Origin of the sequence: Enterococcus ratti (assembly GCF_001886195.1) — a bacterium.
Lineage (GTDB): Bacteria > Bacillota > Bacilli > Lactobacillales > Enterococcaceae > Enterococcus_B > Enterococcus_B ratti.
In genome coordinates, this window is record NZ_JXLB01000002.1 from 115,343 (window position 1) to 172,294 (window position 56,952).

Annotated in this window: 48 protein-coding genes, 2 pseudogenes and 1 riboswitch (1 of these 51 running past the window's edge); of the genes and pseudogenes, 42 read left to right on the plus strand and 8 right to left on the minus strand. The window is 35.7% G+C overall.

All coding sequences use genetic code 11. The features are described 5' to 3' along the window. The 3 genes from RV14_RS01385 to rny all read left to right on the plus strand — a co-directional run. Window positions 1-801 carry the 3' portion of a competence/damage-inducible protein A gene (locus RV14_RS01385; protein ID WP_071854559.1) on the plus strand. It extends 447 nt beyond the left edge of the window, so the window shows 801 of its 1,248 coding nt (coding positions 448-1,248); the start codon falls outside the window, past its left edge; it ends in the stop codon at window positions 799-801. A gap of 105 nt (window positions 802-906) precedes the next feature. Then, on the plus strand, window positions 907-1,947 hold the full coding sequence (gene recA / locus RV14_RS01390; protein WP_071854560.1) for a recombinase RecA: 1,041 nt from the start codon (window positions 907-909) through the stop codon (window positions 1,945-1,947). A gap of 500 nt (window positions 1,948-2,447) precedes the next feature. Beyond that, window positions 2,448-4,004: a ribonuclease Y gene (rny, locus tag RV14_RS01395; protein WP_071854561.1), complete on the plus strand. Its 1,557-nt coding sequence runs from the start codon at window positions 2,448-2,450 to the stop codon at window positions 4,002-4,004. 405 nt (window positions 4,005-4,409) lie between these two features. On the opposite strand, the gene proC is transcribed toward rny, so the two are convergent. Continuing rightward, window positions 4,410-5,213, minus strand: a complete 804-nt coding sequence (gene proC, locus RV14_RS01400) for a pyrroline-5-carboxylate reductase (protein WP_071854562.1) — start codon at window positions 5,211-5,213, stop codon at window positions 4,410-4,412. 147 nt (window positions 5,214-5,360) lie between these two features. On the opposite strand from proC, the pseudogene RV14_RS01405 reads away from it, so the two are divergent. Next, window positions 5,361-7,811 (plus strand): annotated as a pseudogene (locus RV14_RS01405) (phosphatidylglycerol lysyltransferase domain-containing protein). 142 nt (window positions 7,812-7,953) lie between these two features. Next, on the plus strand, window positions 7,954-8,802 hold the full coding sequence (gene ispE / locus RV14_RS01410; protein ID WP_071854563.1) for a 4-(cytidine 5'-diphospho)-2-C-methyl-D-erythritol kinase: 849 nt from the start codon (window positions 7,954-7,956) through the stop codon (window positions 8,800-8,802). 111 nt (window positions 8,803-8,913) lie between these two features. On the opposite strand, the gene RV14_RS12500 is transcribed toward ispE, so the two are convergent. Next, window positions 8,914-9,096 (minus strand): hypothetical protein, encoded by a 183-nt coding sequence (locus tag RV14_RS12500; RefSeq protein ID WP_245785433.1) that lies wholly within the window; start codon window positions 9,094-9,096, stop codon window positions 8,914-8,916. 150 nt (window positions 9,097-9,246) lie between these two features. After that, complete coding sequence (locus tag RV14_RS12505; protein WP_245785434.1) at window positions 9,247-9,405, minus strand: hypothetical protein; 159 nt, start codon at window positions 9,403-9,405, stop codon at window positions 9,247-9,249. 700 nt (window positions 9,406-10,105) lie between these two features. Here RV14_RS12505 and RV14_RS01420 point away from each other — a divergent pair. The 7 genes from RV14_RS01420 (at window position 10,106) to thiT (ending at window position 16,922) form a co-directional block, all read left to right on the plus strand. Continuing rightward, window positions 10,106-11,038: a metal ABC transporter substrate-binding protein gene (locus RV14_RS01420; protein ID WP_071854564.1), complete on the plus strand. Its 933-nt coding sequence runs from the start codon at window positions 10,106-10,108 to the stop codon at window positions 11,036-11,038. A gap of 17 nt (window positions 11,039-11,055) precedes the next feature. Further along, a complete protein-coding gene (locus RV14_RS01425; protein WP_071854565.1) occupies window positions 11,056-11,736 on the plus strand; it encodes a metal ABC transporter ATP-binding protein in 681 nt (226 codons plus the stop codon). Continuing rightward, window positions 11,709-12,533, plus strand: a complete 825-nt coding sequence (locus RV14_RS01430; protein WP_071854566.1) for a metal ABC transporter permease — start codon at window positions 11,709-11,711, stop codon at window positions 12,531-12,533. The genes RV14_RS01425 and RV14_RS01430 overlap by 28 nt, the downstream gene beginning before the upstream one ends. Window positions 12,534-12,694: 161 nt before the next feature. Then, the gene (purR, locus tag RV14_RS01435; protein ID WP_071854567.1) at window positions 12,695-13,510 is read left to right on the plus strand and encodes a pur operon repressor; all 816 of its coding nucleotides are present in this window, start codon (window positions 12,695-12,697) and stop codon (window positions 13,508-13,510) included. 210 nt (window positions 13,511-13,720) lie between these two features. Further along, window positions 13,721-15,094, plus strand: a complete 1,374-nt coding sequence (gene glmU, locus RV14_RS01440; RefSeq protein WP_071854568.1) for a bifunctional UDP-N-acetylglucosamine diphosphorylase/glucosamine-1-phosphate N-acetyltransferase GlmU — start codon at window positions 13,721-13,723, stop codon at window positions 15,092-15,094. 92 nt (window positions 15,095-15,186) lie between these two features. Then, the gene (locus RV14_RS01445; protein ID WP_071854569.1) at window positions 15,187-16,155 is read left to right on the plus strand and encodes a ribose-phosphate diphosphokinase; all 969 of its coding nucleotides are present in this window, start codon (window positions 15,187-15,189) and stop codon (window positions 16,153-16,155) included. 17 nt (window positions 16,156-16,172) lie between these two features. Next, window positions 16,173-16,274: riboswitch (TPP riboswitch) on the plus strand. An 87-nt stretch (window positions 16,275-16,361) separates the two neighbouring features. Then, on the plus strand, window positions 16,362-16,922 hold the full coding sequence (gene thiT, locus RV14_RS01450) for an energy-coupled thiamine transporter ThiT (RefSeq protein WP_071854570.1): 561 nt from the start codon (window positions 16,362-16,364) through the stop codon (window positions 16,920-16,922). A 48-nt stretch (window positions 16,923-16,970) separates the two neighbouring features. On the opposite strand, the gene RV14_RS01455 is transcribed toward thiT, so the two are convergent. After that, window positions 16,971-17,747 carry a hypothetical protein gene (locus RV14_RS01455; RefSeq protein ID WP_071854571.1) on the minus strand — a complete coding sequence of 259 codons (777 nt, stop codon included), beginning with the start codon at window positions 17,745-17,747 and terminating at the stop codon, window positions 16,971-16,973. A gap of 1,382 nt (window positions 17,748-19,129) precedes the next feature. Between RV14_RS01455 and RV14_RS01460 the strand changes: the two genes are divergently transcribed. From RV14_RS01460 to RV14_RS01540, 17 genes and pseudogenes are all read left to right on the plus strand, one after another. After that, on the plus strand, window positions 19,130-19,348 hold the full coding sequence (locus RV14_RS01460) for a YdbC family protein (RefSeq protein ID WP_071854572.1): 219 nt from the start codon (window positions 19,130-19,132) through the stop codon (window positions 19,346-19,348). Between the two features lie 26 nt (window positions 19,349-19,374). Then, window positions 19,375-19,555, plus strand: a pseudogene (locus RV14_RS12960) (YicC/YloC family endoribonuclease); the annotation flags it as partial. A gap of 460 nt (window positions 19,556-20,015) precedes the next feature. Next, the gene (locus RV14_RS01470) at window positions 20,016-20,300 is read left to right on the plus strand and encodes a hypothetical protein (protein WP_071854573.1); all 285 of its coding nucleotides are present in this window, start codon (window positions 20,016-20,018) and stop codon (window positions 20,298-20,300) included. A gap of 215 nt (window positions 20,301-20,515) precedes the next feature. Further along, complete coding sequence (gene gmk / locus RV14_RS01475) at window positions 20,516-21,130, plus strand: guanylate kinase (protein WP_071854574.1); 615 nt, start codon at window positions 20,516-20,518, stop codon at window positions 21,128-21,130. Window positions 21,131-21,134: 4 nt separating this feature from the next. After that, window positions 21,135-21,440: a DNA-directed RNA polymerase subunit omega gene (gene rpoZ / locus RV14_RS01480; protein ID WP_071854575.1), complete on the plus strand. Its 306-nt coding sequence runs from the start codon at window positions 21,135-21,137 to the stop codon at window positions 21,438-21,440. Between the two features lie 252 nt (window positions 21,441-21,692). After that, complete coding sequence (gene priA / locus RV14_RS01485) at window positions 21,693-24,101, plus strand: primosomal protein N' (protein ID WP_071854576.1); 2,409 nt, start codon at window positions 21,693-21,695, stop codon at window positions 24,099-24,101. A gap of 13 nt (window positions 24,102-24,114) precedes the next feature. Then, on the plus strand, window positions 24,115-24,606 hold the full coding sequence (def, locus tag RV14_RS01490) for a peptide deformylase (RefSeq protein ID WP_071854577.1): 492 nt from the start codon (window positions 24,115-24,117) through the stop codon (window positions 24,604-24,606). Next, a complete protein-coding gene (fmt, locus tag RV14_RS01495) occupies window positions 24,599-25,540 on the plus strand; it encodes a methionyl-tRNA formyltransferase (RefSeq protein WP_071854578.1) in 942 nt (313 codons plus the stop codon). The genes def and fmt overlap by 8 nt, the downstream gene beginning before the upstream one ends. After that, entirely contained in the window at window positions 25,540-26,898 is a 1,359-nt protein-coding gene (rsmB, locus tag RV14_RS01500) for a 16S rRNA (cytosine(967)-C(5))-methyltransferase RsmB (protein ID WP_071854579.1), read from the plus strand. Before fmt ends, rsmB begins: the two co-directional genes overlap by 1 nt. Window positions 26,899-26,910: 12 nt before the next feature. Then, entirely contained in the window at window positions 26,911-27,651 is a 741-nt protein-coding gene (locus tag RV14_RS01505; RefSeq protein WP_071854580.1) for a Stp1/IreP family PP2C-type Ser/Thr phosphatase, read from the plus strand. Continuing rightward, a complete protein-coding gene (pknB, locus tag RV14_RS01510; protein WP_071854581.1) occupies window positions 27,648-29,684 on the plus strand; it encodes a Stk1 family PASTA domain-containing Ser/Thr kinase in 2,037 nt (678 codons plus the stop codon). The genes RV14_RS01505 and pknB overlap by 4 nt, the downstream gene beginning before the upstream one ends. Before the next feature lie 264 nt (window positions 29,685-29,948). Then, the gene (gene rsgA / locus RV14_RS01515) at window positions 29,949-30,848 is read left to right on the plus strand and encodes a ribosome small subunit-dependent GTPase A (protein WP_071854582.1); all 900 of its coding nucleotides are present in this window, start codon (window positions 29,949-29,951) and stop codon (window positions 30,846-30,848) included. A gap of 12 nt (window positions 30,849-30,860) precedes the next feature. Continuing rightward, on the plus strand, window positions 30,861-31,511 hold the full coding sequence (rpe, locus tag RV14_RS01520) for a ribulose-phosphate 3-epimerase (protein ID WP_071854583.1): 651 nt from the start codon (window positions 30,861-30,863) through the stop codon (window positions 31,509-31,511). Further along, window positions 31,512-32,150, plus strand: coding sequence for a thiamine diphosphokinase (locus RV14_RS01525; protein WP_071854584.1), 639 nt, complete (start codon window positions 31,512-31,514; stop codon window positions 32,148-32,150). 156 nt (window positions 32,151-32,306) lie between these two features. Beyond that, window positions 32,307-33,161: a rod shape-determining protein MreC gene (gene mreC, locus RV14_RS01530; RefSeq protein ID WP_071854585.1), complete on the plus strand. Its 855-nt coding sequence runs from the start codon at window positions 32,307-32,309 to the stop codon at window positions 33,159-33,161. A 3-nt stretch (window positions 33,162-33,164) separates the two neighbouring features. Next, window positions 33,165-33,674: a rod shape-determining protein MreD gene (mreD, locus tag RV14_RS01535; RefSeq protein ID WP_071854586.1), complete on the plus strand. Its 510-nt coding sequence runs from the start codon at window positions 33,165-33,167 to the stop codon at window positions 33,672-33,674. Between the two features lie 210 nt (window positions 33,675-33,884). Continuing rightward, a complete protein-coding gene (locus tag RV14_RS01540) occupies window positions 33,885-35,414 on the plus strand; it encodes a C40 family peptidase (RefSeq protein WP_071854587.1) in 1,530 nt (509 codons plus the stop codon). A gap of 274 nt (window positions 35,415-35,688) precedes the next feature. On the opposite strand, the gene RV14_RS01545 is transcribed toward RV14_RS01540, so the two are convergent. Next, window positions 35,689-37,488, minus strand: coding sequence for a M3 family oligoendopeptidase (locus RV14_RS01545; RefSeq protein WP_071854588.1), 1,800 nt, complete (start codon window positions 37,486-37,488; stop codon window positions 35,689-35,691). A gap of 121 nt (window positions 37,489-37,609) precedes the next feature. On the opposite strand from RV14_RS01545, the gene RV14_RS01550 reads away from it, so the two are divergent. Continuing rightward, the gene (locus tag RV14_RS01550) at window positions 37,610-38,122 is read left to right on the plus strand and encodes a VanZ family protein (RefSeq protein WP_071854589.1); all 513 of its coding nucleotides are present in this window, start codon (window positions 37,610-37,612) and stop codon (window positions 38,120-38,122) included. 198 nt (window positions 38,123-38,320) lie between these two features. Here RV14_RS01550 and RV14_RS01555 read toward each other — a convergent pair whose 3' ends face one another. The 3 genes from RV14_RS01555 to RV14_RS01565 form a co-directional block, all read right to left on the minus strand. After that, window positions 38,321-38,806, minus strand: coding sequence for a hypothetical protein (locus RV14_RS01555; RefSeq protein ID WP_071854590.1), 486 nt, complete (start codon window positions 38,804-38,806; stop codon window positions 38,321-38,323). Window positions 38,807-38,921: 115 nt separating this feature from the next. Further along, a complete protein-coding gene (locus RV14_RS01560; RefSeq protein ID WP_071854591.1) occupies window positions 38,922-40,328 on the minus strand; it encodes a L,D-transpeptidase family protein in 1,407 nt (468 codons plus the stop codon). A 280-nt stretch (window positions 40,329-40,608) separates the two neighbouring features. Beyond that, window positions 40,609-41,583 (minus strand): L-lactate dehydrogenase, encoded by a 975-nt coding sequence (locus RV14_RS01565; protein ID WP_071854592.1) that lies wholly within the window; start codon window positions 41,581-41,583, stop codon window positions 40,609-40,611. A gap of 344 nt (window positions 41,584-41,927) precedes the next feature. Between RV14_RS01565 and pth the strand changes: the two genes are divergently transcribed. From pth to lysS, 12 genes are all read left to right on the plus strand, one after another. Further along, window positions 41,928-42,488 (plus strand): aminoacyl-tRNA hydrolase, encoded by a 561-nt coding sequence (gene pth / locus RV14_RS01570; RefSeq protein ID WP_071854593.1) that lies wholly within the window; start codon window positions 41,928-41,930, stop codon window positions 42,486-42,488. A 17-nt stretch (window positions 42,489-42,505) separates the two neighbouring features. Beyond that, a complete protein-coding gene (mfd, locus tag RV14_RS01575; protein ID WP_071854594.1) occupies window positions 42,506-46,027 on the plus strand; it encodes a transcription-repair coupling factor in 3,522 nt (1,173 codons plus the stop codon). A gap of 15 nt (window positions 46,028-46,042) precedes the next feature. Continuing rightward, window positions 46,043-47,644 (plus strand): putative polysaccharide biosynthesis protein, encoded by a 1,602-nt coding sequence (locus RV14_RS01580; RefSeq protein WP_084650218.1) that lies wholly within the window; start codon window positions 46,043-46,045, stop codon window positions 47,642-47,644. Between the two features lie 9 nt (window positions 47,645-47,653). Next, complete coding sequence (locus RV14_RS01585; protein ID WP_071854595.1) at window positions 47,654-47,929, plus strand: RNA-binding S4 domain-containing protein; 276 nt, start codon at window positions 47,654-47,656, stop codon at window positions 47,927-47,929. A gap of 61 nt (window positions 47,930-47,990) precedes the next feature. After that, complete coding sequence (locus tag RV14_RS01590; RefSeq protein WP_071854596.1) at window positions 47,991-48,404, plus strand: FtsB family cell division protein; 414 nt, start codon at window positions 47,991-47,993, stop codon at window positions 48,402-48,404. Between the two features lie 54 nt (window positions 48,405-48,458). After that, on the plus strand, window positions 48,459-48,932 hold the full coding sequence (locus RV14_RS01595; RefSeq protein ID WP_071854597.1) for a S1 domain-containing RNA-binding protein: 474 nt from the start codon (window positions 48,459-48,461) through the stop codon (window positions 48,930-48,932). 112 nt (window positions 48,933-49,044) lie between these two features. Continuing rightward, a complete protein-coding gene (gene tilS / locus RV14_RS01600) occupies window positions 49,045-50,475 on the plus strand; it encodes a tRNA lysidine(34) synthetase TilS (protein WP_071854598.1) in 1,431 nt (476 codons plus the stop codon). Continuing rightward, the gene (gene hpt, locus RV14_RS01605; RefSeq protein WP_071854599.1) at window positions 50,475-51,020 is read left to right on the plus strand and encodes a hypoxanthine phosphoribosyltransferase; all 546 of its coding nucleotides are present in this window, start codon (window positions 50,475-50,477) and stop codon (window positions 51,018-51,020) included. Before tilS ends, hpt begins: the two co-directional genes overlap by 1 nt. 90 nt (window positions 51,021-51,110) lie before the next feature. Then, window positions 51,111-53,165 (plus strand): ATP-dependent zinc metalloprotease FtsH, encoded by a 2,055-nt coding sequence (gene ftsH / locus RV14_RS01610; RefSeq protein ID WP_071854600.1) that lies wholly within the window; start codon window positions 51,111-51,113, stop codon window positions 53,163-53,165. Between the two features lie 197 nt (window positions 53,166-53,362). Next, window positions 53,363-54,250: an Hsp33 family molecular chaperone HslO gene (gene hslO, locus RV14_RS01615; protein WP_071854601.1), complete on the plus strand. Its 888-nt coding sequence runs from the start codon at window positions 53,363-53,365 to the stop codon at window positions 54,248-54,250. Continuing rightward, window positions 54,251-55,246 carry a tRNA dihydrouridine synthase DusB gene (dusB, locus tag RV14_RS01620; protein ID WP_071854602.1) on the plus strand — a complete coding sequence of 332 codons (996 nt, stop codon included), beginning with the start codon at window positions 54,251-54,253 and terminating at the stop codon, window positions 55,244-55,246. A 118-nt stretch (window positions 55,247-55,364) separates the two neighbouring features. Continuing rightward, window positions 55,365-56,861 carry a lysine--tRNA ligase gene (gene lysS / locus RV14_RS01625; RefSeq protein WP_071854603.1) on the plus strand — a complete coding sequence of 499 codons (1,497 nt, stop codon included), beginning with the start codon at window positions 55,365-55,367 and terminating at the stop codon, window positions 56,859-56,861. Window positions 56,862-56,952 lie beyond the last annotated feature (91 nt).

The following is a 56,952-nucleotide window of genomic DNA, read 5'->3' on the forward strand; positions in this document are numbered from 1 at the left end:
CCGGGACCGCCAAATGAATTGCAACCAATGTTTACTGAACAAGTAAGACCATTGCTGAAAGAAAAATTTTCCTCGGAAGAAAAAATCATTTCAAAGGTTTTGCGCTTTTATGGTATAGGAGAATCACAATTAGTAACCGAATTAAAAGAGTTAATTGAAACACAAATTAATCCAACGATTGCACCTTATGCGAAAACAAATGAAGTTACTTTACGCTTAACAGTGAAAACAAAAGAGGCACATGCAGGAAATCAAGCTTTACTGGCATTGGAAGAAAAAGTTCTGGCTAAAGTAGGAGAATACTTTTATGGTTATGGAGAGGACAATTCACTGGTTAAAGTTGTTGTAGAGTTATTAAAAGAAAAGAAAAAGACAATTACTGCTGCTGAAAGTTTGACAGCTGGTGCCTTTCAAGCAGCTTTAGGAGATATTCCGGGAGCTTCCATGGTTTTTCCGGGAGGATTTATTACCTATTCTTTGGAAACAAAAGCAGATTTCTTAAATATTGATCGAGGCTTATTGAAAAAGCATGGTACAGTTAGCAAAGAATGCGCTAAACAAATGGCAGTGCATTCACGAATTCTTGCAGATACAGATTACGGTATTGCGTTTACTGGTGTTGCTGGTCCTGAAACATTAGAAAATCAACCTGCTGGAACTGTCTGGATTGCTATAGCTTCAAGAAATGGTGAGATTTTTTCACAAAAGTATCAATTCACGGGAGAACGTTTTGCTATACGTCACCATGCCATCATGCAAGGATGTGATCTTATTAGAAAGCAACTTTTAAGAAAAAGATAAATGCGAATATTTGTTCGGGTTTCTCTTGATTTTTATCAAGAGAAACGATATCATTAGATTAATGAAATATCGCACTGATTTGTGAAAATAAGGAGGATTATCGTATTGGCAGATGATCGTAAGGCAGCTTTAGATGCTGCGTTGAAAAAAATTGAAAAGAACTATGGTAAAGGATCAATTATGAAATTAGGGGAAAAAATTGATCAACAAGTTTCTACCATCCCAAGTGGTTCTCTTGCATTAGATGTTGCGCTAGGAGTTGGTGGTTATCCACGTGGTCGAATTATTGAAGTTTATGGTCCTGAAAGTTCCGGGAAAACTACCGTTGCTTTACATGCAATTGCTGAAGTACAAAAAAATGGTGGGACAGCAGCTTTTATTGATGCGGAGCATGCCTTAGACCCACAATACGCACAAAAATTGGGCGTGAATATTGACGAATTGTTGCTTTCACAACCAGACACTGGTGAACAAGGGTTAGAAATTGCTGATGCTTTAGTATCAAGTGGAGCAATAGATATTGTTGTTGTTGATTCTGTGGCAGCTTTAGTTCCACGCGCAGAGATTGATGGTGAAATGGGCGATTCTCATGTTGGGTTACAAGCACGCTTGATGTCACAAGCGTTGCGTAAATTATCTGGTTCGATTAATAAAACGAAAACAATTGCCATTTTCATCAATCAAATTCGTGAAAAAGTAGGTGTTATGTTTGGAAATCCTGAAGTTACACCGGGTGGTCGAGCATTGAAATTTTATGCTACGATTCGTTTAGAAGTACGTCGAGCAGAACAATTAAAACAAGGAACAGACATTGTTGGTAACCGTACAAAGATCAAAGTGGTCAAAAATAAAGTGGCGCCACCTTTCAAAATCGCAGAAGTAGATGTGATGTATGGACAAGGGATTTCTCAAGAAGGAGAACTACTTGATATGGCGGTTGAAAAAGATATTGTAGATAAAAGTGGTGCTTGGTACTCTTATAAAGAGGAACGTATCGGACAAGGGCGTGAGAATGCCAAAATTTATATGGCTAATCATCCAGAAATGATGGCAGAAATTTCTACACTCGTTCGAGCTGCTTATGGAATTGGTGAAGAAGTAGTAACTTCAGAAGAAATGCAGGAAGAATTACCGCTAAAAGAGTAAAAACTTTGATTCTGTTTATTGTATGAGACTATGTTTTGTGTACTTAATCTTCCTTCATGTAAATGTTTTTAATGTGATAAGCCGAAGTTTTTAAAAATTCGGCTTATTTTTGTACATCTATAAAGAGAATTCTCCAGCTCAGAAAAGTTGGGATTTTTCTAATAAGAAAAGCATATCCTTTTTTTGAGTAAAATATGTATGATCATGTCAAATAATTCCATAGTGTTTAGAAGTTTATCCTTTGATTAATTATAAATAATAAACGTTATTCTAAATCTATTTTAGCTTATTCTTATTCGTAAAACATCCGTTAAATGAAAAAGTACGTAAGCTGTTTCTTATGTATTTAAAGTTGACACTGTGGAGGACAAACATTAGAATAAACATGTGCAAGTTTTTGTACATCTATGCATAATTGCATATTGACGATTTTAGAGTACTTTATCATAAAAGTTATGTAGATGATAAAAATGAAAAAGATAGTATGGAGGTGGATTTTTATGGTAGTCAACATTCTCCTCGCTATCATCGGTTTAATTGTCGGTCTTGGTTTAGGGTTTACGATTGCAAAGTCACGTCACGAAAAAGAAATAGCTGGTGCACAATCATCAGCAGTTGAAATTATTAATCGTGCAAAAAAAGAAGCAGAAACTCTAAAAAAAGAAGCATTGTTAGAAGCTAAGGAAGAAAATCAGAAATATCGATCTGAAGTTGAAAGTGAGCTGAGAGAAAGTAAGTTAGAATTAAAATCTCAAGAAAATCGATTGATTCAGCGTGAACAAACATTGAATCGTAAAGATGACTCATTGGAAAAACGTGAGAGCTCACTTGAAAGTAAGGAAGAGGTACTTAGTTCGAAACAGCAATTGATTGAAGAGCGAGAAAAAGACGTTGAAAAGTTGATTGAAGAGCAGCAAAAAGAATTAGAAAAAATTGCTGGAATGTCAAAAGAAGAAGCAAAAGATGTCATCATGAAGTCAACGGAAGAAGAATTGAATCATGAATTGACGGTGATGGTAAAAGAGTCGGAACAACGAGCAAAAGAAGAAGCAGATCGTAAAGCAAAAAATCTTTTATCATTAGCAATTCAACGCTGTGCAGCGGACCAAGTATCTGAAACAACTGTATCCGTTGTAACTTTACCAAATGATGAAATGAAAGGACGTATCATTGGGCGTGAAGGACGAAACATTCGAACATTGGAAACGTTGACAGGCATTGATTTGATTATTGACGACACACCAGAAGCTGTGGTACTTTCAGGATTTGATCCAATTCGCAGAGAAATTGCACGGATGACTTTAGAAAAATTGATTCAAGATGGACGTATTCATCCTGCACGTATCGAAGAGATGGTCGAAAAATCACGTAAAGAAATGGATGAACGAATACGAGAATATGGGGAAGAGGCAGCCTTTGAAGTTGGTGCGCACACGCTTCATCCAGACTTGATTAAAATAATGGGCCGTCTTCATTTTAGAACAAGTTACGGTCAAAATGTTTTAAAACATTCAGTAGAAGTTGCGAAATTATCAGGTATACTGGCTGCGGAGTTAGGTGAAGATATTCAATTAGCTAAACGTGCTGGGTTGCTTCACGATATTGGAAAAGCGTTAGATCATGAAATTGAAGGTTCTCACGTTGAAATTGGAGCAGAGTTGGCTACAAAGTATAAAGAAAATCCTGTCGTTATTAATGCGATCGCCTCACATCATGGCGACGTTGAGGCTACTTCGGTCATCTCCGTATTAGTGGCGGCTGCCGATGCACTCTCAGCTGCTCGTCCAGGGGCTAGAAGTGAGTCATTAGAAAATTATATTCGTCGTTTAAGAAGTTTAGAAAATATTTCCAACAGCTTTACTGGTGTAGAATCAAGTTACGCTGTACAAGCTGGACGAGAAGTTCGAGTAATGGTGAAACCGGAAGAAATTTCTGATTTAGAGGCTGTTCGTTTAGTAAGAGATATCAGAAAGCGGATTGAAGAAGAATTAGATTATCCGGGACATATCAAAGTAATTGTTATTCGTGAAACACGTGCGACAGATTATGCCAAATAAAAGGAATAAAGTGATTAAAAAAGTGAGACAATCATCAATTTTTTCTGATGATTGTCTCACTTTTTTGTTTTTATGGTATGCAAAAAGTACGCTACAATGTTCTCCATAAAATGCCATTGATTAACTTATTGTAGCCGACTTAAATCGAACAGAATATTTTTGATTTAGTCATTTTCGTAATAGGATCTTCTCGTTAAATTTGCGATAGACATTGCTCCAACATTTAACTTGTGAGCCTCCCTAATGGAATATCTTAAGACAAGCGATGCTTCCATCATTGTTATCTAAATAGTCGTGAATGAACCTAATTTGCGTTCAAAAGTATATTTAGCTATAAAAAATACCGTTCTCCAAAAATTTAATTTTTGGGGGCGGTACACCACTGTCGGTATTTTTATTAAGGGGCTATTTTTCTAGCATTTCTTGATCTTTTTTTATGGTTGCGTTAATTCCTGTGATGATGGCGGGAATAAAACCAGCTTCTTCTAAAGCAACAACGCCAGCAACAGTTGTGCCTCCCGGAGAAGAGACTTGATCAACTAATTCCCAAGGATTTTCATCACTTGAAAGAAATTTTTGACAAGACCCTATAATTGCTTTAGCAGCAATCTCAGTAGCTAGTTTTTTAGGTAAGCCGTTGAATACGCCAGCTCGTCCCATTGCATCAATGAACATATAGATAAATGCAGGTGAACTGCCGGCTAAACCAATAAATGTGCTGAAATTATTTTCTGCTAATGGGTACACACTACCAATGGATTCAAAAATTTCAGTGGTTTGTTTCATTTCACTGTAGGTAACTTCATGGCTTTTACAAATGGCAGATACTCCTGCGCCCACACTGACGTTTACGTTTGGCATCACACGAATAATTTTAGCCGTTGGATTATTCAAAGCTTTCGCTAAATCTTTAAGAGATTTTCCTGAAGCAATTGAAATAAAAAGTCGCTTATGACTATAATTTTTTAACTCTTGAAGGACATGGTCAATGATTTTTGGTTTGACGGCAAGCAAAATAATTTCTGCTTTTTTTGCTACTTCTTGATTGTTTTGACAGGCAATGACACCTGTTTTTTCTGCAAAATGTCGAGCATTTTCATAATGACCGCTTGAGACGAAAATATTTTCTTTAGCAACTGTTTCTTTTTCAATTAGTCCATTGATGATTGCTTGTGCCATGTTGCCTGTTCCGATAAATCCGATTTTCATGTTATCCTCTCCTTTTGTTTTAGCATAACTTTCTTTTTAATGAAGGGCAAGAATAAGAGGACTAGGTGACTAGTACATCAGTGGAAAAAATAGAATAAATAAGCTAACATTGCTTTATATAACAAATGAAGGAGGGAAAGGAAACTAGTGAAAAATAAACGACAATTGCTCCTTCAATGGGTGAAGGCGTACAGTTTGATTTTAAAGTTGATTCTTTTTAGTTTTTGTTGTGAATCAAGTAATTCACATTGCTCATGGAATGAGTTGGTAAGATGTGTGGCAAACAATGCAATAACAAAATTATTTGACAATAAGTTTAATGATTTTAGTTGGCTTGATCGGTATGTTACCGATGCTGCTATATGATTGGGTAGCCATTCGTGTTTTAGAAAGACAAGGAAAGCCTAAAATGAGGAGGCAAGATTTTTCTTCTTTGCTTTTGTTACGAATACAATCAATAATTTAGCAGGCTTTGGTGGAATTGTTGGTGCAAGCCTTCGTGCAAATTTTTATGGGGAAAAGACTAATCGGAAAATGGTGCTTGCTACCGTTTCAAAAGTAGCATTATTTTTGCTTACTGGGTTGTCTTTTTGGTCATTTTTGACATTTAGATGTATTTTTTACAACCAGCTAGTATTTTTAGAAGATATTGGATCTGGCTGCTTGGCGGTAGTTTATTAGCACCGGCTCTTTTTTTCTTTGCTTATTTAAAGAGAAAGACATTATTCGTGGAATTTTATCCTAAGGGATTATGGGGATTATTGCTAGCTTCTGTTGTAGGACAATGGACAGGCGCACTAATTACTTTTTTATCAATCGGATATTTCATGTGAGTAAATGTTTCATTACTTTCTATTTACCCAATGTTTATTATCGCCACATTAATTGGGATGTTGACGATGATTCCTAGCGGGGCAGGAACATTTGACGTATTGATGATTTTAGGAATGATCAGTTAGCGGTTCGTCAAGATGTTGCTGTGGTATGGTTACTTTATTATCGTTTATTCTATTATATTGTTTCATTTATAGTAGATTTATGTTTATTTTTGATGCATACAGGAGTAAAAGTAAATCGTTTTTTAGATAATATTTCTCGCCTGCTTTTTCAAAAAATTGCGCATTTTGCACTAGTCGCTGCTGTTTATTTTGCTGGTCTTACTTTCTATTATCACGAATCTTTCAGCAATTAGTCAATTCTTTCAGATTTTCATTTAATTTTTTAGATCAGGCATTGAATTTCTTGATTGGTTTTTTATTGCTGGGTCTAGGAAGAGCGTTGTCAATGAAAGTGAAAAAGGCATTTCCACCAACGGTCGTCTTATTAGCTTTTGGCATTTTTAACACTGTCACACGAACACTGTCTTGGCAATTAATTTTAGTTTATTTCTTGATTTTACTTGCTGTATGGCTGTCACATAAAGAATTTTATCATAAAAAATTTGTTTATTCATGGGGAGCCATTTTCTTTGATACCAGCTTATTTACCTTCTTATTTGTCGTGTATGCTATTGTTGGTTACCATAGTGGTAGTTTTTGGTCGAACAAGTTTACTGCCAATCACTTTATTTTATTTCCGTCAGATGAAGTTTGGTTTTCAGGTTTGGGGTTTAGGAGTTTCTTTACTGGCGTTAGTTGCACTTTATCAATATTTAGCTATGACACCTTTTGAGCTTGGTAGTAATTTATAAGTAAAAAGATTAAAACAATTGTTTAGCAAGTGGTCATGGAAACTCTACTAGTCATTATCTTTACTTATCCGGCTACAAGTACTACTATTATCAACAAAATGGTGAGGATAAAGTAGTTTTTGGCTATCAAGTTAAAGGAAATAAATGCTTTGTTTTAGGGGATCCAATTGGTCATCCGACATTGATTCGCCAAGCAACAGTTGAATTTATGAAAAAAGCGAATAGATGAAGCTGGGGTAGTTGATTTAACAACATCAGAAATATCTTGAATTAATCAAAAACTAGAATATCAGCGCTTAACAAATGAAGGGTATCATTTTACTTGGTATGAATGTTTGCCTGAAGAATTATTACCTGCTGTAAGGAGTATCTCAAATGATTGGTTACATGGTGCCAGAGAAAAATATTTTTCAGTTGGACGTTTTGAGGAAGCCTATTTATTTACTAGTGGCGTAGGAATTGTACGAAAAGGACAAAAAATTGTAGGTTTTATTACAGGAAAACCAACGTCAAAACAACAAGCAGAGTATGACTTATTACGCATATTGCTAAATGAACCTGAAGAGCTTTCCCATTATTTATTAGCAAATCTATTAGTCGTTTATCAAGAAAAAGGCTATCTTGAAGCCAATCTTAGTTTAGTTCCGTTAGTGAATGTTGGGGTAACTAATTTTTCTTTTTTCCAAGGACGAATAATGCATATTGTTTATAATTATGGAAGCTTCTTTTATTCTTTTCAGTCTACCTACGAAGAAAAGCTTCATTATGTTGCTCGTTGGGAAGGCGGATGCTTTGCTTATATGAAAGGAAGCAGTTTTACATTTGCCATTTTGCAATTGTTTATCTTAAATGGTAAAGGAAAAGAAGAAAAGCTTCATTTTACAGAAAAATTACTAACTGAATTATAATTTATAAGAAATGAATAGTAGATGTAAAATATAGATAACGTGAAAAAAGTCGAAAAATAGGTAGATTACAGGTATAAGCTATACTTTTATTTTCCCCTATGATAGAATACTTTCGACTTAGACTTTTTGAATGGGTGAGAGGATGGAACTGATAGAAAAAGCACCAGCTAAGATAAATTTGGGGCTGGATGTATTGTATAAGCGCCCTGATGGTTACCATGAACTGGAAATGGTAATGTCAAGTGTTGATTTGGCAGATCATTTGTTCTTTGAAGAATTACCTGAAGATCGGATCATTGTAGAGACAAATAAGGCATTTTTACCAGTAGATCAACGAAATAACGTTTTCCAAGCGGCAACGCTGGTAAAAAATAAGTATCAAATCAAAAAAGGTGTCAAAATTTTTGTTAAGAAAAATATTCCGGTTGCAGCTGGTCTTGGTGGAGGAAGTACTGATTGTGCAGCTGCATTAAGAGGGCTCAATCAATTGTGGAATCTCGGATGTTCTCTTAACGAATTAGCAGAAATCGGATTAGAAGTCGGCACGGATGTTCCCTATTGTGTTTATGGCAGTACAGCATTTGTAAGTGGCAAAGGAGAAAATGTTCAGGTTCTTTCCCCTATGCCTCAGTGCTGGGTAATCTTAGTAAAGCCTAAAATGAGTGTTTCTACCAGAACTGTCTTTCAAGAAATAGATGTTAAACAAATAACCCATCAAAACATTTATGGTTTAGTCGAAGCAGTTCAACGAAAAGACTACCAAACAATGATCAAAAAGATGGGAAATAGCTTAGAAAATGTGACTGGAAAGCGTCATCCAATTATTCATCAAATCAAAAATCGTATGTTAAAATATGGTGCAGATGCTGCCTTGATGAGTGGAAGTGGACCAACAGTATTTGCTTTGTGTCGACATTATTCAAGAGCGCAAAGAGTCTATAATGGACTTAAAGGATTTTGTGATGAAGTTTATTTAGTCCGTACGCTGTAAAAAAGGTGTCAAAAGTGCATTGAGCTAAGTATAAGTAGTAAGCAACGGTAAGAAAATTAATAAATCGTATCGTGTATTTTTTAACTTTTTGGGTGATTGTCGTTGTATAAATCAAATTTTTTGTTGTTTGGCTAGTTGTTCTTTTGTTGTAAGTAATTGTTTCAATTGTTGGGCATAATACACAACTTTTTGAACAGGAATAATTTGTTTGGTTTTTGCTAGATACGAATTCTGTGTCAATGAAAGTAAGTTTTTTGCTTTAAATAAGGCTTTTTGATCGGTGTTTTCCTTCAAAAGATTCTTTACCTTGCTTGACTCAAGCCTTCTAAATAATCAGGATGAGGAAACAGCTCGACAAGATTTAAAGCAAGTGTTGATAATTGGTTGGTAAAAAGTATTTCTAGTTCTAAAAAAGTTAGCTGTAAAGCGTATGAAGGTTTATTCTCATGCGCTTGATGTCACTTCAATTTGTTGATAAAAGCGCGCTAAGGCGCGTATCTCTTCATAAATTTTTGACGGCTGTTGTTTTTGTTTCCGTAAAAATTGAGTGTGTATTTGGGCAAGACGATGGGCATCGCGTTGATCGTTTTTTACTGAACGCAAGTCAATCGTCAGTTTTTTGCTTCTAAAGGATTTAATAAATAATAAAACAAACGGTTATTTTGACAAAAAGTTTCAATGACATTTGAATAAACACTCGTTGTCTCAAAAACAATTTATGGTGACTTCTGAAAGCACAGAAATTTCTTGTAGAAGCGTCTTAAAATGTGGTTTATCATGAGGAATTTCTTGTCCGAAAAGATAAGTATTTTCATAATAAATGAGGACTAACTTTTTCTCATTGAGACATCTAAAGTAAGTACATACATCGTTTTCATCTCCTAAAAATAAGCGTTGAACGGTTTTTCACTGCTTCATTTTGTTTCTAACTTCCTACACACGGTCTCGAAGCCCCAACATACTTAACCAGATTTTAAAATGACAGTGAAGGAGATCTTTTTTATTTGGGACTCGAAGTCCAAGAGAGCATGGATGGTCTTTCTTTCACATACAACTATACACTTTATCGAGTAATAGAGGGTCAATTCATCTGTCAATGAATTGACCCTTTAATCTTCGTATATTTTAATTAGAAAAATAGAAGGGTTATATGAATAAGTCATCAGTTGTTTTTCGTTTTATATCGGATTTATTTATGTAAATCAGAAATTGAAGGGTTTTTGTTGACGCACTTTTTTTATTTTGATACATTAAGGTTCGTTGATAAATCGTAATTTTACGATTTAAATGAAAGGAGAATAATATGAAGAAATATCTTTTTGGAGTTGTATTGACTATGGGAATGTTTCTATTTACTGCTTGTGGAAGTACTTCGCCGGAAACTTCAAAAAAAGAAATAAAGGTGGTTGCTACTTTTTATCCAATGTATGAGTTTACCAAAGAGGTGGTAGGAAATGAAGGTAGCGTGAAGTTATTAATACCTGCTGGGGTTGAACCACATGATTTTGAACCAAGTGCAAAAGAACAAGCAGAAATTGCAGATGCTGATGTTTTTGTTTATAACAGCCCGGATATGGAATTTTTCGTAAATTCACTCAAAGATTCGATTGATACGAAGAAAACAATGATGATTGAAGCGGCTAAAGGAATTAAGCGTTTAGAATCAGACGAAAAGAACCATAGTTATACTAAATCGTCGGCTGAACATTCTCATGAATATGATCCGCATGTTTGGTTAGATCCGGTTCTAGCGATCAAAGAAGTCAAGACAATTGCTGCAGGACTTGGAGAAAAATACCCAGATCAGAAAGAAAATTTTGATAAAAATGCAGAAGCATATATCAAAAAATTAGAACGGTTAAATCAAAAATACACAGATGAACTAGAGAATGCCAAAAATCGTACATTTGTTACGCAGCATACGGCGTTTGCTTACTTAGCTCATCAGTATAATCTAAATCAACAAGCAATTGCAGGTATTTCACCTGAACAAGAACCAACGCCGAGCCGTTTAGCAGAATTAAAAGATTTTATTAATAAAAATAACATTAAAGTAATCTATTTTGAAGAAAATGCTTCTTCTAAAGTTGCTGAAACGTTATCTAAAGAAACAGGTGTAAAGTTAGCCGTATTAAATCCATTAGAAAGTTTGTCCGATCAACAAATTCAAGCTGGAGAAAATTATATTTCAGTAATGGAAAAGAATTTGAATGAACTGAAAGAAAGTATTAATTAAAAACGGAGGTATGTTGCGTGCGATATATCGAAATATCTGATTTGACTTTTTATTATGACGAAGAACCCGTATTAGAAGACGTATCTTATCACGTAGATTCAGGAGAATTTGTTATTCTAACGGGAGAAAATGGTGCAGCAAAATCTACATTGATCAAAGCCTCTTTAGGATTGTTAAAACCTTTAAAAGGCACCATAAAAATTGCGAAAAAAAATCAAGAAGGACAAAAACTGAGTATTGGCTATATCCCACAACAAGTTGCTTCTTTTAATGCAGGTTTTCCTAGTACCGTCTTAGAGTTAGTACGTTCGGGTCGCTACCCAAGAGGTCGCTGGTTTAGGCGTCTTTCAGAAAAAGATCACCAACATGTGAAGCGTGCGTTAGACTCAGTAGGAATGTGGGAGATGCGTCATCGACGAATTGGTGAATTATCTGGCGGACAGAAACAGCGGATTAGCCTAGCACGTATTTTTGCGACAGACCCTGACTTATTTATCTTAGATGAGCCGACAACAGGAATGGATGAAGAATCTCGCAATGAATTTTATTGTTTACTTCGGCATAGTGCTCATGAACATGGAAAAGCCATTTTAATGATTACCCATGACCATGAAGATATCAAACAATATGTAGATCGACAAATTCGTTTGGTGAGGAAGGAGGATTCGCCGTGGCGCTGCTTTCATATGAATTCATGAGAAGGGCTTTTTTAGCTGCGGTTTTTATTGCAGGAATTGCACCCATGTTAGGTGTATTTTTGGTGATCCGTAGACAGTCTTTGATGGCAGATACCCTTTCACATGTTTCTCTAGCTGGAGTGGCTTTAGGTTTCTTTTTGAATATCAATCCGACAATGACTACAATGCTTGTTGTTGTGTTGGCCGCTGTGGTTTTAGAATATTTACGTACGATCTATCGTTCTTACTCAGAAATTTCCATTGCTATCTTAATGGCAGGAGGACTTGCACTCGCTTTAGTGCTAATGAATTTGAGTGGAGGAAATTCTGCTACGAGCATTCAGTCGTATCTTTTTGGATCTATTGTAACGATTGCTTGGGATCAGGTAATTTTTTTAGGGATTTTATTCGTGGTTATTGGAGTTTTGTTCTTTTTGTTTAAGCGACCAATGTACATTTTAACTTTTGATGAAGATACTGCTCATGTAGATGGTCTTCCAGTACACCGTATGTCAATGTTGTTTAATGTTATCACTGGAGTGGCAATTGCCGTGATGATTCCAATTGCAGGTGCACTGCTAATCTCGGCAATTATGGTTCTTCCTGCGGCTATTGGAATGCGTTTAGGTAAAAGTTTTAATGCAGTAATTGCTATTAGCATTTTTGTGGGGTTTGTTGGTATGCTATCAGGTTTAACAAGCTCTTTTTATGTAGATACCCCACCAGGAGCAACGATTACTTTAGTCTTTATCGCTTTGTTTCTTTTGGTTAATCTAATTAAGAAAATAGTCGTATCGTTTAAAAGAAAAAAAAGATAAATGAATAAAAAAAACAAACAATGAGCCGAAAAATTTTCTATTGTCATTTTTTTAAAATAGATACCGAACTATTTGCTTGTTTTTTTATAAAATGCTCGAATTTTTAAACAAAAACTTATATAATGTAAAACGATATAATTTCTTAAAAGGAGCTGGAATATGTGAAAGTACGTCGCAGTGAACGTCTTGTTGATATGACTCAGTATTTATTAGAGCACCCTCATGAATTAATTTCTCTAACAAGTTTTGCCGAGCGTTACAAATCTGCCAAGTCTTCCATCAGTGAAGATTTAGCAATTATCAAAAAAACATTTAAAGAAAGAGGCTACGGAACATTAGAGACAATACCGGGTGCTGCTGGAGGGGTATTGTTTATACCGGAAATTTCATATGAAGACGCAAAAAAATATATTGAGTCACTTGCTAAACGATTATCGGAACAAGATCGTTTGTTGCCTGGAGGATACGTTTATTTATCTGATTTATTAGGCGAACCGGAGTTGTTAAGACAAGTTGGAAAAATCATTGCTTCTAAGTATTTAGGTGAAAACATTGATGCAGTTATGACTGTTGCGACTAAGGGAGTACCTATTGCTCAAGCTGTATCTTATTACTTAAATGCACCATTTGTCATTGTACGGCGTGATTCAAAAATTACGGAAGGTTCGACGGTTAGCGTCAATTACGTTTCTGGTTCATCTGAACGTATTGAAAAAATGGAGTTATCCAAGAGAAGTCTTAAACGTGGTTCACGTGTTTTAGTCGTTGATGATTTTATGAAGGGTGGCGGCACAGTGAATGGAATGAAGAGTATGATTGAAGAATTTGAATCAGAGCTTGTGGGAATTACTGTTTTTGCTGAATCAAAATTTAATGGTCGTCGAGCAATTGATGATTATACCTCCTTGCTTTACGTTAAAGATGTTGATACAAAGACAAAAAATATTACAGTTGTACCGGGAAATTATTTTAGTTAAGTTATCATTAGGTAACAATTTGAACTTCTAGATAAATGACGAAAAAGGAAAGAGGTAGAGCAGTCTACTTGTTTCCTTTTTTCTATTTAATAAACGTTTTTAAATACTCATAGTAGTAAATGGTTTAGTTTGAAAAATGGCTAACTTGGTTGAAAAAATAAGGAGAGTGGGCTAAACTTAAACACAACAATACAATTAGGAGTGACGCAGTTGGACGGACGTTATGCAATTATTTTAGCAGCGGGAAAAGGAACTCGCATGAAGTCAAAACTATATAAAGTTTTGCACCAAGTCTCAGGAAAACCCATGGTTGAACATATTATCAATCGAGTAAGTGAGACAAAACCGGATCGGATTATTACGATTGTGGGACATGGTGCAGAACAAGTAAAAGCCCAGTTAGGAGACCGTAGTGAATATGCTTTACAAGCAGAGCAATTAGGAACTGGTCATGCAGTTTTGCAAGCTGTTCCTTTTTTAAAAGAAAAAAAAGGAACCACTCTTGTTATTAGTGGTGATACACCGTTACTAACAACTGAAACATTAAATAATCTTTTTGAATACCATCAAGGAAAGAATGCCAGTGCAACTATTTTAACAGCGCAAGCTGAAGACCCAACTGGTTACGGTCGTATTATTCGCGATCATGTCGGAATTGTTGAAAAAATCGTTGAGCAAAAAGATGCGACACCAGAAGAAGCTTTAGTTCAAGAAATCAATACGGGAACTTACTGTTTTGATAATCAAGCACTTTTTGAAGCTTTAGAAAAAGTGGGAACAGATAACGCACAGGGGGAATATTACTTAACGGACATCATTGAAATTCTTAAAGAGACAGGAAACACTGTGGCGGCCTATCAAACAGAAGATTTTGATGAATCAATGGGGGTGAATGACCGAATTGCATTAGCCAAAGCTAATGAGGTGATGCGCCATCGCATCAATAAAAGACATATGATTAATGGCGTAAGTTTCGTTGATCCTGCGACGACTTATATTGATGAGGGTGTAATGATTGGTTCTGATACAGTGATTGAAGCAGGTGTGCAGCTTCAAGGAAGTACAGTGATTGGTTCTGATTGTGTGATCGGTGCTCATTCACGCATTGTTGATAGTGTGGTTGAAGATCATGTAGTCATTGAAAACTCTGTCATAAAAAACAGTTATATAAAAAGCTATGCTGATGTGGGACCATTTGCACATTTACGTCCGAAAGCTGAAATCGGTGAAGGGGTTCATGTTGGGAATTTCGTGGAAGTGAAAAATGCTGATATCGGTAAGAATACAAAGGTCGGACATTTGACTTATGTGGGTGATGCTTCTTTAGGAGAAGAAATTAATGTAGGCTGCGGAGTTGTGTTTGTAAATTATGATGGGAAAAACAAACATCGTACGACCGTTGGGGATCATAGTTTTATTGGATCAAATGCCAATCTCATTGCGCCAGTGAAAATTGCTAAAAATACGTCTATTGCTGCTGGTTCAACGATCACTGAAGATATTCCTGAGTATGCTATGGCAATCGCCCGTGCAAGACAAGTGACCAAAGAAGAATACGCTAAAAAACTCCCTTATTTAAACTAAGAGTTTTGTAAAAAAACTTGATTTATTTAGAAAATATGACTAGTATTAATTGTTAGAATTCTAGAGTTGTGAAAAAGAAAGTGGAGGTCCCCATGTCAAAACATTACTTTGACCCAAGATTAAAAATTTTTGCGTTAAATTCCAATCGTCCGTTGGCAGAAAAAATTGCTGCATCTGTCGGTGTCGAGTTGGGTAAGTCATCAGTTACTCAATTTAGTGATGGAGAAATCCAAGTGAATATTGAAGAAAGTATTCGTGGTTCACATGTGTATGTTATTCAGTCAACGAGTAGTCCTGTGAATGATAATTTAATGGAATTGTTAATCATGATTGATGCCTTAAAACGCGCAAGTGCAAAAACAATCAATGTGGTTATGCCTTACTATGGCTATGCACGTCAAGATCGAAAAGCACGTGCAAGAGAACCAATTACTGCAAAGCTAGTGGCGAATATGATACAAAAAGCAGGAGCAACAAGAATGTTGACGCTTGATTTACATGCGGTCCAAATTCAAGGATTTTTTGACATTCCTGTTGATCACTTGATGGGGGCACCGCTAATCGCCAATTATTTCTTAGAAAAAGGAATTAAAGGAGATGATGTGGTCGTTGTTTCACCTGATCATGGAGGGGTGACGCGTGCGCGTAAATTAGCTGAATTTTTAAAAGCACCTATTGCAATTATTGACAAGCGGCGTCCAAAAGCTAATGTAGCAGAAGTCATGAATATTATCGGGCAAGTAGAAGGCAAAACATGTGTTTTAATTGATGATATGATTGATACAGCGGGAACGATTACTTTAGCTGCAAATGCTTTGAAGGAAAAAGGAGCAGTGAGTGTCTATGCTTCATGTACGCATCCAGTATTATCCGGTCCTGCTTTGCAGCGAATTGAAGATTCTGCAATTGAACGTTTGGTAGTGACAGATTCTATCTACCTTCCAGACGAGCGAAAAATTGAAAAAATTGATGAAGTGAGTGTTGGCGGTTTGATGGGGGATGCGATCAAGCGAATCCATGAAAATAAACCAGTGAGTCCATTATTTGAAACAAAAAAATAAGAATATAAAAAATAAATATGATCACAAAGGGGAGCCAAATAGGCTGAGATTGAAATTTTTTCTAAACCCTTCGTACCTGTATCGGTTATGCGAGCGTAGGAATTGTGTTGTTTAATTTTTGCTAATTAGTTAGCATCTATTGTAGAGGTAAATGGTGAAATTTACTTCCTCCTTTGTGATTTTAAAATTAAAGGAGGAAGTTTTTTATGTCAAAGAAATATAAAGTATGGGTTGAAGGAACAATTGTGGCGGCGTTATCATTGGTTTTGTCACTCATTCCTCTTCAGATAGGTAGCAGCTTTGAAATTTCTCTTGGTCAGATTCCGCTAACGTTGTTTGCTCTTAGAAGAGGTTGGAAGGCTGGAATATTTTCAGGATTTATTTGGGGGATTTTACATTTTCCTGTAGGGCAAGTTTATTATCTTAGTGTTGTTCAAGTGTTAATTGAGTATCCTATTGCTTTTACATTTGCGGGGTTTGCCGGTCTATTTTCTAACAGATTGCAAAAAAGTATAAAGAATGAAAATAGGAAAGGGATAACGATTAACATTGTTTTGGGAACATTTGTTGGTGCTGGCGCAAGATATTTTTGGCATTTTGTAGCGGGTGTTGCTTTTTGGGGAAGTTATGCGTTATGGGGGATGAACCCGTGGCTGTTTTCTTTAGTAATGAATGGCGCTAGTGGGCTTGCTACAGGAGTGGTTACTTTAGTGGTTTTACTTGGTATAAAACGAACTATGCCATTGTTATTTATAGGAACGAAATAAAAGCAAAAGAACAAAAGGAAATTTTTAGCTTCCTTTGTTCTTTTGTTTTTATCCTAAAGGATGATAATTGAGATCTGCTGCTTTGCCTAGCAGTTCCCAATGTTTATCGTTTGAGTGATAAACTAATGTGCCGATTGCTTCTTCTTCACGATACCTTGTTCCCTTTAATTTCCAAATATAGTCTTCAATGACGTAAATAGGAATATGGTAATCTTCATCTATCAAGCCGCCTTGTTCAAATGAAAAAATGATTCCTTCTTGCATCAAGTTACGCATATTTTTCAATAATTCAATACTGATTTTTTCAACAGGCGTACTCCGTTTGAAAAAGGCTTTTTTCTCGTTAATTTTTTTTGATAAGATAATTTTTAATTTATTGGCAAAAATACGATAAAATTCGTCTAAGTAACGATAATAAATACGCTCAAGTTGATCATTAAGATCAAAATAAACAAAGTTGTTTTGTAATTTATAAAAAAATGGCGAATGGAGGTGGGTTTTCATGTGTCCAAAATATAACAGCTCTGAAATTTCCAAAGGTGTTAATTCTTTTAACATTGTTAAATTATTAAAATCAATCCATTTTAAATCACCAAAATTATTTTTATTGCGTGCAGAAGAAAAAAATTGCTGGATATTTTCTGTTCCACGAATGACTTTTAAACCTGTGTGCGATTCATACTCGCCTACATTTGCTGAAGGATCCAATAACAATAAATTTTGTGGAAAATGCACGATGCTGTTTGAAAAATCATTGATAGTCAGTCCTTTAGTCACAACGGCATTACTTGTATTATCAATATGTACATAAACTGACTCAGTCATCATGTTCCCCCTCTTACATTTTCTCCCTTTCATTTTACAACATTTATTAAAAAAAAGCTTGTTTCTTTTATTTTAAAATTCCATTACAAAATCACGTTTTCACTGAAAAACATGTAAATTTTCATTGTCTGTGTGCAAGATAAATGTTTTCGTTAATAACGTTGATTGCATGAAATCATTTATTCATTTTAGGCATAGAGAAAAAAATAGTATACTTTAAATAAAAATGTTGTTTCTGTTACTTTTAGATGATTGATTGTTATAATACAAAGGGAGAAGGCTATGCATATTCAACAGATATACGGCTCAGAAAAAATATGCTTTATGTTGCACTTCACGTTCAAAATAGTTTTTGCCCTTTTATTCGATGCATCAAGTAGATCGAGAAGTTTTTTGGTAGTCAGTGAAGAAAAAGTAAGCGTGGCAAGTAATTGGAGAAAAACGAACGATTTATTTTGTTGCCGAACAATAAGAGGAAACGCTTGCTCGTAAAAAATCTGCTAATTGATGGCGAGATTTTGAATTAGTCTTCTTTGATATTTAGGGAATTAGCATGGTGTGCGCATTTTTTAATTCTATTACTCTTTCAATTTCAACAGTTGCTAGCTACTCAATGGCAATCTATTTTGTCTCATAATGGTAATGGTTATACGCTAAATCAATTCATCTGGCAAAAAAACTGACGTATTATTTTGACTTAATATTAGGAGGAAGGGGACATGGCGCTTATCAAATTGATGTTTAGAAAGCTTTAAAAGAAAAAAAGATTTGTTTTGACGTGATTACTGGTATCTCCATTGGTGCTTTAGTTGTACAAGAAAATTTGGTCCAAGCCTCTTTTTGTGGCAAGCACTATCAACTCACTGAGTGTTGCAGCTTCCAGAAGTAACACTATCAGAAGACCTTAGGAAGCGTTTCATTCTACAAAGCCTGCGACAAGCTGTTGGTATAATTTCTTAAAATATCTAATAAATGACTTTGGTTTAAAATTGATTTTTATACACGATCCGGAATTTTGGCGATACTTGCGTAATATATAAAGACAGGGTTGTGATTGAAACATGGGGGGTGGCGATGCTGGAATTATTAGCAAAAAAAGCTTGGTTTTACCGAATAAAATTTATTAGTACATGAAATGATGGCACAAATATGTAAGAAAGAAACGATTGGTATGACTAGAAAAGAAATATTAGGAATTGGGCAATTAAATAGTAAAAAATAGCAGAATGTTCAAAAGTATCGTAAAAAGCAAAGAAAATATCAAGAAAATTTCATAAAACTATTCACATTAATCAAACAAATAAATTACAATATAAGCTTTAAACTCAGCCATTTGATACGTTATTAAACTTATATTTATATTATTTGAAGGAGGAATAATTATGGCGCAAGAATTTTCATATGAAATTGTAGAAGAAATTGCTGTTTTATCAAAGAACAATAAAGGGTGGCAAAAGGAATTGAATTTAGTTAGTTGGAATGGTCGACCACCTAAATTTGATCTTCGAGATTGGGCACCTGACCACGAAAAAATGGGTAAGGGGTTAACTTTAACTAACGAAGAGTTTGAAGCGTTACAAAAAGCAATCGAAAATATGTAACAGAAAGGACCCTGTTGAAGAAAAGCATGACCGATTTTAGCAAAGCCACCCGTGTAACAGAAGACTATCAATTGGAAATTGAAATCAAAAGTGCCAATCAGCGTTTTCTAGACATACAGATGCTTGAATTTTCTTGAAAATGAGATTCGACAGTTAATCAAACAATATTTAAAACGTGGTCGTGCAGAGGTTTGTGTTAATCTTGCACATCTAGAAAAAAAACAGCCGTCAAAAAGAAGGAAGAGTGGTAGCTGCTGTTATCCGAAAAAATAATAATGAATTAAAGCAAGGGTTAACTGATTTACAATAATTTGATGGTCTGTATGAATAAGAGTACCAAAAGAAATTAGAAGATTTTCTTAGTGCAACAGTTGATCGATAAAGACTTTTGACAAAATTAGCTGTATTATTAGAGTAAGGAGACATTCACGAAGAATTCGACCGTTTAGTGATTCACATTTAAAAACTTGATGAATTAATCCTAGTACAACTGCCCATTGGAAGAGAACTTGATTTTTTGATTCAAGAAATGAATCGATAATTATACAATTAGTTCTAAATCAAATGTAATTGAGATCTAAAAGCAAGTCATCTAAGCGAAAACGATTTTAGAAAAAATTTGTGAATAAATCCAAAATATTGAATAGTATAGTAAGGAGAAAAGATAATGAACTATTATGACGTTACGTTTCACGAACTAAGTGGGAAAACAGTGATTAAAAGAAACATTCCGTCTGAAAAAGAAGGATTTGAAGCGTGGCAAGATGCTTGTATAAAATTGACAGATACGGAAATACAGATTTTAGTAAATGACGGTACTTATATTACAATGAATCGACAATTTATTGTAAGAATTGATGTGGAAGAAGTAGTAGATCCTACTGAAAAAGTACTATCTAGAAAGGATGAAATCATGGGTGTCGTAAATACCTTATCAAATATGGGATTTTAGAATTTTTAAGAAAAAGTATGTTGCTAAATGTATGAAAAAGCAGGATAAACTTATTTTTAGTATTTTTTTGAATAAATACTGTAAATCAGAATGAAAAAAAGATTCTCAAGCGAGAGAGTCTTTTTTTTGTTATACTAAAAGATATCCTTGAAAGTTAGCGAAAAAAAGTGCAAAATAAACATTAGTATAAAAAGACTAGTTGAAAGGACGTCGTCATGTCAGAGCGTGGATTATTAATCGTGTTGTCTGGACCATCCGGTGTAGGAAAAGGCACGGTACGAAAAGCAATTTTTGAGAGTGAAGATAATGATTTTCAATATTCAGTTTCAATGACTACGCGTAAAATGCGTGAAGGAGAAGTTGAAGGAGTCGATTATTACTTTAGAAGTAAAGAAGAGTTTGAAGCAATGATCGAAGCAGGAGAAATGTTGGAATATGCAGAATATGTAGGAAATTATTATGGGACGCCTTTGTCATATGTCAATAAAACATTAGATGAAGGAAAAGATGTATTTTTAGAAATCGAAGTTCAAGGCGCTCAGCAAGTCAAAGAAAAGGTACCAGACGGCGTATTTATTTTCTTAACGCCTCCTGATTTAGCGGAATTAAAATCGCGAATCATCGGTCGCGGAACAGATGCGGATGAGGTGATCGAAGAACGAATGAAAGTTGCAAAAGAAGAAATTGAAATGATGGCTCTTTACGACTATGCCGTAGTAAATGACGAAGTGCCACTAGCAGTAAATCGAATTAAAAACATTATTGCCAGCGAGCACTTTCGTGTGGATCGTGTTATTGGTAAATATATAAAAATGTTAAAGGAGATGTAACCTCATGATGTTAAAACCTTCAATTGACTCATTATTAGATCGAGTAAATTCAAAATATTCTCTCGTTATTTTGGCAAGTAAACGCGCACACGAGTTAGATGCTAAAGCTCAACCGACGTTGGATTCATTTGAATCAGTAAAAAGTGTAGGACAGGCGTTAGAAGAAATTGAAGCTGGAAATGTGGTAAATGATCCACATCCTGAATTAAAACGTGAACGCTTAAGAATGGAAGATGAAGAGCGTAAAGCCAAAAGAGACCGCGAACAACAAGAATTAGAATTGCGAATTCGTGAAGAACAAAATCAATAGTGCGATAGATTTATTAGATAGGTCGGAATTTCCGAAATTTGTATTCTCAAATTTTTGTGAAATTTCGGCTTCTTTTTCTGTCCATTCATTTTTTAGAGGTCAACTGAAAAATTATTTTCAGATGCTTTTTTATGCGCAGTTAATTTTTTGTTAGGATTTATCAGAAAATAGGACAAACGAAGAAATCTCTAGTAAAATAAGCAAAGACCATTTTATTTATTTATTTAGGATGAATAAAGGAGGAGGGAAACCATGACAGTACTTGCTGATATTATTGTAGATGTACCGACTATGCAAACGGATCAACCTTTCACATATTTGGTTCCTTCTGAAATGGAAACAGTCATACAAATTGGGATGCGAGCAGAAGTTCCTTTTGGAAATGGCAATCGGCATGTTCAAGGGTTTGTCGTCAATTTACAAGAGAAAAAGACCATTCCTTTACAAGAATTAAAATCGATTATCCAACTATTGGACTTAGCACCTGTCGTTAATCAGGAGTTACTGTGTTTGGCTGATTACATGAAAACAATTACATATGCATTTAAGATCACTTGTTTGCAAACGATGCTTCCAAGTGTGATGAAAGCGGCATATGACAAACGAATTTATCCATTATCTGATACCAAAGAAATAAAAGCTCTTTTTAATGGACGAAAAAAAATTTCTTGGAAAGAAGCACAAAAAGAAGGTATCTTATCCCAGCTGATCCGCTGGCGGCAGGAGAAACTAGTCGATATTCATTATGAAGTACGCACGAAAAATAAAGTTAAAACGATGCGATTCATTCACCCAAATCTGAATAAAGTACAAATTGAAGAAGAGTGGGGGAAATTAAGAAAAAATGCGAAGAAGCAAAAGGAATTACTTCTTTGTTTATCGGAACAAAAAAAGCCTGAGGCGGTTGCTTATTATAAAGAAAAAGGAATTAGTACAGCTACTTTGAAACAAGGAAGAAAAAAAGGCTGGTTATCTTTTGAAGAAATAGAAAGCTACCGTGATCCTTACAAAAATCGGACGTTTGAACAAACAAAAGCGTTTAAATTAAATGAACAACAGCAATACGCAGTGGATTGCATTATTGAAGCCGTTCAACAAAATAAAAGTCAAACTTTTTTATTAGAAGGAATTACAGGAAGCGGAAAAACAGAAGTTTATCTTCAAGCAATTTCTGAAATTTTAAGTCAAAATAAAACGGCGATCATGCTAGTTCCAGAAATTGCTTTAACGCCACAGATGGTTGAACGTTTTAAAGGTCGTTTCGGAGAAGCCGTGGCTGTTTTGCATAGTGGACTTTCTCAAGGAGAAAAATACGATGAGTGGCGAAAAATTGAAAGAAACGAGGCTCAAGTCGTAGTTGGTGCTCGTTCAGCTATTTTTGCTCCTTTAGATAATATAGGTTTAATTATCGTTGATGAAGAACACGAATCAAGTTATAAACAAGAGGAAACACCGCGTTATCATGCAAGAGATTTAGCCATTTGGCGAGGAAATTATCATCACTGCCCTGTCGTATTAGGAAGTGCTACGCCATCGCTTGAATCACGAGCACGAGCGCAAAAAGGAAGATACAAATTGTTGCATCTGAATCAACGGGCAAATGCTTCTGCTCAACTTCCTGCGATTGAGATTATCGACATGCGTCAGGAACTACAGCAACATAACACCTCTACTTTCTCAAAGCAGTTACGAGAAAAAATACACGATCGTTTAAAAAAACAAGAGCAAACAGTCTTATTGCTTAATCGACGAGGGTATTCTTCCTTTGTAATGTGTCGAGATTGCGGGTTTGTTTTGCCCTGTCCAAATTGTGATATTTCTTTGACCTTGCACATGGATACACATTCAATGCGTTGTCATTATTGCGGTCACGAAGAAGAGATTCCCTATCGTTGTTCAAATTGTGGAAGCAATAAAATCCGTTACTACGGGACAGGCACACAAAAAGTAGAAGAAGAATTAAAATCACACTTTCCAAAAGCGCGAATTTTACGCATGGATGTTGACACGACGAGAAAGAAAGGCGCTCATGAGCGTATTTTACAACAATTTGGGCAAAAAAATGCAGATATCTTACTAGGAACGCAAATGATTGCCAAAGGATTAGATTTTCCAGATGTTACGTTGGTAGGAGTCCTTAATGCAGATACTTCTCTTAACCTTCCGGATTTTCGTTCGAGTGAACGCACGTTTCAATTGCTTACGCAAGTTTCCGGTCGTGCAGGTCGAGCAGAAAAAGCAGGGGAAGTATTCATCCAAACATTTAATCCTCAACACTATGCGATCGAGCTCGCAAAAGAACAAAATTATGAACGGTTTTATCAACAAGAAATGTCAGTTCGCCGACGCAGCGGCTATCCGCCGTATTATTTTACTGTAAAAATCACTGCAAGCCATCAGGACGAACAAGTGGCAGCAAAGAAAATTTATGAAATAGCTAATCAGTTAAAGCATACGATGGGAACTCAAAGTTTGATGCTAGGTCCTACACCTAGTCCAATGAATCGAGTAAAGAATCGTTATTATTATCAATTGATTATTAAATATAAACACGAACCTCATTTAACTAAACTATTAAAAAATGTTTTAGATCAAAGTCAAAAAGATCAACGTCAAGGGCTATTTGTTGCTATTGATAATGAACCATTACACTTTATTTAAGAAAGGAAATGACATGCGCTACCCTATATTGATTCATCCTAATGATAAATTAAAACGATTTTCGCAACCTATTGATGTAATTACCGATGAAACCATTGACTTATTGGATAATTTATATGAGACGATGGTGGCCAATGATGGCATTGGTATTGCAGCACCGCAAGTAGGTAAAAATAAACGAGTTGCTGTTGTCGAAGTAGATGAAGGTGAAAAATTTGAATTAATTAATCCAGAAATTATTGATACAAAAGGAGAGAGTATTGATGTAGAAGGGTGCTTAAGTATTCCTCATGTTTATGGAACAGTCAAGCGTTTTGATGAAGTAACCGTTCGCTATTATGATCGTGAAGGAGAGGAAATAGAAGTGACAGCTTTTGGCTATTTAGCTCGAGCATTTCAGCATGAAATTGATCATTTAGATGGTGTATTGTTTATTGAAAAAATGATCGAGCAAATCCCAGAAGCTAGTTTAGAAGATTATATGGAGGAACATCTTGATGACTAAGTTAGTATTTATGGGAACACCGGCTTTTTCAGTGCCGATTCTTGAGGGTCTATTGGAAGAAGGATATGAAGTTTTGGCAGTTGTAACACAACCCGATCGCCCCGTTGGACGTAAAAAAGTAATCACTCCTTCGCCTGTAAAAAAAGCAGCTATCGCACACGGATTATTGGTTTTGCAACCTGAAAAAATAGACGGTTCAGAAGAAATGAAAAAAATTATTGCTTTACAACCAGACATCATTATTACGGCAGCATTTGGTCAATTTTTACCAGAAAAATTATTACAATCACCCCTTCACGGAGCGATTAATGTTCATGCTTCTTTGTTACCAAATTATCGAGGAGGAGCTCCTGTGCATTATTCAATTATTAATGGGGAAAAAGAAACAGGCGTGACGATCATGGAGATGATCAAAAAAATGGACGCTGGTGGTATTTATGCACAAGAAAGCTTGCCGATTACAAAACAAGATGATGTCGGCAGCATGTTCGAAAAATTAAGTAGTTTAGGAAAAGAACTGTTATTAAGGACGTTGCCTGACATATTGAACGGAAAACTTGCTCCTTATCCACAAGACGAATCAAAAGCTACTTTTTCACCAAATATTACACGTGAACAAGAAGCAATCGATTGGAATAAAACAGCAGAAGAAATAGACAATCAAGTGCGTGGCATGCGTCCTTGGCCTATTGCGTTTACGACATATGAACAAAGTCGCTGGAAGATCTTAGCTGTGGAAGCATTAGATGAAAAGACATCAGCTAAACCAGGAACCATTGTCAAAAAAGACAAAAAAAATCTTTGGATCGCCTGCGGAAATCAAACCGTGTTAGCTATCAAAGAATTACAACCAGCAGGAAAGGGTAAACAATTGGTAAGTGAATTTTTAAATGGCAGCGGGCAGCAGTTAATGATTGGACAGCAGGTGAAATAATGCCAAAGATCCCTCAGAAAATGAAAAAATCAGTTCGTTACATGGCGTTAATTACTTTAGAACGTGTGAATAAAGGAGGCGCATACTCTAATTTATTATTAAATGAAATGATTAATCAAGGAAATTTGAATCAAAAAGATATCGGCTTATTTACAGAACTGGTTTATGGTACGATTAGTCGACAAATGCTGCTTGAGTTTTATATAAAACCACTAATTACAAAAGCGAAAAAAGTAGACGACTGGGTTAAAACTTTGTTGTATCTTTCGGTGTATCAATTAGAATTTTTGGATAAAGTACCACCGCATGCCATCTTGAATGAAGCAGTGGAAATTGCTAAAATTAAGGGGAATCCCGGCACTGGAAAATTTGTAAACGGCGTTTTAAGAAACTATCAACGTCAAGGAAAACCAGCTATCGAACAAATTAATGATCCTATTGAACGCTTAGCAGTAAAAATTAGCTTGCCGGTTTGGTTAACGAATCGTTTGGTTAAACAAATTGGTTATGAGGAAACAGAAAAACTAGGGCTTTCTCTTTACCAACCAAGTCAAGTGAGCGGTCGCGTAGATGTCAGAAAATGTTCAAGAGAGCGTGCTATTAGAACACTACAAGCAGAAGAAATTTCGGCCAAGGCAAGCAAACTAACCCCATACGGAGTAGTTGCTGAAAAAGGTCATTTAGCTTCAAGTTCTTTATTTCGTGATGGGATCATGACCATCCAAGATGAAAGTTCAATGCTCGTAGCACCAGCTATGCAAATTGAATCGGGACATCATGTTTTAGACGCTTGCGCAGCTCCGGGAGGAAAAACAACACATATTGCTACTTTTTTAGATTCGGCAAGCGGTGGAAAAGTCGTGGCATTAGATGTTCATAAACATAAAGTAAAATTGATTGAGGAAAATGCCAAACGTTTAGGTGTTTTTTCTACTGTTTATGCACAAAAATTAGATGCACGAGAAGTGAAAAAACAATTTTCAGATGAACTATTTGATCGCATCTTGGTAGATGCACCTTGTTCAGGAATAGGGCTGCTTAGAAGGAAGCCTGATATCCGTTACAAAAAAAATACCGAAGATTTAGCTGCCTTGCCAACGATCCAATTAGAAATTTTAGAAAGCTGTGCAGCTATATTAAAAACTTCTGGAATATTGACTTATAGTACGTGTACGATTCTCAAAGAAGAAAACCAAGAAGTGGTTGAAGCTTTTTTAAGTCGTCATCCTGATTTTGAAAGGATTGATGTTTTGACTGCACCTGTGCTCAAATCATCAATCGAAGATAAGATGCTGGCTTTATATCCGCATCAATTTTACACGGATGGTTTTTTTATTTGTTGTTTGCGTAAAAAGTAATGAGGTGAAAGAATGCAGATTGAATATCAATCAGACGTTGGAAAACGACGTAATACAAATCAAGATTATGCTAGTGTCTTTACGAATCAAGCAGGGGTCAAATTAGCGGTATTAGCAGATGGAATGGGCGGTCATCGTGCAGGAGATGTTGCTAGTCAAATGGCTGTTACAAATTTAGGAGCTGCTTGGGAAAGTTTGGAACTTTGTAATGAAGAAAAAGTCGCACAATGGTTTATTCAAACAATTCAAGAAGAAAATACACGTATCTATCAGCGTGGACAAGAACGTCCTGAATATAACGGCATGGGCACAACCATTGTAGCAGCTGCATTATCAAAAGAGCAGTTCACTATTGCTCACGTAGGAGATAGCCGTGCTTATCTTATTCGCGAAGATAAGATCATTCAATTAACTGATGATCATTCTTTAGTCAATGAACTTGTAAAGTCCGGAGAGATTAGCGAAGAAATGGCCATAAATCATCCACGAAAAAATATTTTAACTCGTTCAGTAGGCATGCCGGGAAGTGTAGAAGTTGATGTCTCTACTTATTTTTGGCAGTTAAAAGATCGCTTACTATTATGTTCTGACGGTTTGACTAATATGTTATCTGAAGAAACGATTAGAACGATCATCAATCAAGAAGGAAACTTGTTAGATAAAGTAACGGAACTAATTGAGCGTGCAAATGAAGCAGGCGGTGCAGATAATATTACTGTTCTTCTGATCGACTATAAGGAGGACGCATCATGATTGAGCCAGGGAAAAAATTGAATGGTCGTTACCAAATTACTGGTAATATTGGCAGTGGAGGCATGGCGAACGTATTTTTAGCGCATGATCTTATCTTAGATCGTGATGTTGCGATAAAAGTCTTGCGGTTTGATTTTCAAAATGACCAAACTGCTATCCGACGTTTTCAACGAGAAGCATTAGCTGCAACAGAGCTTGTTCACCCAAATATTGTTAGTGTGTATGATGTAGGGGAAGAAGACAATATGCAGTATCTCGTGATGGAATATGTCAAAGGAATGGATTTAAAAAGATATATTCAAACACATTATCCCGTTCCTTACGAAACAGCCGTCAATATCATGCAACAAATTTTATCGGCGATTTCTCTAGCTCATAGCCATCAAATCATTCATCGTGATTTAAAACCGCAAAATGTTTTGATTGATAATGAAGGTGTGGTCAAAATTACTGATTTTGGCATAGCAATTGCTTTATCTGAAACATCTATTACGCAAACCAATACGATGTTAGGTTCGGTTCATTATTTATCTCCTGAACAAGCTAGAGGAAGTATGGCAACCAAACAATCGGATATCTATGCGTTAGGAATTATTCTTTATGAAATATTGACAGGAAGTGTACCTTTTGATGGAGAATCAGCAGTTACTATTGCCTTGAAACATTTCCAAGACGAACTGCCTTCAATTAAAGATTTAGATCCGGCAACGCCACAAGCCTTAGAAAATATTGTGCTAAAAGCCACTGCAAAAGAACCTTCGGATCGCTACAAATCGGCAGAAGAAATGTCTGAAGACTTAGCTACCGCTTTATCACCGGTTAGGGTGAATGAAGCAAAATGGCAGCCGCAAGCAATGAATAACGAAACTAAAGTCCTTTCACCGATAGAAGAAGATACACCAATGCCAGAGTCCTTCAAAACGATGCCTTTACCACAAGAAAAATCAGAAGAAGAGCTTGTACCGGCAGAAGAAGAGAAGCTGCCTGACCCAAAAATACAAAAGCATAAAAAATGGTGGCTCATTTTATTAGTTAGTTTAGCATTGCTAGGAATCGGAGCAGTAGCGTTTTTTGTCTTTGGTGGGCGTGACGAAGTAGTCGTACCAAATGTTTCCGGGTTATCTGAGTCATCGGCAATAGAAACATTGACGAATGCCGATTTAGAAGTAGCTGCGAAGACGGAAAAAATTGCAGATGATAAAATCGAAGAAGGTAGCGTAGTCAAAACGGATCCAGCAGCAGGAACAACGGTCAAGCAAAAACGGAAAGTGATACTTTATGTAAGTAGCGGTAAAAAGAAAATTAAATTAGAAGATTATATTGGGCGAAGTTATGACGAAGTAAGCAACCAATTGAAAAAAATGGGCTTTTCATCAGACCGTATCAAAAGAGAGGAAGCATTTAGTAATGATGTGGAAAAGGGCATGATTATCTCACAATCTGAAGGTGAAGGAACAAGAGTTGATCCAACAACGGATACTATTTCATTTGTTGTAAGTCAAGGTGCTCAACCGACGATGAGTGATTATACTGGACAAAATTATGAAACCGTTCGTGGCATGTTAAATTCAAATGGATATAAAAACGTCAGTGCTACTTACGATTATAGTGATAGGGTTCCAGCAGGTGCAATCATCAGCCAATTACCTAATTCTGGCGAGCCACTAACTGAATCCAGCTATATCAGTTTTGTTGTAAGTCAAGGTCCAAATGTTAAAACGTTAAATGATATTTCAGGTTATACGAAAAGTGATGCTCAAAGTTATTTGTCAGACATTGGGGCGGAATATATCGGACATGAGTCTTATGAATATTCCGAAACAGTTGATAAAGATAAAGTGATTCGAACAATACCAGGAGTCGGTGCATCCATTTCACCGGGAACCATCGTCAATGTCATCTACTCAAAAGGACCTGAACCAGAAAAAGAGTCTTCAAGTTCAGAAAAGGAGACATCAAGTAGTAGCAAAGATAGTACGGGTAGTAGTAGTTCATCAAAAGAAGAAAGTTCTACTAGCTCAACTGAAAAATAGTTCCGATAAAGAAAGAAGTTGTGAAAACAGCGAGTAACTATAAGAATAAGTAAGAATATAAAACAACTGTTCATATTTAAACCATTAAAGTTTGCTTCAAGGCGTTGATTCTTTCGTTTTCAAAGCTCGTTTGTTTATTGTTTATTTTATTTAAGGACTGAGACAAATGAATGTCACAGTCCTTTTTTAATGAAATTTTCTAAGTTTCTTGTATAGAACACCACATGTTTTTTTCTTCCTGTGGTAAAATAAGGAAAAACGGAGGTGGCATACATCAAAGGACAAATTAGAAAAGCAATTAGTGGGTTTTATTATGTATACGCAGACGGTGAAACTTACCAAACAAGAGGACGAGGCAATTTTCGTAACCGAAAAATCACTCCTTTAGTCGGCGATCAAGTATTGTTTGAAAGTGAAAATAAAACAGATGGTTATTTGTTAGAAGTAATGCCGCGTAAAAATCAACTCGTACGCCCGCCTGTGGCAAATATTGATTTAGGCGTAGTCGTTACTAGCTTAGTGGAACCAAATTTTTCTTTCAATTTATTGGATCGTTTTTTAGTAATGCTAGAGCATAAATCTATTGATCCTATCATTTTTTTGACTAAAACAGATTTAGCGTGTAATGATTCAAAAATTAACGAGATCAAACGAATCTATGAAAAACTTGGTTATCCAGTGATTATCCCCAAACATTTAGAAGATACAGCAGAGTTGATTCGTTATTTTCCAGAGCGATTGACGGTATTTATGGGACAATCAGGTGCTGGAAAATCGACGCTATTAAATAAAATTTCTCCAGAATTACATTTAGAAACTGGTGAAATTTCTGATTCATTAGGACGAGGCAGGCATACTACAAGACATGTAGAACTGCTTGCGCTTTATGATGGGTTAGTAGCAGATACACCTGGATTTAGTTCCATTGATTTTTTAACAATTGAAGCGGCAGAATTACCTAAACAGTTTCCTGAGTTTGTCAACGCAGTTAAACACTGTCGTTTCAGAGAATGCATGCATGTCAAAGAACCCGATTGTGAAGTCAAACGTCAAGTAGCGTCGGGGAAGATTTCACAAACACGTTATGATAATTATCTACAATTTTTGCAAGAAATTATCAATCGCAGACCCATGTATTCAAGAAAAGAAGGAAAACGAAAATAGGGGGAATTACTGATGAAAATAGCACCATCAATCTTAAGTGCAGATTTTGCTAATTTACAAAAAGAGGTTGAATTAGTAGAAAAAGGCGGAGCCGACTATATACATGTAGACGTCATGGACGGTCAGTTTGTCCCAAATATTACGTTTGGACCTAATATTGTACAAGCTCTCCGACCAATCACGAAGTTACCGCTGGATGTTCATTTGATGATTGTTGATCCTGAAAAATATATCCCAGCGTTTGCCAAAGCAGGAGCGGATATCCTTACAGTTCATGTGGAAACGACACCACATATTCATCGTGCACTTCAAATGATAAAAGGCTTAGGCGTAAAAGTTGGCGTAGTAATTAATCCCGGGACGCCTGTATCAATGATTAAACATGTTTTGCCAATGACAGATCAAGTATTAGTCATGACAGTCAATCCTGGTTTTGGCGGACAAAACTTTATTGAAGAAATGGTTGAGAAAATGGCAGAATTAACAGAATTACGCACCAAAAATAATTGGCATTATCTGATTGAAGTGGATGGTGGAATCGTTCCAGAAACAGCTAAAATTTGTCAAAAGGCAGGAGCGGATATTTTTGTTGCCGGTTCTTTCATTTATGACTCAAAAAATCCTGTAGAACAGATTGAAAAATTAAAAGAGGCGTTAAACTAAATGAGAGTCTTGTTAGCAGCAGGAGGTTCCCCAAAAGATTGGCCTAAAGAGCTTAAAAAAACTTACGATTGGTACGTAGGAATTGATCGGGGATCATGGAATCTTCTTCAAGCGGGTTTTCCATTAGATTTAGCAATTGGCGATTTTGATTCGTTAACTGTTGAAGAAAAAAAAGCAGTGAAGAAAAAAGCAGCTGCTTTTATACAGGCTCCAGCAGAAAAAGACGACACAGACACACAATTAGGACTAAAGAAAATCCTTGAGTGTTATCCTAAAGCTATAATAACAATTATTGGAGCAACCGGTGGTCGATTGGATCATCTTCTAGCAAATCTTTGGCTGCCTTTAGAACCGCGGTTTAAGCCATATGCCTCCAATTTAGTTATGTGGGATCGACAAAATCACGTGACTTATTATTTACCTGGGAAACATGTAGTCACACGAATTTCTTCGATGAACTATTTGGCGTATTGCTGTTTAACACCAGTAGCAGAATTGTCCATTAAAAATAGCAAGTATGAACTGGAAATGACAGATGTTTTAAAACCCACATCTTATGCAAGCAATGAATTTACTTCAGCTACTGCTACTTTCTCATTTTCAACAGGCATGGTCGCAGTCATCCAAAGCAAAGATTAAGTCTAGAACAAGCCAATTTTTTAAGCAGCTGTTGGGAGAAAAAAAGTAATTGCTCATTTACTAAAAAAAAGCTTAAGAGAAGTGTCATACCTTTTGTTTCGCCTCAATTAGTGATAAAATTTACCATAAGAGTCTAATTAATTACGAGGTGTCTTTGTGAAGAAGTTCAATCCTAATAAAAATATTATTATTACCTTAGTTATTGTCATTGTTGTAGTGACAATATTAAGCGTGACCGCTGCTCAGCGAGCGAATGAAGGAAAACCTAATTTCTTCCAGTCCATCGTTAATGACAGTGTTTCATTTGTTGATCGCATAATCTCTGCTCCAGTAAGATGGGTCGAAAACAGTGTTGATTCTGTTCATAATCTATTTTCTACTTACTCTGAAAATGAGCGATTAAAAGAGAAAATTGACAGCTATAATGAATTAGCATTAAAAAATAAGAATTCCCAAAAAGAAATTGAAGCATTAAAAAAGGAACTTAATTTAAATCAAACATTAAGCAATTATAAAAAAGTAACAGCTAACGTGATTACTCGTTCACCGGATACTTGGCAAGATATGCTAATCGTTGATAAGGGAACAAGAGAGGGTATTGAAGTTAACATGGCGGTGATGGCACAAAAAGGACTGATTGGTCGAGTAGTTGAAGTCAATGCAGCTTCTTCTAAAATTGAATTATTAACGTCATCAAATGAAAGTTCCAATCATTTCCCAGTCCGTATATCTTCTTCTAGTGGAGAAGCATTTGGTTTATTGAAAAATTATGATGAAAAACTGCATGCTTTGGTGGTGACACAGTTGACGGGTGATACAAATATTAAAGAAGGAGACGTCGTTCAAACTTCTGGGTTAGGCGGCAACTCTCCAGCAGATTTACCAATCGGAACAGTCATTAAAACAAAACCAGATAGTTATGGACTAGATCGAGAAGTATATGTTAAGCCTTACGCCGAAATGTATGATCTGCCAGTAGTAACCATCGTTCAACGTCTGGTGGAGGACTAGCTTATGTTGAAAAAAGAAACAATGAAATACTATTTTCCAGTCTTATTATTTTTGTTGATGCTGCTTGATGGGCATTTGACTAGAATGTTTGTGGAATGGTCAAAAGGAACATCCATGGCGAGTGCTCATTTTCTGATATTAGTTTTGTTATTTGGAAGTCTGAAATTTTCCAAAAGGTATTTGCTGGTTACGACGCTCGTTTTAGGAATTATTTTTGACGCCTATTATATAGGCGTCATCGGAATTTATGCTGTAGCGATGCCTTTTATGGTGTTTGTTATGTATTCAATGAGTTCTTATATCCATTTCAATATATTTACAGAATTCTTTAGCATGATCATTTTTGTTACGGGATATGAATTATTCACGTTAGGTGTACAATTAATTTTTAAATTAGTTTCTGTAAATAATACTTACTTTATTACAAGATATCTTGGGCCGACATTATTATTAACGATGATCATTTTTACTATTTTCGTTTTTCCATGTAAGAAATTATTCAGTGACGAATAATTTCTTTTTTTATATTTCTGAAATGAATTTTTCTTTTTTGAATAATTGTTGAAACTTGCAATTTTGTCATTTTAAGATTTTATTTTGAAATATTTTTGTAACATAACTATTATATCGTTGACATACTGCTATGGTACAATTTTTATATCATTAAGAAAGACTTAAATATATTTAGATATTATTAAATTAAGCCAGTCGGAGGAATGAAGAGTGAAAAAGAGTTTATTGTCAGCGGTAATGCTAAGTTCAATCGCTTTAACTGCCGTAGGGTCACCGATCGCTGCCGCGGCAGAAGATTTTGATTCGCAGATACAACAGCAAGATAAAAAAATTGCGGATTTGCAAAATCAGCAATCAAGTGCACAAGCACAAATCGAAGCATTAGAAGATCAAGTTTCTACTATTAATGCACAAGCACAGGATTTATTAGCAAAACAAGCAACTTTACGTAAAGAGTCTGCTCAATTAAAACAAGAAATTGCAGATTTACAAGAGCGTATTGAAAAACGTGAAGCAACTATTCAAAAACAAGCGCGCGAAACGCAAGTAAAAAATACTAGTTCCAATTATATTGATGCAGTATTGAATGCAGATTCTTTCGCAGATGCTATTGGACGTATTCAAGCAATGTCTTCAATCGTCAAAGCAAACCAAGAATTGGTTCAACAACAAAAAGAAGACAAACAAGCAGTAGAAGCGAAAAAAAATGAAAATGAAGCAAAACAAAAAGAACTTGCGAAAAACCAAGCTGTTTTAGAATCACAAAAAGGTGATTTATTAGCAAAACAAGCTGACTTAAACGTCTTAAAAACTTCGTTGGCAGCTGAACAAGCAACAGCAGAAGGTAAGAAAGCTGAATTAAATCGTAAGAAAGCCGAAGCACAAGCAGAACAAGCACGCATTCGTGAGCAAGCTCGCTTAGCAGAACAAGCGCGTCAACAAGCGGCACGAGAAAAAGCTGAAAAAGAAGCACGTGAACAAGCTGCTGCGCAAACAAAAGCTTCAACAACAGAAGATTCATCAGTTGCGCAATCTTCAAGTCAAGAGTCGGCAGCTTCAGAGTCTTCAACAACGTCGACAGAAGGATCAAGTACGGCTAATTCTTCAACGACGGCAGAAAATTCATCAACTGGATCATCGTCTTCTGAATCTTCAGTTACTGATGAATCAACTATCTCTGATTCTTCTACGTCAGATTCAACTCCTGCAACTGACTCCGGTAGCAGCAATTCAAGCAGCTCAAATAATGCAGGTAATACATCAGATAGTAGTAGCGACAGCAGTAATCCTACAGGTGATTCAAGTACTTCGAATGATACGAATAACACAAATAATTCAGATAATGCAGTAGTGCCAACACCAGCGCCGTCACAACCTGCTGGTAGTGTGAATGGTTCTTCTATAGTAGCAGAAGCTTACAAATATATTGGAGTTCCTTATGTTTGGGGCGGTAAAGATCCAAGTGGTTTTGACTGTTCTGGATTTACGCGCTATGTCTATTTACAAGCAACTGGTCGCGATATTGGTGGCTGGACAGTTCCTCAAGAATCTGCTGGTACAAGAATTTCAGTTTCTCAAGCTAAAGCCGGTGACTTGTTGTTCTGGGGATCTCCTGGTGGTTCTTATCACGTAGCGATTTCATTAGGTGGTGGACAATACATTCACGCACCACAACCCGGTGAAAGTGTTAAAGTCGGTTCAGTTCAATGGTTCGCACCTGATTTTGCAGTAAGCATGTAATAATAAAAAGAGTTAGGTTATTGAATAATCTAACTCTTTTTTTGTTTCATTAGTCACAAAAAGAACGTATTTATCGTTTTAATTTCTATAATAAAATAAATATTTTGGAAGCTGTTTTTTGGCAGTGTATTTAATATAGTTTAAATGTGAAACACTACTGTTTTCTTTTAATCAGGCGAATAAATTATCTTTGTCACAAATTTTTTACAACATACAATTATAAACGGTTGGAAAAAAATCGTCTTTCGCTATTTTTTCTTTAACTACTGAATGATTAAACAAATTCTTCGGAAAGTTCCATGAATTCATGAATATCTTTTAACACCATATCAATACCCACTTGCCAAAAATCTGATTTTGTTAAGTCGACGCCTAGATGTTTTTGTGCCAGCTCTTCTGTAGTCATAGAAGCAGTATCTCTTAATAAATTAATGTATTCTTGTTCAAAACTAGTTCCTTGCTTGTTTGCGTAAGCATAGATACCTAAACTAAATAAATAGCCAAAAGTATATGGAAAATTATAGAAAGGAACGTCATCAATAAAGAAATGTAATTTTGCCGCCCAGAAGTAAGGGTGATAAGTGGCTAAGGCATCGTGATAGCCTTCTCTTTGAGCATCAATCATCATTTGAGTGATTTTCTCTTGTGAAACGAGACCTTCTTGACGAGCAGAATAAAAACGTTTCTCAAATATAAAACGAGAATGGATATTCATAAACATTGCTAGAGCATTTTGAAGTTTTGTGTCAAGTAAATTAATTTTTTCTTCTTTTGTCTTCGCTGTTTTTAAAGTAGCATCTGCGACAATTAATTCTGCAAACGTGCTCGCCGTTTCTGCCACGTTCATGGCGTAATCACGATTAATTGCCGGAAGATCCCACATCACACTGCTATGAAAAGCATGTCCTAATTCATGTGCTAAAGTAGCTACTTCATTAACTGAATTGCTATAGGTCATAAAGATTCTTGATTCTTGGGTTTCAGGAAGTTCTGTACAGTAACCACCGGGACGTTTTCCAGGGCGGTCTTCTGCTTCGATCCAATTTTTTTCAAAGGCGGATTGTGCAAAAGTAGCCATTTTGGGACTGAATTTTTTTAAGTTTTCGATAATAAAAGTAGCTGCTTCATCAAAGGTAAAAGTTTTATTTTTTAGATCTCCTAAAATGATCGGGGCATCCTGATCTTGCCAAGCCATTTTTTCTTTGCCAAAAAGATTGGCTTTTCTTGTTAAATAATCTACTAAAGGCTGCTTATTTTTTTGAATAGTCGCCCACATCACGTCAAGTGTTTCTTTTTTTAATCGATTATATTCTAATGGTTCTTGTAAATAATTGTTCAGTCCGTGGAGCTTATAAGTAGATAAACGAAAGCCATCTAAGTGATTTAACGTGTCTGCTAGCAAAGGCGCTTTTTCTTGCCAAGCTTTTTCCCAAGCAATAAACAATTTTTCACGTATTAAAGGATCAGAATCTCCCATCATTTTGTTAAAAGCTTGTCCAGCAGATAGATCACTTACCTGACCATTTTCTTCTAAAGGAATCGTGATTGTTCCGACAATCGTATCATAATGATTGCTCCAAGCGTTTAGCCCATCTAATGAAAGCGTGTGAATAATGTTTTCTTCTGATTCCGACAGCAGTCGACTGCCGTTTCTTCTAAGTTCATTCAACCGAAAAGCAATTGAAGAAAGTTCAGTTGATTGAAGTAATTCTTGCCAATTATTGACAGATATTTCTGCTAATTTTTTTGACAAAATAGTGTCGGCAGATTGCCAACGAGGAAGATATGCGTATAAATTTCCTGATAAAACTTTTGCTTGAGTATCTTTAACATTTGCCGATAATAAAGCAGTAATATAACTATTACATTGTGAAAAACCATCAGAAACTGTTTCTTGCAGCTTTATAAGAGAAGCAAGTTCTACGGCGGTACTTGTTGAATGATCCCACTGACTAACTGAATGGTAGTACGTATTAATTTGTGTTTCTAACAGATTCAATCGCTTCTTTAAAGCAGGTGAATAACTCCCTCCTGAGAAAATTGAATCTAGATCCCAATTTAGCGAATAAGTCATGAAAAAACTCCTTTCATTTTATCGTACAATCATCAGTATATCATTATTTTCTTACTTAAGTCTCTAGGAAAAGTTTGTTGTTTCCTAAAAAAAGAGCTATTATAAATAATAGAGGTGACGTATGAATTCAATAAAAAAACAAATGAAGAATGGTAATTTTTATTTAATTATTGCATTGTTGGTCGTAGTTTTCTTATTTTATAGTTCATCACAAACGTATGGTCAGCAATCTCAAGTCTCTAGAATTGAAGAGTGGTTTCCAAATCATCCATTTAATCAAGCACTAAGCAACATTCGTTTTACTTACGGAGACGGTATTGTTAGTATTGATCACTTAGGATATGGTAAATTTATTGAGTTTTTTCTGCGAAAAGGTGCGCATTTTGGTACCTATTTTATTTTAGGCGGTAGTTTGTTTTTTGGAGTGTACCCTAAAATGAAAATCTGGTGGTTAACAAGCATTTTAGCTTGGCTTTCGGCGACAGGATATGCAGGGTTAGATGAGTTTCATCAAATGTTGACAGGAGATCGTTCACCGCTGTTTCAAGATGTCATGCTTGATTCAGTAGGAGCTTTAACTGCCATTATTTTATGTCTAATTGTTAGGTTGATTGGAAAAAAGTTTAGCAAATAATCTATTTATATGTAGAATAAAGATTTGTTTCTTTTGTTTTCTTTTTTTTAAAGTAACAGTAAGAATAGAAAAACAAATTTCATAAAAATAAGTAGGAACTGACAAAACTTATCAAACCAATTTTGTCAATTCTTACTTATTTTTTAATCTAATTGTGTGAAATTCAGTAGAGTAAAAAGAAATACTAAGTAAGTTGAACTAATGAAGCTGTCTGCTTTTTTGATTTCTTATAGGTGACTGATTGGACTTAATCACTTGAATTTGTTGTATCTTTTCTTGAAAATTTCTCTGATCTTTTGTAGGTTGGGAATTTGTGCTATGTAATTCTTGATTCAACTTGGTAAGAGATTCTTCATAAGTATTTAATAACTTTTGCTGGACACGCAACTCTTTAGATGAAGAAAAAAAGTAAGACCAAAAATTATTTTTATGGTTCAACAAAGAATGAATAGAGGCCAACTTATCTAAAATTGAAATAATTAATGTTTTTTCATTTAATAAATTTTGCCATTGCTGTTGATTACCAATGATTTTGGCTCTTATCTTTGTCTGTCGTTTAAAATCACTGTCTTGCAGCATGGTTTGATCCAAAGCAATTTTTTCTTCTAAAGTTGTTATTTGCTTATTTTTAAAATTAAGCAAGTGATTATAGTAAGATATTTTTTGTTGAACGGTTTCTTCCATTATTTGCTTCTCCCCCTCATTTGAATAATATAAAATGAAGAAACTAGTTTATTGTAAAATTTTACTCCAAATTTTTACAATAAACTAGTTTTTATTTTTCAACGTCAAACATTTATTAAAAAATCAATACCGGCGTTCCTTTTTCAACTTTTTCAAATAATTCTTTCATAACGTTTGGTGGAGTATTAACGCATCCATGAGAGCCGCGAGTTTTCCATAAATCGCCACCGTATTGAGGCTGCCAATCAGAATCATGGATACCGACTCCCGTCCAATCAACCGGCATCCAGTAGTTCACAGGGCTTGCATAAGGCGTTCCATCATCGTTCGTTCCTTTTAGAGTAGCATTTTCTTCTTTATTCCAAATATAGAAAACACCAGTTGGCGTGGGACTAGCCGGTTTACCGGAAACAATATCTGTTTCTAGAATAATTTTTCCATCCTTGTAGTACCACATGTGTTGATTTTTTAAATCTACTTCAATATACGTATCTTCTATTAAAGGATGGTCAGCGGTTGTAGCTCCTTCTACAAGTGGTGAACGAGTAAAGTCATTGCCTGATAAGATTGCTTTTTCTAAAGCTTTTGTTTCAGCATCGGTGTTAATTGTCCAACTAAATGTACCGGCAGGAACCGTTACTTCGCCACGTTTGGTACTTTTAAATTTTGTAGCATTGGTACTTGTGTTATATTTTTCCCCCAAAGCTGTTACATATTGTTTTACTTGCGTTGTATCAACTCCTACTTTGCCATCAACATAGGTAAGCCAATTAGAGACATCAGAAGCTGGTATCTGGAAAGTATTCCCATTAATGTTATAAATACCCTTGACTTTAGCAATACTATTCATCGCATGAAGTTGTTCTTTTAGATTTTTGTCTGTTGAGGTGATTTTTGGTTTTAACTGAAAAGTAGCTAAGTCGATTTTATTTTTTCCATCTTTCACGCTGTTTTTCAATGCTTGAATTGCTGTTTCAACATCAATAACGTTTCCCTTGACTTCAGCTTTGATTTTAAAGGACTCACCATTTTTTTCAATCGTAGCATCTTGTGTTGGCGTTCGAGTTTTGTTTGTTTCCGTTAACTTATTCGTAAAACGTTCAATTGTAGAATCTAATTTTTGATGAGTTGTATCTTGCGGATCAATTTCTTTATTTTCAGCCGCAAAGACGTAAGTCATTCCCCACGCCCAAATATTTTGTTTATTTAATAAATGTAACAAATCAGTTGAAAAGTCCTCTTTATAACCTAAATCAGACTTTGCTATTTCTTCCCAAACTTTTCCATTTTCTTCAATAGAAATTTTTTGATTGGAATAAGTATCTTTTAATTTATCATTCGCTTGTTGAAGCGTTAAATTGCTTACATTAATAGAATTTATTTGAGTATTAGGTAGAAAATGTTTGGTATAATATGTACTACGGTAAACGTAAAAGGTAATTAGTACGAGAATTACACCAAGTACAGATAGTAACCAAATTTGCAACAATTTAGATTTTTTCCGATGAGAAGATCTTGTCATTAGGACAGCTCCTTATTTAATGATAGTAAGTACAATGATCTAATCATAGCATATTTTTTGAAAAAAGACGAAGAGAACCATTGATTTAGAAAAAAATTAATGTCCCTTTAATAAAAAATAAAAGAACCTAAGCGGACGGTTTTTCTATGCAAGTCATTTTTAAAATATCACTTAACACGAATGATGGTGAAAATAAGCCGTCCATCACAAGTACACTTGTAACAGACAGCTTGTTTTTCTTAAGATAAGGCATATCTTCGCCTATTAAATCATTTTTTAGTCATTCATCATCTAATTGAGCAAAAGCCTCATCTAAAATTTCTTTTAATTGTTTAGCCGAAGCAGTCATGCGATCTTGTTCGCTGTCACTTAAAGGAATTTCAATTACTTTTTGGATACCTTGACGGTTAATGACGGCAGGCGCACCAATATAAATATCATTTAATTCATATTCACCATTCATAAATACGGATAATGGAAGAACCGCGTTTTCATCATCAAGAATTGCTCGAGTAATACGTGCTAATGCTACTGCGATACCATAGAAAGTAGCACCTTTTTTTTCGATGATGGTGTAGGCAGCATCTCGCACTCCGAAGAACAAGTTTACCATTGCTTCTTCATCAACATCTGGATTATTTTTAACCCATTCATAAATTTGCAATCCAGCAACATTTGCATGGGACCAAACAGGAAACTCTGAATCACCATGTTCACCTAAAATGTAAGCATGAACATTACGTGCGTCCACATTCACTAATTCAGCAAGTGCTTGACGGAAACGAGCGGAATCAAGTGAAGTTCCTGAACCAATCACTCGTTCTTTAGGAAATCCCGAGAATTTCCAAGTTGAATAAGTTAAAATATCTACGGGGTTAGCAGCGACTAAGAAGATTCCATTAAAGCCTGATTCAACAATTTGTGTTACAACATCCCGATTAATTTTTAAATTTTTGTTTACTAAATCTAAACGTGTTTCGCCTGGTTTTTGTGGTGCACCAGCAGTAATAACTACTAAGTCAGCATCGTGGGCATCTGCATAAGTCGCAGAATAGATTTTTTTAGGTGAAGTGAATGCCAAAGCGTGTGATAAATCAATCGCATCTCCTTCTGTTTTTGCTGTGTTAATATCTACGATACCTACTTCTTGAGCAATATTTTGAGTGACCAAAGCAAACGCATAGCTAGAACCTACGGCGCCATCTCCAACAAGAATTACTTTTTGATGATCTTTTTTTTCTGCAGATGCAGTCATTATAAACCCAATCCTTCCATTAATTTGTTTTTTTCCCACGTTTATGCTAACATTTATCAAGCTTACTGTCACGCTATTTGACTATAAAATATAACAGATAATAAAGGTGTATTATATGTAAAAGCTTACATGTGCGTTATTTCACTATTTTTATATAAAATAAATTTATTAGATTTTGAAGATAATTTTCATTCGTTTATCATTTAATATAAATGCTCTTCTAGTTGAAACATGTCTAGATGTGTTATACTATATTAGAAAATAAAAAAGTAAATTGAATCAGAAACTGGATTGCTTTATTGCGCTCCAGCCTTTTGTGCTGCTTAAGTTAGGTGGAATGGATAATGAAAATGATTGTAGGGCTTGGAAACCCCGGAACAAAATACGCATCAACAAAACACAATATCGGCTTTATGGTCGTTAATCACATAGCAAAAAAACATCAAGTAGTATTTAAAAAAAACTCGTTTGAAGCCGAAGTTGCAGAGTTTTTTTACGAAGGAGAGAAAATTTTATTAGTAAAGCCGCAAACTTTTATGAATGAATCGGGACGTGCTGTGGTTCCATTAATGACTTATTTTGGTATTTACCCAGAAGAATTAATTGTAGTTTATGATGATTTGGATCTTGCCATAGGTAAAGTTCGCTTACGTCAAAAAGGAAGTGCTGGTGGACACAATGGAATCAAAAGTATTATTTCTCACTTAAATACAAATGTGTTTAATCGCTTAAAAGTGGGAATTGGTAGACCGGAAGGCAAACAAACAGTAGTCCAACATGTTTTAAGCCCATTTAGTAAAGAGGTGCAGCCGTTAATTGAAATCAGTGTAGAATACTCTGTGGATGCTTTAGACTTTATACTTGAAGGTCATTCATTTATAGAGGCAATGAATAAATTTAATTAGAAGAAGGAGGGAAAAAGTTGGATATCATTCAACTAATTGGCAAAGATTCACAAGTGAAAGAATGGATCAATCATCTAGAAGAAAAAATGCCTAGGCAACTGATTACTGGATTAGCCGGTTCAGCGAAAACACTTCTCTTTGCAAGAGCATTCAAAAAAACAAAGAAGAATTTAATTTTATTGATGCCTAATTTATATTATGCCAATCAATTAGCAGAAGATTTGCAACATGTTCTTTCCTCAGAATATATCCATTCTTTTCCAGTTGATGAGGTAATTTCTGCGGAAATGGCTGTTTCTTCGCCAGAAGCAAGAAGGGAACGTGTGACAACTTTAAACGCGTTACAACAAAAACAACCAGGAATTTATTTGTTGCCAGTAGCCGCTTTGCATAAACGTTTACCCAATCCTAAAGCATGGAAACAATCACAATTGACGTGGCGAATAGGAGATGAAATAGATGTTGCACAGCTCCCCCAGCTATTTGCTTTATTAGGATATGAACGAGTTGAAATGGTGGCAAAATCTGGTGAATATAGTATTCGAGGAAGCATCGTTGATATTTATCCAATCAATTTAGAGCATCCTATACGAATGGAATTATTTGATATAGAAATTGATTCGATGCGTTATTTTGAAGTAGCTACTCAACGCTCAATTAAAAAGATAGAAAAAGTTTCGATTGTTCCTACGAGTGAACAAGTTTATGGACAAAAAGATTTACTTTATGGGATTGAACAATTGGAAAACTTATTAGAAAAGAAATTAGCGACAATTTCTGAAGAAGCGGATCGTCAATTTTTACAAGATCATTTTGGTCAACTGATTTCTCAGTGGCAAGCCGGAAATCCAACGAGTGATGCAAAATTTTATGCGGATATACTTTATCAAGCAGAAACAACGATTCTCGATTACTTTCCTACAAATAGTTTATTCGTAGTTGATGATTATCAGCGAATTATGGAAACAAATCGTGAGATAGAAAAAGAAGCGGCGGAGTGGCAAACACAAAAAATCAGTGAGCTACGCATTTTCTCAGAACAGACATTTATCAGTGATGTGCATAAATTAATTCAAAAAGAAAAATTCATCACTACTTTTTTTGCTCTTTTCCAAAAAGGTATGGGAAACTTACGGTTTCAAGCGATTCATAATTTTCAATATCGTACGATGCAGCAATTTTTTGGGCAAATGCCGTTGTTGAAAACAGAAATGGATCGTTGGCGAAAACAAGGACAAACCGTAATGATTTTTGTTCCTACAAAAGAACGAATTAGAAAAGCAGAACAAATGCTTCGTGACGAAGATATATTAGTAGTAGAATCAGAAAAAAAACAATTGATTAGAGGACAAGTGCAATTGGTTGAAGGAGCACTTCAAAATGGATTTGAGCTTCCTCAAGAAAAAATAGTTGCAATTACTGAAAAAGAAATTTTTCAGAAAACGACTAAGAAACAATTCCGTCGAAAAACAGTAACAAATGCTGAACGATTAAAAAGTTATAATGAGTTGAAAGCTGGTGATTATGTTGTTCATGCCAATCATGGAATTGGAAAATACGTTGGCATGGAAACATTAGAAGTAGATGGCGTTCATCAAGACTATATGACGATTCTATATCAAAATGATGATAAATTATTTATTCCTGTTACTCAATTGAATTTAATTCAAAAATACGTGGCTTCTGAATCAAAAGCGCCGCGCATCAACAAATTAGGCAGCAGTGAATGGACAAAAACAAAGCGGAAAGTTTCCTCTAAAATTGAAGATATCGCAGATGACTTGATCAAATTATATGCGGCAAGAGAATCAGAAAAAGGGTATGCTTTTGGACCGGATGATGGATACCAAAAAGAATTTGAAAATGCTTTTCCCTATTCTGAAACAGATGATCAGCTAAGAAGTGCCGCAGAGATCAAACGAGATATGGAAAAAGAAAAACCAATGGATCGATTACTTGTGGGGGATGTCGGCTATGGCAAAACAGAAGTGGCGTTGCGAGCAGCATTCAAAGCTGTGAAGGAGAGCAAACAGGTTGCCTTTTTAGTTCCTACAACGATTCTTGCCCAACAACATTATGAAACGATGTTAGAACGTTTTGAAGGTTTTCCGGTAAATGTGGGGTTGTTGAGTCGTTTTCGAACGAAAAAACAACAAAAAGAAACCATTGAAAAACTCCGTACAGGACAAGTTGATATCGTGGTTGGGACGCATCGAATTCTTTCAAAAGACATTGAATTTAGCGATCTAGGTTTATTGATTGTTGATGAAGAGCAGCGTTTCGGGGTGAAACATAAAGAACGTTTAAAACAATTACGGGCACAAGTAGATGTGTTAACTTTGACTGCTACGCCAATTCCTCGAACACTTCACATGTCAATGTTAGGAGTGCGCGACCTTTCTGTTATTGAAACACCACCAGCAAATCGATATCCTATTCAAACTTATGTAATGGAGAAAAATCCCGGAGCAATTCGTGAAGCAATTCATCGAGAAATGGGAAGAGGAGGACAAGTATTTTATCTTTATAATCGTGTTGAAACTATTGAGCAAAAAGTAGAGGAAATCCAAGCACTTGTACCAGAAGCACGAATAGGCTACGCGCATGGACAAATGACAGAAGCGCAATTAGAAAATACATTATTCGACTTTATTGAAGGTCAATATGACGTATTGGTGACGACGACGATTATTGAAACAGGCGTCGATATTCCTAATGCGAATACGCTTTTTGTAGAAAATGCAGATTATATGGGGCTGTCCACTCTTTATCAATTACGAGGGCGTGTTGGCAGAAGTAATCGCATTGCTTATGCATATTTTATGTATGAACAGCAAAAGATTCTAAATGAAGTAAGTGAAAAGCGACTTCAAGCGATCAAAGATTTTACAGAGTTAGGCTCTGGCTTTAAGATTGCTATGCGTGATTTATCTATCCGTGGCGCCGGAAACCTTTTAGGTGCCCAACAACATGGTTTTATTGACGCAGTAGGTTTTGACATGTATTCACAAATGTTAAGCGACGCTGTTTTACGTAAACAAGGGAAAAACAAACAGGTTGAAAAAACAGCGGTGGAAATTGATCTTGGCGTCGATGCCTATTTACCAGAAGAATACGTTTCTGATCAAAGACAAAAAATTGAAATTTATAAACGCATCAGAGAACTTGACTCACAAGAAATGCTTGATGAATTAGAAGACGATCTTTTAGACCGCTTTGGGGAATATCCAGAAGAAGTAGGGCATCTTTTGACTATCGGACAAATTAAAATGGATGGGGATCGTTCATTAATTGAAATAATTCGCAAGCAGCAACAAACAATTGTTTTTATTTTAAGCAAAGCAGGAACAAAACGTTATACTGTTGAACAATTATTTGAAGCGTTGACGGCTACAAAATTAAAAGCTAGTTTAGGCGTGGAAAAAGAAAAAATGGTCATTCGTTTAACCGTTCCTCAAAAAATGGATGAACCTGTTTGGATGCAAGAAATTCAACGATTTGTTAAAGCTTTACGTGAACAAAAATACTTAACAACTTAGGAAGGAGCAACTACTTTGGATCACAAAGAAATGCGTCGAGTGATGCAAGGGGCATTCATATTGACAATTGCCTCTTTTGTAGCAAAAATCCTAAGTGCGTTATATCGAATTCCTCTACAAAACCTAGTTGGTGATGAAGGTTTTTATGTTTATCAACAAGTGTATCCAATTTATGGAATTGCAATGACTTTAGCATTATCTGGCCTGCCACAGTTTATTTCAAAATACGTAGCTGAAAAGAAGGATCCGAATAAACAAAAAGATGCGCTTCAAAATCTTTATCCCTTAGTTTTTTGGATGGGAGTCTTATTGTGGCTGTTCATTTTTTTATTTAGTCGATGGATCGCACTGGTAATGGGAGATCAACAGCTTAAACCATTGCTACAAATTGTTTCATTTACTTTCTTGCTTGTACCCGGACTAACATTTTATCGAGGAAATTTTCAAGGAAGATTCTTGATGGAACCTACAGCTGTTTCACAAGTAGTAGAACAATTTGTACGGGTTTCTATCATTGTTTTTAGTGCCTTTGCTTTTCGTTTATTTGGCTGGACGGTTTATCAAACTGGTACTGCAGCGATGAGCGGAGCGGTTATTGGTGGATTGTGCGCATATGGTGTGTTGAGTCATTACGAACAAAAAATTCATGGAGGTGCTTTAAGTTTTCGGCATTTTTCTGTTTTAAAACGACCACAGAGATTACTATTACGCCGGTTTCTTGTTGAAGGTGGTTTAGTGTCAATTTATAGCGGACTATTAATTTTCTTTCAGTTGATCGACTCATTTTTTGTCAAAAATGCGTTACAAATTTATGGGCTATCTGAACAAAATGCAAAGATTGCAAAAGGAATTTATGATCGTGGCCAGCCTTTGGTACAGCTAGGCTTAGTCATTGCGACTGCATTAAGCGCTACTTTTTTACCGGCATTGACTCGGTACTTGATAAATACCGTATCCAATCAATTTTTACAGACAGCAAAAATATATTTACGCTTGACGACTGCTTTAGCATTAGTTGCTTCGGTAGGCTTAGCAATGCTTTTGCCGTATATCAATTATACACTTTTCAAAGATTATGCAGGAAATACTACCTTGGTACTATTCGTTTTTTCTATTGCTTTAACAGCAGTTATTCAGTCTTATCAGAGCATTGCACAAAGTAAGAATCTTTTTCGTCCAGCTTTAAAAGGCGCTGGTTGGGGACTTTTAGCGAAAGCTTTAGCAACGCTTTTATTAACCAGTTATCTTGGCACTGTGGGTGCTAGTTTGTCTACGCTACTAGGCTTGGCGGTTATTCTATGGTATCTTATTCATACGGAAACAAACGACATCAACCATTTTTGGAAAGAACGTAGTTTTGGGAAAAAATTAATCCAATGTTTAGCTTGGATGGTTTTATCTTTGCTGCTTTATTACGGTGCACGAACTTTTCTTTTTGGACCGATTGTACATCGTTCGTCTGCATTTTTTGCAAGTTTGGTAGGGGTAGGAATCGGAGGGATTGTCTTTGTTAGCGCCGTTATTTGGACAAAGTTATTTACCGTTCGAGAATGGTTAATGCTACCGTTTGGAAAAAAGATGTTGCGATGGAGCAAAAAAATAATAAATAAAAAGTGAGGAATACCTATGCGATTAGATAAATTTCTTAAAATTTCTCGGATTATCAAGCGCCGTTCAGTAGCTAAAGAGGTAGCAGACAAAGGGAGAATTCAAATCAACGGGAAATTAGCGAAATCTTCTACTGACGTAAAAGTAGGAGATCAATTAAAAATCCAGTTTGGAAATAAAATAATGAAAGTAAAAGTAAATGAATTACATGAGTCAACGAAAAAAGAAGATGCATCAAAAATGTATGCAATTATTTCTGAAACACGTAAGCAAAACATTGACAAAATAGATTAGACAAGCCTCAAGGATATTGGTATAATGGAAACGACAATCAAAAAGATTGGAGCGAAGAAAAATGACAAAGAAAATCAATAAAATTGCTGCATTAGATACAGAATATGCGAAGAAAAAGTATGTTGAATTTCAACAGCAACAACGCCAATTAGTTTTTCGTAGACGAAGAGTGACAGCTATTTTTATAGGTGCTTTAGTCATTTTCTCAATCTTAGGCTTCCAAATTTTTCGAGATATGCAAAGAATGAATCAATTAAACGAATTGAAAGTTGAAGCAAACACGGAATTGAATCAAGTCAATGTTGATGTCGCTCAACTTAAAGAAGACGTCTCATTATTGAAAGATGATGATTATGTGACTAAACTTGCCAGAAGCAAATACTTTTATTCAAAAGAAGGCGAACAAATCTATCCAGTATTGGAATCAAATACAAAGGAGACAAACCAAGCAACTAGTTCAACAACTGCAAAATAAGCAGTATGATAAAAAGGGTTAATAACGTTAATAATTAGGAGGAACATTTTTTTTATGTCAATCGAGGTAGGAGCAAAACTGCAAGGAAAAGTATCAGGAATTACAAATTTTGGCGCATTTATTGATTTAGGAGCTGGGAAAACCGGACTAGTTCACATCAGTGAAGTATCAAATGGTTATATCAAAGATATCCATGATGTTTTAAGTGTCGGAGATGAAGTAACGGTTAAAGTTATTTCAGTCAACGAGGATGGTAAAATTGGATTATCAATCCGTCAAACACAAGAAAAAACAGCAGAAGTAACAGAATTAGATGATAGCAAGCGTCAAAAAAAATACCAACAAAGAGATACTCGAGGACGTTCAACACAGAAAAAATCTTTTTCTCGCAGTCAATCTTCTAATAACCATAAAGAAGACTTCGATTCATTAATGAGTTCGTTTTTAAAGGATAGTGATGATCGATTGACTTCCTTAAAGCGTAATACAGAAGGTAAACGAGGCGGACGTGGTGGACGCCGCAGTTAGTTTTAAAACTTAAGAGCAGGCAATTGTCGCAGACTTTTGTCCGCTTTTTTTTCTTGGCAATCTTTGATGAGTCTTTTTTGATGAACGTGAGAAGTGAAAAGGAAATGAGAAAATGAAAAGAAAAGAGCAATCAGCAGTAAAAATTCAACAAGAGTTTTTCACAAATGGTGAAAAGAAGGGCTATTTAGGCAAGAATACAAGAATATTGCTTGCCGTTTCTGGTGGGGTGGATTCAATGGTTCTTCTTGATTTGGTAAGAAAAGCGCAAAAAAAGCAACATTTTTTTTTAGCGGTGATCCACATCAATCATCAATTAAGGAAAGAATCAATTCAAGAATCGGCTTATTTGGAGGAATATTGTCAACTTCATAGACTTTCTTTACAGATAGAAATATGGGAAAAACCGGCAAAAAAAGCAATAGAAACGGCGGCACGAAAATTTCGTTATCAGATGTTTGCCAAACATATGAAAATGGGAAACTACGATTATTTGATGACGGCCCATCACGGGGATGATCAAATGGAAACTATTTTAATGAAATTGTTACGTGGAGGGCAGTTGGGTACATATGCTGGAATAAAAGAAATGCAACCTTTTTCAACAGGCCAATTAGTTCGTCCGCTGTTGAAATTCAGTAAAGCACAGTTGTATCAGTATGCTTCAGAACAAGCTTTGATTTATTTTGAAGACTATACGAACCAAAAACTGAACGTTCAAAGAAATCGGCTTCGACATTTAGTGCTCCCAACACTAAAGAAAGAGAATCCTCAAGCGATGGTTCACTTTCAGCAATTTTCTCAACAAGTTCAATGGGCGGATCAGTTAATCAAAAAATATATGAAAAAAATTCTTACAGAAAATCTTAAGAAAAAAACGGACACTTTTTGCTTTTCTTGGAAGATATTAGAGAAAATGCCACAAGAAGAGCGTTATTATTTTTTGTATGCGCTATTTGACTATGTGTTTACAAAAACCCAAATAGCTATTAAAGAGCAGCAAATTCTTTTGATTTTACAGCAAATGCAAGAACCAAAAGGTCAGTGGCAGATTACTCTTGGTCAAGATTGGTTGATGCAACGCGTCTATGACGATGTTTGTCTCGTCAAAAGAAGACGAGAGATAAAAAAAACAAAAGAATATTATCAATTAAAGCCAAACCAGCAAATTATTTTAAATGAAAATGAATGGATAGGATTATTTACACCAGAAGAAATTGAAAAAAGAGAACGAGATGATTGGTTCGAATTTTCTCACGATCTTTGGTTATTCCCCCAACAAGAATTATTCGTAAGAAAGAGACAAGCCGGAGACCGTATCCGATTAAATGAAAAACTAAATAAGAAAGTATCTCGGTACTTTATTGATAATAAAATATCTGACTCACAAAGAAAATGTTCTTGGGTTATTGTAGATGAAAATAAAATTATTTACAGTTTAATTCCATTTACTTATTCTCATTTGAGTATTAGTGTAGAAACTGATAAAATACACTACAGACTTCTTTATAAATATCGCAAAGAAGCAATTGGAAGGAGACTCTGATGTTAGCAAAGGATATTAAAAAAGTTTTGATAACAAAACAAGAAATAAAAATTCGATGTGAAGAACTAGGTAAAGAATTGACAGAAACTTATAAGGATAGTAATCCGCTCGTTGTTGGTGTGTTAAAAGGCGCTGTTCCTTTTATGGCAGACATCATACGTTCGATCGATGCGCACTTAGAAATTGATTTTATGGATGTTTCCAGTTACGGAAATGCAACTGTGTCATCAGGAGAAGTGAAAATTGTCAAAGATTTAGATACAAATGTCGAAGGGCGTGATTTACTGATCGTTGAAGATATTATTGACAGTGGGAGAACACTTGCTTATTTGGTTGATCTTTTTAAATATCGCAAAGCAAAATCAGTGAAAATTGTCACATTGCTTGACAAACCCGAAGGCAGAGTCGTAAATATTAAAGCAGATTATGTTGGATTTAACGTGCCAAATGAATTTGTAGTTGGTTATGGACTAGACTATGCCGAGGCTTATCGGAATTTACCATATATTGGTGTATTAAAACCAAGCGTTTATCAATCAAATTAATGCTGTATCTGCTGTAATTTGTGTTACAATAGAATGGTCGGGATTGATAAAAAAAATGTTAGATTAAAATAACGCATAGGGAGGGCAAACATGAACAAAAAGAACAATGGCGTGATGAAAAATGCCTTGTATTATGTCCTCGTAATCTTAGCGATGGTAATGGTCGTATATTTTATTTTTGGTAATAATGGCCAACGATCGTCAGATATCGAGTACACAAAATTTACAGAGCAATTGCAAGCAGGAAAGATTAAAGAGTTTGAAGTTCAACCTGCAAATGGTGTATATAAAATCTCTGGAGAATATAAAGAACAGCAAACGGTCGCAAATAGCGGTGGGCTTTCTATCTTAGGTTCAACAAATGCAAAAACGACACATTTTACCACCATTATTTTGCCAAATGATGCCACGCTCAGTCAAGTAACAGATTTGGCGAAAAAACATAATGTGGCTACGACAGTCAAAGAAGAATCAAGTAGTGGTGTATGGATATCCTTACTGCTAAGCTTCTTGCCAATTGTCATTATCATTTTCTTCTTTTACATGATGATGGGACAACAAGGTGGTGGAGGCGGCGGAGGCGGCCGTGTCATGAACTTTGGAAAATCAAAAGCTAAGGAAGCAGATAAAAAAGCAAATCGTGTACGGTTTTCAGACGTAGCCGGTGCCGAAGAAGAAAAACAAGAACTTGTTGAAGTAGTTGAATTTTTAAGAGATCCAAGACGTTTTGTTGAATTGGGGGCACGCATTCCAGCGGGAGTTCTTTTAGAAGGACCTCCGGGAACAGGGAAAACACTGCTTGCAAAAGCGGTAGCGGGAGAAGCGGGCGTACCGTTTTACTCGATTTCAGGTTCTGATTTTGTGGAAATGTTTGTTGGTGTTGGAGCAAGCCGTGTACGCGACTTGTTTGAAACAGCAAAGAAAAATGCCCCAGCAATTATTTTTATTGATGAAATTGATGCTGTAGGTCGTCAACGTGGTGCTGGCATGGGTGGCGGACACGATGAACGTGAGCAAACATTGAATCAATTGCTGGTTGAAATGGACGGGTTTGATGGAAACGAAGGAGTTATCGTTATTGCTGCAACCAACCGTTCTGATGTATTAGACCCAGCACTTTTACGCCCAGGACGTTTTGACCGACAAATTTTAGTAGGTCGTCCAGATGTAAAAGGACGTGAGGCAATTTTGCGTGTTCATGCTAAAAACAAACCGTTGGCAGATGATGTTGATTTGAAAGTCGTTGCACAACAAACACCCGGTTTTGCTGGTGCGGATTTAGAAAATGTCTTGAATGAAGCAGCTTTAGTGGCTGCTCGTCGTAATAAAAAGAAAATTGATGCTTCAGATATTGATGAGGCAGAAGATCGTGTGATTGCTGGTCCAGCTAAGAAAGACCGTGTGATCAGTAAAAAAGAACGTGAAATGGTGGCTTATCATGAAGCTGGACATACCATTGTTGGTTTAGTTTTAAGCCGTGCGCGTGTTGTTCATAAGGTAACGATCATTCCGCGAGGACGTGCTGGCGGATACATGATTGCTTTGCCAAAAGAAGATCAATTTTTAATGACTAAAGAAGATATGTTTGAACAAATTGTTGGATTGCTTGGTGGGCGTACGGCAGAAGAAATTATCTTTAATGTTCAATCTACTGGGGCTTCTAATGATTTTGAACAAGCAACAGCGTTAGCTAGAAGTATGGTAACTGAATATGGGATGAGTGATCGTTTAGGTCCTGTTCAATATGAAGGAAATCATCAAGTATTTGTTGGGCGTGACTATGGTCAAACTAAAGCTTATTCTGAACAAATAGCCTTTGAAATTGATCAAGAAGTCCGCAGGATTTTGATGGAAGCTCATCAAAAAGCGCATGATATCATTGAAGCGCATCGTGAGCAACATGAACTGATTGCTGAAAAACTATTAGAATTTGAAACATTGGATGCAAAAGCAATTAAATCTTTATTTGAAAAAGGTGTAATGCCAGAAGGCGCAGATTCTGCTAATTATCCAAGTGAAAAAGAAGCACAGACTTTTGAAGAAGCAAAACGTGCTTTAGAAGAAAAAGACGCTGAAAAACAAGCAGAAGAAAAGAAAGATTTTGAACATGAGAAAAAAGAATTAAATGAAGAAAAACATGATTAACTTCTTCAACAGATGATTCACAAGAGTAACGAAGATAAGCGATAAGCTAAGAGCTATGACTTTGGTCGTAGCTCTTTTTTGGAGAAAAATCCTAGAAAACAACAAATAAATACAAAGATAGCTTTCATAAGTTGAAAATTATCTGGGTAACTAGTATGATTCACTATGAATTTAAAAATGGGAAAAGAGGTACATAAATGAAAGATTATTTAATTAAAGCTCTTGCCTATGATGGCTATGTGCGTGCATATGCAGTTCAGGCGACTGATACTGTTGCACAAGCACAAGAAAGACATAATACGTGGCATACATCATCTGCTGCGTTAGGACGTACATTAATAGGCGGACTTTTATTAGGTGCAACTCTAAAAGGGGAAGATAAATTGACGATTCGCATACAAGGAAACGGTCCAGCAAAGGGAATTGTTGTAGATGCTAACGCCAAAGGAGAGGTTAAAGGATATATCCAAAATCCACATTTGAGTCTTTCTTTAAATGAAGCAGGGAAAATTGATGTACGTGGTGTTGTGGGAACACAAGGGATGTTTAGCGTGACTAAAGACTTAGGATTAAAAGAGCCATTTTCTGGACAGACACCCATTGTTTCCGGAGAAATTGCCGAAGATTTTACTTATTATCTAGCTGTTTCTGAACAAATTCCTTCTGCCGTTGGGTTAAGTGTTCTGATCAATCCAGATGATCGTATTAAAACAGCAGGTGGATTCATGATCCAAATTATGCCGGGAGCAGATGAAGAAACAATAAACAATATCGAAAAACAATTAAACACTACCCCACGGGTATCTACATTATTAGACGAAGGATTAACACCGGAAGAAATATTAAAAGGGCTGTTAGGAACAAAAGATTTGAATATTTTAGAGAAAATATCTGTTCAGTTCAAATGTGATTGTTCAAAAGAAAAATTTGGAGAGGCGATTGTTGCATTAGGGGCAGAAGAAATCCAATCGATGATTGAGGAAGACCATGGAGCAGAAGCTGTATGTTCGTTTTGCAATAATAAATATGAATATAGTGAAGAAGACTTGATTACGTTGAAAAAAGCAACATTAGGAGGAAACTAATTGGAACATACATGGAAAATCGGCTATGTTGAGATACCTAATCGAATAGTTGTTGCCCCAATGGCAGGAATTACTAATTCGGCTTTTCGTGTAACTGTCAAAGAATTTGGAGCAGGATTAGTAGTTTGTGAGATGATTAGTGATCAAGGTATTCACTTTAGAAATAAGAAAACATTAGAAATGTTGCATATTGAAGAAACCGAACATCCTTTGAGCTTACAAATTTTTGGTGGGAATAAAGATACTTTGGTTGAAGCGGCACGATTTGTTCAAGAAAATACAGCCGCAGATATTATTGATATCAATATGGGCTGTCCGGTTAATAAAATCATTAAAGCAGAAGCGGGAGCAAAATGGCTGTTAGATCCTGATAAAGTTTATGAGATGATTCATGCCGTTTCTTCGGCGGTAGATATACCCGTAACCGTAAAAATGCGAATCGGTTGGGATGAATATCATGTGTTTGCGGTACAAAATGCTTTAGCTGCTGAAGCAGCAGGTGCCAGCGCAATTGCGATGCATGGTCGTACTAGAATTCAAATGTATGAAGGACAAGCGAATTGGGAAATATTAAAAGAAGTGAAAAGACAGCTTAAAATCCCTTTTATGGGAAATGGTGACGTAAAAACGCCAGAAGATGCAAAAAGAATGTTGGAAGAAGTTCAAGCAGATGGTGTAATGATTGGGCGAGCGGCTTTAGGCAATCCTTGGATGATCCATCGCACACAGCATTACCTTGAAACAGGAGAATTGATTCCAGAACCTACACCAAGAGAAAAAATTGAAACAGCTAAACTTCATTTAAAACGTTTAGTTGATCTGAAAGGAGAAAAAATTGCTTGCCGCGAATTTCGGACACACGCTTCTTACTACTTAAAAGGAATCTCTCGTGCGGCAAAAGTAAAAGTTGCGATTAATCAAGCAGAAAAACAAATAGAAATCCATGAATTGCTTGAACAGTTTTTAGAAAAAACAGAAAAAATAGCATCGAACTAGTAAAGAAAATTTTTAAGTTTTTTGTGAATTTTCAAGTCGAGTTTTAAGTTCGGCTTGCTTTTTTCGTATTTCATTGGCATTATAGGAAAGAGAATAACATGAGAATGGAGGAAATTTTGTGACACAAGAACAACAACATCAAGTAGAAGATTTAAACGATCAAATGCTTGTTCGACGTCAAAAAATGGAACAATTAAGAGAAAATGGGATCGATCCTTTTGGTAAACGATTTGAACGTACGCATAATTCAAAAGAGTTACATGAACTCTTTGATCAAAGAACCAAGGAAGAATTAGCTGAGATGGGGTTAACAGCTAGTGTAGCAGGTCGTATGGTTACTCGCCGAGGAAAAGGAAAAGCTGGATTTGCTCATCTCCAAGATCGTGAAGGTCAAATCCAAATTTATGTACGTAAAGACCAAGTAGGAGATGAAGCCTATGATGTATTTAAACATGCTGATTTGGGTGATTTTTTTGGTGTGACTGGTGAAATTATGAAAACTGATACTGGAGAAGTATCAATCAAAGCATCAGAAATCACTATTTTATCCAAAGCGTTACGACCTTTACCGGATAAATATCATGGATTAACAAATATTGAACAGCGTTATCGTCAACGCTATCTTGATTTAATCAGTAATCGTGAAAGTTTTGATCGTTTTATGAAACGCAGTCAAATTATTAGTGAGATTCGTCGCTATTTGGACAGCAATGGTTACATTGAGGTAGAAACGCCTGTGTTACACAATGAAGCAGGTGGTGCTGCTGCTCGTCCATTTATTACACACCATAATGCGCTAGATATTGATTTATATTTACGAATTGCTTTGGAACTTCATTTAAAACGTCTAATTGTTGGCGGAATGGAAAAAGTATATGAAATTGGTCGTGTTTTTCGTAACGAAGGAATTGATACAACCCATAATCCAGAATTCACGATGTTAGAAGCTTATACAGCTTACACTGATTTTCAAGATGTGATGAACTTGACAGAAGGAATTATTCGTAACGCAGCTCAAAAAGTTCTTGAAACAGGAAAAATCATCTATGACGGACAGCCAGTTGATTTGGAAACCGACTTTAAACGAATTCACATGGTAGATGCGATAAAAGAACGAACTGGTATAGACTTTTGGAAAGAAATGACCCTAGAAGAAGCTTTAGCTATTGCTAAAGAACATAACGTAGAAGTGACGGGCTCAATGGGCGTGGGTCATGTCATTAATGAATTTTTTGAAACGTTTGTAGAAGAAACTTTAATACAGCCGACATTTGTTTATGGACATCCGGTAGAAGTATCTCCATTAGCGAAAAAGAACCCAGAAGATCCACGCTTTACGGATCGATTCGAATTATTTATTGTAGGTAGAGAATTTGCGAATGCTTTTACGGAGTTAAATGATCCGATTGACCAAAGAGAACGTTTTGAAGCACAGGAAAAAGAACGTGAATTAGGAAATGATGAAGCACACGGTGTAGATGAAGATTTCTTGGAGGCTTTAGAATATGGCATGCCGCCAACTGGAGGACTAGGTATTGGAATTGATCGTTTAGTGATGTTGCTGACTGACGCACAATCCATTCGTGATGTTTTACTTTTTCCGACAATGCGCTAAACTCAAGTAATTCGAATAAATAATAAATATAAGAGAAAAAGGGAAATCAGTATAAAAGTTTTCCCTTTTTTTATTATTGTCTTTAGACCTA

Bases quoted from the DNA above. Each gene is read 5' to 3' on its own strand.
- rny (WP_071854561.1), top strand. From the start codon at position 2,448: ATGGTAGTCAACATTCTCCTCGCTATCATCGGTTTAATTGTCGGTCTT.
- proC (WP_071854562.1), bottom strand. From the start codon at position 5,213: ATGAAAATCGGATTTATCGGAACAGGCAACATGGCACAAGCAATCATC.
- ispE (WP_071854563.1), top strand. From the start codon at position 7,954: ATGGAACTGATAGAAAAAGCACCAGCTAAGATAAATTTGGGGCTGGAT.
- RV14_RS01420 (WP_071854564.1), top strand. From the start codon at position 10,106: ATGAAGAAATATCTTTTTGGAGTTGTATTGACTATGGGAATGTTTCTA.
- RV14_RS01445 (WP_071854569.1), top strand. From the start codon at position 15,187: ATGTCAAAACATTACTTTGACCCAAGATTAAAAATTTTTGCGTTAAAT.
- thiT (WP_071854570.1), top strand. From the start codon at position 16,362: ATGTCAAAGAAATATAAAGTATGGGTTGAAGGAACAATTGTGGCGGCG.
- RV14_RS01455 (WP_071854571.1), bottom strand. From the start codon at position 17,747: ATGACTGAGTCAGTTTATGTACATATTGATAATACAAGTAATGCCGTT.
- RV14_RS01460 (WP_071854572.1), top strand. From the start codon at position 19,130: ATGGCGCAAGAATTTTCATATGAAATTGTAGAAGAAATTGCTGTTTTA.
- RV14_RS01470 (WP_071854573.1), top strand. From the start codon at position 20,016: ATGAACTATTATGACGTTACGTTTCACGAACTAAGTGGGAAAACAGTG.
- gmk (WP_071854574.1), top strand. From the start codon at position 20,516: ATGTCAGAGCGTGGATTATTAATCGTGTTGTCTGGACCATCCGGTGTA.
- rpoZ (WP_071854575.1), top strand. From the start codon at position 21,135: ATGATGTTAAAACCTTCAATTGACTCATTATTAGATCGAGTAAATTCA.
- priA (WP_071854576.1), top strand. From the start codon at position 21,693: ATGACAGTACTTGCTGATATTATTGTAGATGTACCGACTATGCAAACG.
- def (WP_071854577.1), top strand. From the start codon at position 24,115: ATGCGCTACCCTATATTGATTCATCCTAATGATAAATTAAAACGATTT.
- fmt (WP_071854578.1), top strand. From the start codon at position 24,599: ATGACTAAGTTAGTATTTATGGGAACACCGGCTTTTTCAGTGCCGATT.
- rsmB (WP_071854579.1), top strand. From the start codon at position 25,540: ATGCCAAAGATCCCTCAGAAAATGAAAAAATCAGTTCGTTACATGGCG.
- RV14_RS01505 (WP_071854580.1), top strand. From the start codon at position 26,911: ATGCAGATTGAATATCAATCAGACGTTGGAAAACGACGTAATACAAAT.
- pknB (WP_071854581.1), top strand. From the start codon at position 27,648: ATGATTGAGCCAGGGAAAAAATTGAATGGTCGTTACCAAATTACTGGT.
- rpe (WP_071854583.1), top strand. From the start codon at position 30,861: ATGAAAATAGCACCATCAATCTTAAGTGCAGATTTTGCTAATTTACAA.
- RV14_RS01525 (WP_071854584.1), top strand. From the start codon at position 31,512: ATGAGAGTCTTGTTAGCAGCAGGAGGTTCCCCAAAAGATTGGCCTAAA.
- mreD (WP_071854586.1), top strand. From the start codon at position 33,165: ATGTTGAAAAAAGAAACAATGAAATACTATTTTCCAGTCTTATTATTT.
- RV14_RS01545 (WP_071854588.1), bottom strand. From the start codon at position 37,488: ATGACTTATTCGCTAAATTGGGATCTAGATTCAATTTTCTCAGGAGGG.
- RV14_RS01550 (WP_071854589.1), top strand. From the start codon at position 37,610: ATGAATTCAATAAAAAAACAAATGAAGAATGGTAATTTTTATTTAATT.
- RV14_RS01555 (WP_071854590.1), bottom strand. From the start codon at position 38,806: ATGGAAGAAACCGTTCAACAAAAAATATCTTACTATAATCACTTGCTT.
- RV14_RS01560 (WP_071854591.1), bottom strand. From the start codon at position 40,328: ATGACAAGATCTTCTCATCGGAAAAAATCTAAATTGTTGCAAATTTGG.
- RV14_RS01565 (WP_071854592.1), bottom strand. From the start codon at position 41,583: ATGACTGCATCTGCAGAAAAAAAAGATCATCAAAAAGTAATTCTTGTT.
- pth (WP_071854593.1), top strand. From the start codon at position 41,928: ATGAAAATGATTGTAGGGCTTGGAAACCCCGGAACAAAATACGCATCA.
- RV14_RS01585 (WP_071854595.1), top strand. From the start codon at position 47,654: ATGCGATTAGATAAATTTCTTAAAATTTCTCGGATTATCAAGCGCCGT.
- RV14_RS01590 (WP_071854596.1), top strand. From the start codon at position 47,991: ATGACAAAGAAAATCAATAAAATTGCTGCATTAGATACAGAATATGCG.
- RV14_RS01595 (WP_071854597.1), top strand. From the start codon at position 48,459: ATGTCAATCGAGGTAGGAGCAAAACTGCAAGGAAAAGTATCAGGAATT.
- tilS (WP_071854598.1), top strand. From the start codon at position 49,045: ATGAAAAGAAAAGAGCAATCAGCAGTAAAAATTCAACAAGAGTTTTTC.
- hpt (WP_071854599.1), top strand. From the start codon at position 50,475: ATGTTAGCAAAGGATATTAAAAAAGTTTTGATAACAAAACAAGAAATA.
- ftsH (WP_071854600.1), top strand. From the start codon at position 51,111: ATGAACAAAAAGAACAATGGCGTGATGAAAAATGCCTTGTATTATGTC.
- hslO (WP_071854601.1), top strand. From the start codon at position 53,363: ATGAAAGATTATTTAATTAAAGCTCTTGCCTATGATGGCTATGTGCGT.